Origin of the sequence: Neorhizobium vignae (assembly GCF_000732195.1) — a bacterium.
Classification (GTDB): domain Bacteria; phylum Pseudomonadota; class Alphaproteobacteria; order Rhizobiales; family Rhizobiaceae; genus Neorhizobium; species Neorhizobium vignae.
Genome location: NZ_JNNU01000014.1, coordinates 113,763 through 161,444 on the forward strand (window position 1 = coordinate 113,763; position 47,682 = coordinate 161,444).

General features: G+C 62.0%; 51 protein-coding genes and 1 tRNA gene (1 of these 52 cut by a window edge). 23 read left to right on the forward strand and 29 right to left on the reverse strand.

The genetic code is table 11. The features are described 5' to 3' along the window. From GQ59_RS22695 to GQ59_RS22705, 3 genes are all read right to left on the reverse strand, one after another. Window positions 1-160, reverse strand: the start of a protein-coding gene (locus GQ59_RS22695; protein WP_037085401.1) for a transglutaminase family protein. 737 nt of this gene lie to the left of the window's left edge; only the first 160 of its 897 coding nucleotides appear in the window; the start codon lies at window positions 158-160; the stop codon falls past the left edge of the window. Window positions 161-332: 172 nt separating this feature from the next. Then, a complete protein-coding gene (locus GQ59_RS22700; protein ID WP_037085404.1) occupies window positions 333-578 on the reverse strand; it encodes a hypothetical protein in 246 nt (81 codons plus the stop codon). Window positions 579-652: 74 nt separating this feature from the next. Further along, a complete protein-coding gene (locus GQ59_RS22705) occupies window positions 653-835 on the reverse strand; it encodes a hypothetical protein (RefSeq protein ID WP_037085407.1) in 183 nt (60 codons plus the stop codon). Window positions 836-1,162: 327 nt separating this feature from the next. Between GQ59_RS22705 and GQ59_RS22710 the strand changes: the two genes are divergently transcribed. Continuing rightward, complete coding sequence (locus GQ59_RS22710; protein ID WP_037085410.1) at window positions 1,163-1,390, forward strand: hypothetical protein; 228 nt, start codon at window positions 1,163-1,165, stop codon at window positions 1,388-1,390. 136 nt (window positions 1,391-1,526) lie between these two features. Here the strand turns inward: GQ59_RS22710 and GQ59_RS32740 are convergent, their stop codons facing one another. Beyond that, window positions 1,527-1,667: a hypothetical protein gene (locus tag GQ59_RS32740; RefSeq protein ID WP_167336311.1), complete on the reverse strand. Its 141-nt coding sequence runs from the start codon at window positions 1,665-1,667 to the stop codon at window positions 1,527-1,529. Between the two features lie 111 nt (window positions 1,668-1,778). Next, on the reverse strand, window positions 1,779-2,033 hold the full coding sequence (locus tag GQ59_RS22715; protein WP_037085413.1) for a hypothetical protein: 255 nt from the start codon (window positions 2,031-2,033) through the stop codon (window positions 1,779-1,781). 295 nt (window positions 2,034-2,328) lie between these two features. Between GQ59_RS22715 and GQ59_RS22720 the strand changes: the two genes are divergently transcribed. Further along, complete coding sequence (locus tag GQ59_RS22720) at window positions 2,329-2,538, forward strand: cold-shock protein (RefSeq protein ID WP_037085415.1); 210 nt, start codon at window positions 2,329-2,331, stop codon at window positions 2,536-2,538. 110 nt (window positions 2,539-2,648) lie between these two features. Beyond that, a complete protein-coding gene (locus tag GQ59_RS32745; protein ID WP_167336312.1) occupies window positions 2,649-2,819 on the forward strand; it encodes a hypothetical protein in 171 nt (56 codons plus the stop codon). Between the two features lie 125 nt (window positions 2,820-2,944). Here the strand turns inward: GQ59_RS32745 and GQ59_RS32410 are convergent, their stop codons facing one another. After that, the gene (locus GQ59_RS32410; protein WP_156376362.1) at window positions 2,945-3,118 is read right to left on the reverse strand and encodes a hypothetical protein; all 174 of its coding nucleotides are present in this window, start codon (window positions 3,116-3,118) and stop codon (window positions 2,945-2,947) included. Between the two features lie 271 nt (window positions 3,119-3,389). Between GQ59_RS32410 and GQ59_RS22725 the strand changes: the two genes are divergently transcribed. Continuing rightward, window positions 3,390-4,220, forward strand: coding sequence for a universal stress protein (locus GQ59_RS22725; protein WP_037085419.1), 831 nt, complete (start codon window positions 3,390-3,392; stop codon window positions 4,218-4,220). Window positions 4,221-4,396: 176 nt separating this feature from the next. Here GQ59_RS22725 and GQ59_RS22730 read toward each other — a convergent pair whose 3' ends face one another. From GQ59_RS22730 to GQ59_RS22740, 3 genes are all read right to left on the reverse strand, one after another. Next, window positions 4,397-5,059: a CBS domain-containing protein gene (locus GQ59_RS22730; protein ID WP_037085422.1), complete on the reverse strand. Its 663-nt coding sequence runs from the start codon at window positions 5,057-5,059 to the stop codon at window positions 4,397-4,399. A gap of 107 nt (window positions 5,060-5,166) precedes the next feature. After that, entirely contained in the window at window positions 5,167-7,842 is a 2,676-nt protein-coding gene (locus GQ59_RS22735; RefSeq protein WP_051904145.1) for a cation-translocating P-type ATPase, read from the reverse strand. 198 nt (window positions 7,843-8,040) lie between these two features. Continuing rightward, window positions 8,041-8,114, reverse strand: a tRNA-Gln gene (locus GQ59_RS22740). Between the two features lie 275 nt (window positions 8,115-8,389). Here GQ59_RS22740 and GQ59_RS22745 point away from each other — a divergent pair. After that, on the forward strand, window positions 8,390-9,976 hold the full coding sequence (locus GQ59_RS22745) for a Ppx/GppA phosphatase family protein (protein ID WP_051904146.1): 1,587 nt from the start codon (window positions 8,390-8,392) through the stop codon (window positions 9,974-9,976). Next, window positions 9,973-10,782: an RlmE family RNA methyltransferase gene (locus GQ59_RS22750; protein ID WP_037085425.1), complete on the forward strand. Its 810-nt coding sequence runs from the start codon at window positions 9,973-9,975 to the stop codon at window positions 10,780-10,782. The genes GQ59_RS22745 and GQ59_RS22750 overlap by 4 nt, the downstream gene beginning before the upstream one ends. On the opposite strand, the gene GQ59_RS22755 is transcribed toward GQ59_RS22750, so the two are convergent. Next, a complete protein-coding gene (locus GQ59_RS22755; RefSeq protein ID WP_037085557.1) occupies window positions 10,783-12,186 on the reverse strand; it encodes an MDR family MFS transporter in 1,404 nt (467 codons plus the stop codon). Window positions 12,187-12,383: 197 nt separating this feature from the next. Between GQ59_RS22755 and GQ59_RS22760 the strand changes: the two genes are divergently transcribed. From GQ59_RS22760 to GQ59_RS22780, 5 genes are all read left to right on the forward strand, one after another. Beyond that, complete coding sequence (locus tag GQ59_RS22760) at window positions 12,384-13,373, forward strand: MBL fold metallo-hydrolase (RefSeq protein ID WP_037085428.1); 990 nt, start codon at window positions 12,384-12,386, stop codon at window positions 13,371-13,373. A gap of 181 nt (window positions 13,374-13,554) precedes the next feature. Continuing rightward, window positions 13,555-15,057: an IMP dehydrogenase gene (gene guaB, locus GQ59_RS22765; RefSeq protein ID WP_037085431.1), complete on the forward strand. Its 1,503-nt coding sequence runs from the start codon at window positions 13,555-13,557 to the stop codon at window positions 15,055-15,057. 171 nt (window positions 15,058-15,228) lie between these two features. Beyond that, a complete protein-coding gene (locus GQ59_RS22770; protein WP_037085434.1) occupies window positions 15,229-15,591 on the forward strand; it encodes a hypothetical protein in 363 nt (120 codons plus the stop codon). Window positions 15,592-15,694: 103 nt separating this feature from the next. Then, window positions 15,695-16,114 carry an MAPEG family protein gene (locus GQ59_RS22775; protein ID WP_037085436.1) on the forward strand — a complete coding sequence of 140 codons (420 nt, stop codon included), beginning with the start codon at window positions 15,695-15,697 and terminating at the stop codon, window positions 16,112-16,114. Window positions 16,115-16,318: 204 nt separating this feature from the next. Beyond that, complete coding sequence (locus GQ59_RS22780) at window positions 16,319-17,203, forward strand: dienelactone hydrolase family protein (RefSeq protein ID WP_037085439.1); 885 nt, start codon at window positions 16,319-16,321, stop codon at window positions 17,201-17,203. 118 nt (window positions 17,204-17,321) lie between these two features. Here GQ59_RS22780 and GQ59_RS22785 read toward each other — a convergent pair whose 3' ends face one another. After that, window positions 17,322-18,272 (reverse strand): LysR substrate-binding domain-containing protein, encoded by a 951-nt coding sequence (locus GQ59_RS22785; protein ID WP_024163461.1) that lies wholly within the window; start codon window positions 18,270-18,272, stop codon window positions 17,322-17,324. A gap of 200 nt (window positions 18,273-18,472) precedes the next feature. Between GQ59_RS22785 and GQ59_RS22790 the strand changes: the two genes are divergently transcribed. Continuing rightward, window positions 18,473-18,772 carry a YjiS-like domain-containing protein gene (locus tag GQ59_RS22790; protein ID WP_051904147.1) on the forward strand — a complete coding sequence of 100 codons (300 nt, stop codon included), beginning with the start codon at window positions 18,473-18,475 and terminating at the stop codon, window positions 18,770-18,772. Between the two features lie 81 nt (window positions 18,773-18,853). Here GQ59_RS22790 and GQ59_RS22795 read toward each other — a convergent pair whose 3' ends face one another. The 6 genes from GQ59_RS22795 to GQ59_RS22820 form a co-directional block, all read right to left on the reverse strand. Then, complete coding sequence (locus tag GQ59_RS22795; protein WP_037085442.1) at window positions 18,854-19,756, reverse strand: DUF937 domain-containing protein; 903 nt, start codon at window positions 19,754-19,756, stop codon at window positions 18,854-18,856. Between the two features lie 89 nt (window positions 19,757-19,845). Beyond that, window positions 19,846-21,219 carry a glutamate--cysteine ligase gene (locus GQ59_RS22800; RefSeq protein ID WP_037085445.1) on the reverse strand — a complete coding sequence of 458 codons (1,374 nt, stop codon included), beginning with the start codon at window positions 21,217-21,219 and terminating at the stop codon, window positions 19,846-19,848. Window positions 21,220-21,347: 128 nt separating this feature from the next. Further along, entirely contained in the window at window positions 21,348-22,085 is a 738-nt protein-coding gene (locus GQ59_RS22805; RefSeq protein ID WP_037085448.1) for a 16S rRNA (uracil(1498)-N(3))-methyltransferase, read from the reverse strand. Window positions 22,086-22,200: 115 nt separating this feature from the next. Beyond that, the gene (locus GQ59_RS22810; protein WP_037085451.1) at window positions 22,201-23,706 is read right to left on the reverse strand and encodes an inorganic phosphate transporter; all 1,506 of its coding nucleotides are present in this window, start codon (window positions 23,704-23,706) and stop codon (window positions 22,201-22,203) included. 141 nt (window positions 23,707-23,847) lie between these two features. Continuing rightward, on the reverse strand, window positions 23,848-24,354 hold the full coding sequence (locus GQ59_RS22815) for an NUDIX hydrolase (RefSeq protein ID WP_152564426.1): 507 nt from the start codon (window positions 24,352-24,354) through the stop codon (window positions 23,848-23,850). Window positions 24,355-24,568: 214 nt separating this feature from the next. After that, on the reverse strand, window positions 24,569-25,342 hold the full coding sequence (locus GQ59_RS22820) for a FadR/GntR family transcriptional regulator (protein WP_051904148.1): 774 nt from the start codon (window positions 25,340-25,342) through the stop codon (window positions 24,569-24,571). 99 nt (window positions 25,343-25,441) lie between these two features. Between GQ59_RS22820 and GQ59_RS22825 the strand changes: the two genes are divergently transcribed. The 3 genes from GQ59_RS22825 to glcF are packed head-to-tail and all read left to right on the forward strand — an operon-like array spanning window position 25,442 to window position 29,408. Further along, complete coding sequence (locus GQ59_RS22825; protein ID WP_037085460.1) at window positions 25,442-26,881, forward strand: FAD-linked oxidase C-terminal domain-containing protein; 1,440 nt, start codon at window positions 25,442-25,444, stop codon at window positions 26,879-26,881. Then, window positions 26,878-28,104 (forward strand): FAD-binding protein, encoded by a 1,227-nt coding sequence (locus GQ59_RS22830; RefSeq protein ID WP_037085463.1) that lies wholly within the window; start codon window positions 26,878-26,880, stop codon window positions 28,102-28,104. Before GQ59_RS22825 ends, GQ59_RS22830 begins: the two co-directional genes overlap by 4 nt. Beyond that, window positions 28,104-29,408: a glycolate oxidase subunit GlcF gene (glcF, locus tag GQ59_RS22835; RefSeq protein ID WP_037085466.1), complete on the forward strand. Its 1,305-nt coding sequence runs from the start codon at window positions 28,104-28,106 to the stop codon at window positions 29,406-29,408. Before GQ59_RS22830 ends, glcF begins: the two co-directional genes overlap by 1 nt. Before the next feature lie 62 nt (window positions 29,409-29,470). Here glcF and GQ59_RS22840 read toward each other — a convergent pair whose 3' ends face one another. The 3 genes from GQ59_RS22840 to GQ59_RS22850 form a co-directional block, all read right to left on the reverse strand. Further along, a complete protein-coding gene (locus tag GQ59_RS22840) occupies window positions 29,471-30,190 on the reverse strand; it encodes an outer membrane protein (RefSeq protein WP_037085469.1) in 720 nt (239 codons plus the stop codon). Between the two features lie 183 nt (window positions 30,191-30,373). After that, window positions 30,374-31,081, reverse strand: coding sequence for a L,D-transpeptidase (locus GQ59_RS22845; RefSeq protein ID WP_432762605.1), 708 nt, complete (start codon window positions 31,079-31,081; stop codon window positions 30,374-30,376). Between the two features lie 147 nt (window positions 31,082-31,228). After that, window positions 31,229-31,987, reverse strand: coding sequence for a L,D-transpeptidase (locus GQ59_RS22850; RefSeq protein ID WP_152564429.1), 759 nt, complete (start codon window positions 31,985-31,987; stop codon window positions 31,229-31,231). 238 nt (window positions 31,988-32,225) lie between these two features. Between GQ59_RS22850 and GQ59_RS22855 the strand changes: the two genes are divergently transcribed. Next, a complete protein-coding gene (locus GQ59_RS22855; RefSeq protein ID WP_037085478.1) occupies window positions 32,226-32,855 on the forward strand; it encodes a DNA-3-methyladenine glycosylase I in 630 nt (209 codons plus the stop codon). 192 nt (window positions 32,856-33,047) lie between these two features. Continuing rightward, window positions 33,048-35,129 (forward strand): FIST N-terminal domain-containing protein, encoded by a 2,082-nt coding sequence (locus GQ59_RS22860; RefSeq protein WP_084683263.1) that lies wholly within the window; start codon window positions 33,048-33,050, stop codon window positions 35,127-35,129. A 7-nt stretch (window positions 35,130-35,136) separates the two neighbouring features. On the opposite strand, the gene GQ59_RS22865 is transcribed toward GQ59_RS22860, so the two are convergent. From GQ59_RS22865 to relB, 6 genes are all read right to left on the reverse strand, one after another. Continuing rightward, a complete protein-coding gene (locus GQ59_RS22865) occupies window positions 35,137-35,835 on the reverse strand; it encodes an HAD family hydrolase (RefSeq protein ID WP_037085484.1) in 699 nt (232 codons plus the stop codon). 89 nt (window positions 35,836-35,924) lie between these two features. Beyond that, complete coding sequence (copM, locus tag GQ59_RS22870) at window positions 35,925-36,296, reverse strand: CopM family metallochaperone (RefSeq protein WP_037085487.1); 372 nt, start codon at window positions 36,294-36,296, stop codon at window positions 35,925-35,927. A gap of 57 nt (window positions 36,297-36,353) precedes the next feature. Continuing rightward, entirely contained in the window at window positions 36,354-36,728 is a 375-nt protein-coding gene (locus tag GQ59_RS22875) for a hypothetical protein (protein ID WP_037085490.1), read from the reverse strand. A 46-nt stretch (window positions 36,729-36,774) separates the two neighbouring features. Further along, on the reverse strand, window positions 36,775-37,527 hold the full coding sequence (locus GQ59_RS22880) for a hypothetical protein (RefSeq protein WP_037085493.1): 753 nt from the start codon (window positions 37,525-37,527) through the stop codon (window positions 36,775-36,777). A 3-nt stretch (window positions 37,528-37,530) separates the two neighbouring features. Next, entirely contained in the window at window positions 37,531-37,800 is a 270-nt protein-coding gene (locus GQ59_RS22885; protein ID WP_037085496.1) for a type II toxin-antitoxin system RelE family toxin, read from the reverse strand. After that, window positions 37,784-38,014, reverse strand: a complete 231-nt coding sequence (relB, locus tag GQ59_RS22890) for a type II toxin-antitoxin system RelB family antitoxin (protein WP_037085499.1) — start codon at window positions 38,012-38,014, stop codon at window positions 37,784-37,786. The genes GQ59_RS22885 and relB overlap by 17 nt, the downstream gene beginning before the upstream one ends. Window positions 38,015-38,159: 145 nt before the next feature. Here relB and hisS point away from each other — a divergent pair, with 145 nt between their 5' ends. From hisS to GQ59_RS22910, 4 genes are all read left to right on the forward strand, one after another. Next, window positions 38,160-39,680, forward strand: a complete 1,521-nt coding sequence (gene hisS / locus GQ59_RS22895) for a histidine--tRNA ligase (protein WP_037085502.1) — start codon at window positions 38,160-38,162, stop codon at window positions 39,678-39,680. 204 nt (window positions 39,681-39,884) lie between these two features. Next, complete coding sequence (locus GQ59_RS22900) at window positions 39,885-41,006, forward strand: ATP phosphoribosyltransferase regulatory subunit (RefSeq protein ID WP_037085505.1); 1,122 nt, start codon at window positions 39,885-39,887, stop codon at window positions 41,004-41,006. Then, a complete protein-coding gene (hisG, locus tag GQ59_RS22905) occupies window positions 41,003-41,701 on the forward strand; it encodes an ATP phosphoribosyltransferase (protein WP_037085508.1) in 699 nt (232 codons plus the stop codon). Before GQ59_RS22900 ends, hisG begins: the two co-directional genes overlap by 4 nt. A gap of 22 nt (window positions 41,702-41,723) precedes the next feature. Then, the gene (locus GQ59_RS22910) at window positions 41,724-42,128 is read left to right on the forward strand and encodes a GFA family protein (RefSeq protein WP_037085509.1); all 405 of its coding nucleotides are present in this window, start codon (window positions 41,724-41,726) and stop codon (window positions 42,126-42,128) included. Window positions 42,129-42,193: 65 nt separating this feature from the next. Here GQ59_RS22910 and GQ59_RS22915 read toward each other — a convergent pair whose 3' ends face one another. Continuing rightward, window positions 42,194-42,643, reverse strand: a complete 450-nt coding sequence (locus tag GQ59_RS22915) for a DoxX family protein (RefSeq protein WP_037085512.1) — start codon at window positions 42,641-42,643, stop codon at window positions 42,194-42,196. Window positions 42,644-42,914: 271 nt separating this feature from the next. Between GQ59_RS22915 and GQ59_RS32070 the strand changes: the two genes are divergently transcribed. Next, a complete protein-coding gene (locus tag GQ59_RS32070; RefSeq protein WP_052758986.1) occupies window positions 42,915-43,229 on the forward strand; it encodes a hypothetical protein in 315 nt (104 codons plus the stop codon). Window positions 43,230-43,355: 126 nt separating this feature from the next. Here GQ59_RS32070 and GQ59_RS22925 read toward each other — a convergent pair whose 3' ends face one another. After that, window positions 43,356-44,948 carry a cation:proton antiporter gene (locus GQ59_RS22925; protein WP_244448027.1) on the reverse strand — a complete coding sequence of 531 codons (1,593 nt, stop codon included), beginning with the start codon at window positions 44,946-44,948 and terminating at the stop codon, window positions 43,356-43,358. Window positions 44,949-45,168: 220 nt separating this feature from the next. Here GQ59_RS22925 and GQ59_RS22930 point away from each other — a divergent pair, with 220 nt between their 5' ends. Further along, window positions 45,169-47,106 carry an elongation factor G gene (locus GQ59_RS22930; RefSeq protein WP_037085515.1) on the forward strand — a complete coding sequence of 646 codons (1,938 nt, stop codon included), beginning with the start codon at window positions 45,169-45,171 and terminating at the stop codon, window positions 47,104-47,106. 105 nt (window positions 47,107-47,211) lie between these two features. Here GQ59_RS22930 and GQ59_RS22935 read toward each other — a convergent pair. Further along, a partial coding sequence (locus tag GQ59_RS22935; protein WP_037085518.1) for a TCP-1/cpn60 chaperonin family protein occupies window positions 47,212-47,682 on the reverse strand: 471 nt, incomplete at its 5' end.

Sequence of the window (47,682 nt, forward strand, 5' to 3'; positions counted from 1 at the left end):
TCCACCGGACATAGGCCGGCTTGGGAAAAACGTTGAGCTGGGAACTCAGCAGGGTCTGGTCGAAGCTGTCCCGCGGCCTGAACATCAGCCTGTGTTCGCCGAACTCCACCGGCCTCGTATACCGATAGGAGGTGACATGCCGGACGGAAAATATCGTCATTCAATCACCGCGAGAGCATTGAGGGTGGCATACGCTGGCGCTGGCGCCTTGTCGAACCCTGCATGGATTACCGCTATAGCAGGCGCCATGCGACAGCGACAGGAAAAACCAGCCGCAGCCGGTAAAATATGACAACCCGAACGCGGCGCCGGAACGCCGGATCGCTGCTGTCTCACTGGTCCCGGCGCTGCAGCGGATAATCCCCGGCGTCGTAGAGCCGCTGTATCTGGGTGCTGTCAAAACGGGCTTCTTCGACCTCGAGAATGGACCCGCGCAAAAGGGATGCAGGCATCACCTCGATTGCGAAGCGCAGAGCCTCGGCCACGGTTTCGAACCTCTTGTACCCAAGCCTGCTCGTTCTCTTCCAGTTCTTGCACGGGTAGAGCCCCGCGCCTGCATTGTAGTTGAAGGCGGCCATGGTGGTGTCCTTGTGGTCGAGGATAGGTGCGAGGGGCTGGTCCGAACGAGCGGTCTCGTCGGAGCGGTCCCGTGTCAGGCCGGCTGCAATTGCGACGCGCGCCTCTGGAGGCGTTCCTGCTTCTGGGCGAGCTTGAGCTCGCGGCTTCTCAGGGCCTGCCTATGGCGGAATTCCTGCAGCTTGGCAGCGTTGGAGCCTTCTTCTGCATCGGGTTTGCGAAACAGATTCTGGGCGGCATCGCGGACGGTATCGATCATTGGTGTAACCTTAAAGGGTAGACTGCGGGACGTGACGACGGCCAACGCAAGGATTCTCCAGCCGACAGGGCGGAGTTCAACGTTCGCAAAATCAAGGGTGTCGCCAAGCAACCGGCAGGGCCGGAAGGATCAGGTAGCCGAAAAGGCTGAAAACGTGAATCATATATGGCAATATAATGCGTCACTTTCAAGACTTGTCTCAAATACGGATGGCGGCGCTTGCCATCGGCGGAAATGAGGCCCAGCGTGAATGGTCGGCTGCAACTGGTAAGGGCGCAGCCGCCTGAGGGACCCGAGCCCTAGCCCCGACGAATAAGGAGGGGCGCGATGTCTTCACGATCCTCGCATCCGAATTTCCAGCTTTATTTCCAGAAGATGCTGACCGACAGTCAGCCTGAGGCTGAACAAGCCACGGAAGGCTGCCCGGACGGGCCGGCCCTGCATGCCATCTTCCGGGATATGCTGATCCGGGGGGTGCCACTGACAGGTTCGGAGATTTGGCTTGAAGGCATCCGGGCCACCGGCGTTCCGAAAAAGCGCCCGGGCTCCAACTAGATCGGTTTCGGCCTTCCTCGGAAAATACAGTCCGCCATGCGCCGCCGCGAAAATCCAGGCGATGCGATCTTCAGCGAGGATCAAGGACAAAGACTGCGTTGGAGGCGTCGTGGCACGGCGCCTCCTTGTCAAAGCGCTACTTCGGCTTCTTGCCCAAGGTAAGGCCGCTGCCGGCGAGCTTGACCTGTGCCCCTGCGGGCGCGACCGTCACTGCGGCGGCCTTGTCTTTTTTCGGTTTGCGAGTTTCGCGGTTACTTCGTACCTGGCCTTTAGCCATTTTGTCCTCCTGGGGCGGCGATGGATCGTGGAGAGTGAAGTCTTGTTCGGCCGACAGGCATGCAAAGCGTGAAATGACGGATTGCAAAACCTTCCCTTGCCAGCCGAAGCATCAAAGCTGCGATAGTGCGGTATCTCTGTGTTTGCTCAACGAAGCCGATATTGCGGCCCCAAAGCTCTTTTCGGGATGATCGCCAAAACGCGCAAGCATGATGGCAGCCCCCGTTGTGCCGATCCGGCCGGCGACAGGCATGCCACTTGGCTGCATATGCTCGCCGAATTGATGGAGTTCGATATTTTCCCGATACCCGGGGCCGCTGACGCGGACCAGATTGCGGGAGGTGGACTGAGAGAATTCGGAAGACATGACGTCCTCCTTTCATTGGGGCCAGGGCTCGGGAATCCCGAAGCAGCAGTGCACTTTATATAGCTGCGGGAGTTGCCATCATGCGCCTGACTTGCGCCAAACGCAATGTGGCAGGTTGCGAGAAATGCCTTGCTCAAGACATAGTTGACCGGTAGGGGTTACCATCGAAATTGGTTGTCGAGCTTCGTTTTCACGCCTTTTGCGTTCGAGCTGATCTTTCCTTTCAAAATCGATCTCTTTTGTCGCCGGCATTTTGCCGGACGGCGACCTGTGTTCGATTGGAAGGACCATCTTGATGAACAGCGGAATCGTAAAATTTTTCAACACTTCCAAGGGTTTCGGTTTCATCCAGCCCGCCGACGGATCGACGGACGTGTTCGTCCATATCTCGGCCGTCGAGCGCTCGGGGATGACCTATCTGGCCGAAGGCCAGAAGGTGAGTTTCGATGTCGTGCGGGACAACCGCACCGGCAAGAATGCAGCTGAAAATCTGCAGATCGCTTAAAGCCAAAGCCAAATTCGGGCTCCGGTCGCGGATGTACCGACACGGACCGTAAGCGGTCGGGAGGCACAATTCCTCTCGGCCTTTTGTTATTGGATAATGAAAGAATTTCCATGAAAAAGACGGATGCAGAGCAGCAGGTAAAACGCGCCCAGCGCCAGGTGGCCAACACAAGCGGCGGCGGCCATCTCGGCGGCACCAACCATGGTCAGGGCTATGACGCCAAGACCTCTTCCGCCAAGGGCAAGGCCGACAAGGGCCGCAAGGCCGGCGGCAAGAACTAACGATCCAGTGATGCGGGCCGAGGGGCACTTCGGCCCGTTTCCGCGGTCGGACCTGTCCGTTCCGCGCAAGCCCGCGTCTTCCAAATCCATGCCGGTCATCGCACCGTCGGCGCACACAATTTGGATCACTTGCGTTTGGGAGCGACCGGCCCTTTCTCCGGTTTCTGGGGATGGCCCGGTGCAATGGGATCGCTTGCCGGAAAGGTCTCTTCGAGCGACTCCTCCAGGTAAGCGTCCTGCTCCTTGGCGATATCCTTGGCAGACGTTCCGGGTGAAGGCGCCTCTTTTTTCATTCCCATTTTCGATCTCCCTGGTTGGTCGAGCCGGATAATCCTACTCTCGTTTCTTGGATAGCAGAAGACACGATGGCCTCTTGCGGCTGCTGCGTCTCGGCATGACAAAAGCCTTCCCATGACCAGGGACGCCATCTCCGATTCTGGCTGATCCGCGGGCGGGCGCCAGCAGTTTCGAATTATCGCTCCGATTGACGAAGATCATGGCTGGGGCCCGTGCCGATCCTAGACTTTCCTCCATAGGGCCGATCAAGGCCTCATGCAGAGGAGACAGAAAATGTCGTTCAAGACAGTGCTCGCAATGATCGCGAATACGAATCCGACAGCCGATCTCGCCCGCGCCATCGAGATTGCGACCGAACTCGAAGCCCACCTGTCCGTCGTGATCATCGGCCTTGCCGTGCCGGCAACCATGGGCGATTTTCCGGCTGGCACGGTATGGCTGGACCAGCGTGACGAGGACCTGAGACTGCTCGAGGGCATCCGGAAACAGGCGGAAAGCGCCTGCAGGACGAATGGCCTGTCGTTCGATGCCGACGTCCTCTATGCGGAAGGCGTTTTCGTCAGCGAGGAAATTCATCGCCGCGCACTCTATGCCGATGTGCTGGTGATCGGAGAGGGCGTGCGCCGCGACAGCGTGCTCACCCGGCGGATCGTCGACGGCGGCGTGTTCGAGGCTCGCCGTCCCCTCCTGCTGGTTCCGAAGGGCCGCAAGACGACGCTAAGACCGCGGCGGATCCTGCTCGCCTGGAATTCCCGCACGGAGGCGGCTCAGGCCGCACGCGAGGCGCTGGAGATGATGACCTGGGCCGAAGAGGTGCATGTCGTGCTCGTCGATCCGGACAACTCCTATTGCGTCAGCGGCGGTGAACCCGGTGCCGACGTTGCCGCCTACCTCGCACGCCACGGCATAAAGGTCCTCGTCGAACAGCTGGCAAGCGGCGGCCGGCTGGTGGAGGACGTGCTCGAACGGCATGCGCTGGAGATCGACGCCGACCTCGTCGTCATGGGCGCCTATGGCCATTCGCGGCTGCGCGAACGGGTCTTTGGCGGCGTGACGGCTTCGATCCTGGAGGACAGCAAGTTCCCGGTCCTGATCGCCCGGTAAGACCTGGATACGGTCTTGCCCTGTCTCCTGTCAGCGGGCGGGGGACAGGGTTTTTCGTGTTCGCGTCCTGCTGCAAAGAGGAAGAGATCGGGCGGGTCTGCCCTCGCAGGCTGGCACAAAAATCCGCCCCAAGGGAGCGAACCCGAAGGGCGGATCGGAAAGAGGCTGCTCGCCTCCTATTGAGCGTGCTGCTGCGGAGGCGTTTGTGTGACGACGCCGCCGACGCCGGCAATCCCTGAGGCCAGGATGCGTATGGCCTCCTGCTCCGCATCGGACCCGATCTTGCCAATGATCTCCACGACCGAATCCCGCACCCTGACGTCGATCCTGTCCTTGCCCAGTCCGAGTTCCGCCAGCAACCGCGTCGCGACGGCGAGTTGCAGCGCATCGTCGCCCCGGGCGATCACATCCGGTGTGGCGATCTCGGTCTTGAGGACATCGCGACGGCTGACGATCCCCACGAGCATGCCATTGTCGAGGACAGGGATCCGCTTGACGGCGTGGAGGCGCATCAGCGCGACGATCTCGGCGACGCTGGCTTCCGGCGCCACACTGACGACCTTGCGGCTCATGCAGTCCTCGACCTTCAACCCGTGCGCCCTGACGTAGTTTTTGAAGAATGCGGGATCGCTATTGTCCGGAGCTGCCTTCGGAGAGAGGTTGAATTCGTGCCGTTTCAGAATGTCTCCTTCTGTGAGCATTCCGCACAAAGTCCCCCGATCGTCGATCACGGGCAGGCCGCTTATGTCGTTGTCGATCAACATCTGGATCGCGTGTTTGAGGCTGGTTCCGGGGCTGACGTGAACCACCGTGGTCGTCATCAAGTCTTTGGCAAGCATCCTGTGCTCCTGTGGTTGTAATCATCCGTCGCTTCGTCCCGAGCTTGTCCCATCGCCTCCGCGCCGACCTTGACATAGCGCAATCCCGACGGGCGTGCGTGCGATACTCAGGCCAGGCTCGTTCTACGGAGGCGCCATTTGTCGAATTCGGTGACAACCAGGATCGAGGAGGCGGCAAGCAGCATCAACGCCCACTCGGCAAACGAGATCGGCGCGAGATCGAGGGTTTCGCGAAACCAGGGGATATACATTGCCGAAATATGGATGGCCTGGGCCGCGATGACAGTCAGGATCAGCAGCGGGTTGCCGAAAAAATTCAACGAGAAGATCGATCGGCGCTCCGAGCGGCTGGTGAAGGTCTGGACGTTTTCGAACAGCACGAACAGCAGCAGCAGCAGGTTGCGCGCCTGCGAAATCTCGTAGCCCTGATATAGCAGATAGGAGAAGATCGCGAAACCGCCGCCGCCGATGACCAGCGTCGACTGGACGATTCGTCGGATCATCAAACGGTCGAAGATCGGCTCCTTCGGGCGGCGCGGCGGTCGTGCCAGCTCATCCCCTTCAGGTTTTTCGCCGGCAAGCGCGACATCCTGGATGCCGTTGGTGACGAGATTGAGCCAGAGCAGCTGCACCGGAAGCAGCGGCATGGGCAGCCCGAGCGGGATTGCCAGCAGGAAGAGCAGCATTTCCGCAGCACCCGTCGCGGTGAGCATGAGGATCACCTTGCGGATGTTGGAATAAGCGGTGCGGCCTTCGCGGATGCCGCTGACGATTGACGCGAAATTGTCGTCGGTGACGACGATGTCGGCGCTTTCCTTGGCGACTTCCGTTCCCTTGCGGCCCATCGCCACCCCCACATGGGCGTGTTTCAGGGCGGGGGCGTCGTTTATGCCGTCGCCGGTGACGGCCACGAAGTGGCCGTTGCGGGCGAGCGACAGCACGATCGCGAGCTTCTGCGCCGGTGCCACCCGGGCATAGATTCGCGCCCGTCCGGTCAGCTCGTCGAGCGTATCCGGACCGGCTTCCTCGGCCTTGCCGACATCGGCACCGCTGGTGATCTGGTCGGGCAGGAACCGCAATCCGGCCTCCGAGGCAATGGCGCCAGCGGTCTTCGGGTCGTCGCCGGTCACCATCACCACCGTCACACCGGCCGAATAGCAGTCCCGGATCGCCTGTGGAACTTCCGGACGGATCGGATCCTGCATGCCGGCAAGGCCGAGAAACACCAGGTCGACCAGGTGATGGTAACCGAAGGTCTCGTCAGAACCGCCGCGGATTTCTCCTTCCGCAAAGGCGAGCACCCTGAGGCCACGCTCCGCCATCTCCTCCTTTTGCCGGAGAAGCGTCTCGCGGTCGATCGGCACGATGCCGTTGCCGGCGTCCATCCGGTCCGCCATGTCGATCAGGGTTTCCGCCGCCCCCTTGACGAAGATGCGTACCCGCTCGCCCCGGCGATGGAAGGAGGCGGCATATTTGAGGTCCGGCTCATAAGGAATGCGCGCGATCAGCGGGTAATCGTCCTTCATCGCCTCCTGCTCGAGCCCGGCCTTGCGGGCTGCAGCCAGGAGAGCGATATCGACCGTATCGCCGACGCCTTTCCAGCCGTCCGCCTGGCGGGTGAGACCACCCTCATTGGGCAGAACCGCTGCCTTCAGCAGTCTCCCGGCACGATCGCGCGCCTCCGCCGGGCCGAGGTTGGACCCGCGGATTTCGCAGGTATCGAGATCAATGCCGGCATCGAGCATGAGTTCGCTGCCGTCGGGAAGGCGAATATCGGTGACGGTCAGCTCGTTGAGGGTCAGCGTTCCCGTCTTGTCGGTGGCGATCATCGTACAGGAACCGAGCGACTCGACCGCCGGCATGCGGCGGACAATGACGTTACGCTTGGCCATGCGGCGCATGCTGATCGCCAGCGCGATCGAGATCGCGATCGGCAGGCCCTCCGGGATGGCGCTGACCGCAAGTCCGACCGACATCATGAACAGGTCGTCCCAGGCTAGCCCGCGAAACAGGCCAACGGCGACGAGGACGACGGAGGCGAGGCCGACGCTCCAGGCGATCATGTTCGAAAAATGCTTCAGCCGGATCAGCAGCGGCGGCTGGGAGGTCGACGCCTTGCCGATATCGGCAGCGATCCTGCCGATCTCGGTCGAAAGGCCAGTCGCAACCACCAGACCGGTGCCGCGACCGCGCGTGACGAGGCTGCCCGCAAATGCAAGGCCGGATTTCCTGTTCTCGTTCGACGCCCCTATGGCGGTGAGGGTCTTGCGCGCCGGTGCGGATTCGCCTGTCAGCAGCGACTCGTCGCAGAGCAGGTCATTGGTCTCGAACAGCTCGATGTCGGCCGGGATGCGGCCGCCGGCCTCGATCCGGATGACGTCGCCCGGAACCACCAGGCGCGCCTCGATCTCCTGGGTGATCCCGTCGCGGACGACGGTCGCAAACGGCTGCTCCAGACTGCGCAAGGCCGCCGCAGCACGGCCGGCGGAATGTTCCTGGATACCGCCGATCACGCCGTTCAACACCAGCACGACACCGATGAACACGGCATCTTCCGCCTCGCTGACCAGAAGCGAGACTGCTGCCGCGATCAGCAGGATATAGATCAGCGGGCTGCGGAATTGCGCGATGAAGATCAGGAACAGGGACGGCGCCTTGGGCTCAGGAAGGCGATTCTGCCCGAATTGCGCCAGCCGCGCGGCCGCTTCGATGCCGCTCAGCCCCTCGCGGACCATATCGTTCTGCTCGGGTTTACGATGGACGGAGACTGAATTGGCGGGCATAGGCACTCCAGATCAAACTGCACCGCCATCATCGGGGAACGGGGCGGGGTTCGATCCTAGAGGATAACCTGTAAAGTTGCCCGGCAATTGATGTCTGTCAACGTGGGAGTGTGTCCTGGTCGCTGCGCCGGCCGCCGATCGAACGATATCAGCGGCACCAAAGTGGTTGAAACGCTTTCAGGAGATTTCGAGGAAATTTGGCTGGGGAACCTGGATTCGAACCAAGATTAACGGAGTCAGAGTCCGTCGTTCTACCGTTGAACTATTCCCCAGCAGGGCGCGCCGGGGAATGCCCGGGCCGGTGTGCGGCGCTTATAAACAAAAGCGGGCGGATTGCAAATACCGATTTCGAAAAAAATCGATGCTGCGGAAGCTTTCTCGTCGCCGCTGAGGAAAAGCTCAAAAACCGGCTGATGACGGGTCCATGACGCGGGCGGCAAAAAGCCGTTGGCGAAAACGCCACCGCCTGTTATCTTCGCACCAACGAAACAATCAGACGCCAGCGGCATACCTCCAAGAGGCCTTGCGCGGCGAGATGGACATATAAGTGATGGACCCCGATAGCGGCGCAAAGCCGCCGGAAGGCGGGGCGTCGGCGGTACCGCGCGGAGAGGGTAAATCCTCGAGGCGTCGGAAGGCGAAGCGGAACGGCAAACGTCGTGACGCGGCGCCTGTAACCAATTCGGAAGCGGTCGATTCGGCCGCCTCTGCCGGACGTCCCAACGGCCAGGAACCCAACCCGTCGGCGCGCAAGCGAAAGCGGCGCCGTGCGAAATCCGCGGGTGCCCAGCAGCCGGTACAGGGGGCGAACGCCGCACCCGCAGCACAGCAGATTCCGGTTCGTGCCGAGGGCGGGCAACAGCCGCACTCGGCCAAGTCGTCGTCGTCGCGCAATCGGCGCAAGAAGAATAGAGGCGGTCGCGGCCTGCAGGGCCGACCGCTGACACCTGCCAAGGCGGCGCCCGGTGTGGCCAAGGCTCCAGCGCCTGCCGGTTCGGGCCAGGTTTCCTCCAAGGATGCACGCGGCAGGGCGGGAGCCGAGAGCCTGGGCGCAGAGCTGCGCGGCGAAAAATTCTCCTACGTCAACGATCTCTATGCGGCGCTCGACCTCGGTACCAACAATTGCCGCCTGCTGATCGCCCAGCCGACACGGCCGGGCCAGTTTCGCGTCGTCGATGCGTTTTCGCGGATCGTCCGTCTCGGCGAAGGGCTCGGCACCAGCCGCCGGCTGTCGCAGGATGCCATGGACCGCGCCGTCGAGGCGTTGCGCATCTGCGCCACAAAGCTCGCCAACCGGCCGATTCGCCGCATGCGGCTGATCGCCACCGAAGCCTGCCGGGCTGCCGAGAACGGCGAGGAGTTCTTGGCCCGCGTCATCGCGGAAACCGGACTGGAGCTGGAAATCATCGATCGCGAGACCGAGGCGCGGCTTGCCGTGTCGGGATGCTCGTCGCTGGTTGGCCGTGAGGCGCGCTCCGTCGTTCTCTTCGATATCGGCGGCGGCTCGTCGGAAATCGCGGTCATCCGCATCGATGACAGCCGGTCGAGCCGGCTTGCCAACCACATCACCCATTGGACCTCGCTTCCGGTCGGCGTCGTGACGCTGTCGGAAAGGCATGGCGGGCGCGACGTCACGCCGGAAGTATTCAACGCCATGGTGACGGAAGTCGAAGGCATGCTGGCCGATTTCGATTGCCCGCCGCTGGCCGCCTTCCGCCGCCAGGGCGCCGAGGATTTCCACCTGATCGGCACGTCTGGCACGGTCACCACGCTTGCGGGCGTGCATCTCGACCTGCCGCGCTACGACCGCCGCAAAGTCGACGGCCTGTGGCTGTCGGATGCGGAAGTCTCCGCCATGCAGGCAAAGCTGCTCTCCTGGGATTTTGCTGGTCGTGCCGCCAATCCCTGCATCGGTCCGGACCGGGCCGATCTGGTGCTGGCCGGCTGCGCCATACTGGAAGCGATCCGCCGCCGCTGGCCGAGCCAGCGCATGCGGGTTGCCGACCGGGGCCTGCGCGAGGGCCTGCTGACGGACATGATGGCCGATGACGGCGTGTGGCGCCGGGTGCGGCCGCGCCGCCAGGCGGGCAGTCCAGGTGCCGGCGGACAGGATGAGGCTGGAGCAAGGCGATGACGAAACCACCTTCAAAATCCCCGGGCAGCGGCAACCGCACCGGCCGCAAGCTCGGCCAGAAGGTCAAGAAGGGCAAGCTCAAGGCGTCGTCGCGGCGCTGGCTCGAGCGTCATATCAACGACCCCTACGTCCAGCGGGCCAAGCTCGAAGGATATCGCGCCCGCGCGGCCTTCAAGCTTCTGGAGATCGACGAGAAACATCAGATCCTCAAAGGCGCCCGCCGCATTATCGATCTGGGTGCGGCACCGGGAAGCTGGTCGCAGATCGCCGCCAATGTCACCGGCTCGACCGACGATGATATCCGCGTCGCGGCGATCGATTTCCTGGAAATGGCGCCGCTCGCCGGCGTCAAGATCCTGCAGCTCGACTTCCTCGATTCGGAAGCGCCGCGCCTGTTGATGGAAGCAATCGGCGGCACGCCGGACGTGGTCATTTCGGACATGGCGGCGCCGACCACCGGCCACCAGAAGACCGATCACCTGCGCACCATGCATCTGTGCGAAGTGGCGGCGCATTTCGCGGTCGAGGTGCTCGGCGAGGGCGGCCATTTCCTGGCCAAGACCTTCCAGGGCGGCACCGAACGCGACCTGCTCAACATGCTGAAGCAGAATTTCAGGCAGGTCATCCACGTGAAGCCGGGCGCATCGCGCCAGGAATCGGTCGAGATGTTCCTGCTCGCCAAGCATTTCAAGGGCCGCAGGGCCGGCGAGACTGCCACGGAGTCCGAGATGGAGGAACCCGAGGTGGAGGATGCGGACATGGAATACGCCGAAGCCGAAGACGCCGACCTGGACGATCGGGCCTGATTACTCGCCGGCTTCCGGTTGAATCTTGGGGGTTCCGTGGCCGGAAACGGCGGCGCCCGTCATCGGGTCCAGTTTCAGCAGGGGCATGACCGCCAGAAGCGAAAGGGCGGCCACCAGGAAGAAAGCCAGGTGGAAATCAACGAGCTGCAGGTGCGTGCCGGTGACCGCCGCCGAGGCTTCGAGGATGAAGGCCGCAAAGGCGACGCCGAGCGCCATGCTGATCTGCTGCAGGACGGAGGCGATCGAGGTCGCCTGGCTCGCCTGTTCGTCGCTGATCTCGGAATAGCTGAGCGCGTTCGAGCCGGTGAAGAAGAAGGAACGGCAGACCCCCGACATAAGCAGGAAGGCGATGATCAGCGCGTGGGAGGTCTCCGGCGTGAAAAAACCGTTTGCCGCCGTGGTCGCGGCGCCGAGTACGCCCGAGACGATCAGCGTCATCTTGAACCCGGTCATCGCGAAGACGCGGCGGGCGGCGAATTTCACGATCAGCGCGCCGAGCGCGCCCGCAAACGTAATGAGGCCGGACTGGAAAGGGTTGAGGCCGAAACCGAGTTGCAGCATCAGCGGCATCAGGAATGGAATGGCGCCGGTCGAGATGCGGAACAGCGTACCGCTGCTGCTGGCGGCCCGGAACGCATCGTCCTTGAAGAGCCGCAGGTTGAGGATCGGGGCGGGGTGGCTGCGCGCGTGGACGACATAGGCGACGCCGGCTGCGAGCCCCAGTGCCGTCGCCGCTATGCCGACGGCCGGCGGCAGCGCCGGAAGGCCGACGACCGAAAGTCCGAAGACCGTGCCGGCGGCGGTGACCGAGGTCAGGAAGAACCCCCGCCAGTCGATCGACGGCGGATTGGTGGCCTCTATTTCCGGCAGGAAGATCGTCGAGAGATAGATGCCGAGCACGCCGACCGGCACGTTGATCAGGAAGATCCAGTGCCAGGTGAAATAGGTGGTGATGAAACCGCCGATCGGCGGGCCGGTGAGGGGCCCGACCAGCGCCGGAATGGTGAGCAGCGCCATGGCCGAGACGAGCTCGCTGCGTTTCGTGGTGCGCAGGAGAACCAGTCGAGCAACCGGCGTCATCATGGCTCCGCCCATGCCCTGCAAGAAGCGCGACAGCACGAACTGGAGGAGATCGGAGGAGAACGCGCAGCAGATCGAGCCGATGACAAAGACGAAGATCGCGACTCGAAAGATCTTCTTGGCGCCGAAGCGATCCGCCATCCAACCGCTGATCGGGATGAACATGGCGAGCGCCACCATGTAGGAGGTCAGCGCCAGTTTGAGCGTGATCGGGCCGACATTCAGGTCCGCGGCAATCGCCGGAAGTGCCGTCGCAATGACGGTGGAGTCCATCTGCTCCATGAAAAGGGCGACGGCGAGTATGAGCGGAACGATGCGGTTCATGGGAAGGGCCTGCATGGCGGGAATTGGCCCGTCCATAGACCTGTTGGTCCCGTCTGCCAATTGCGGAATCTCACCATTTCCGGTTTTGGGTCACGTCTGCGTGAGATCGGATTTCCTCGGCAGGGAACGCGGTTATGTTCCACCGCATAACGACCCGATTTTGACGGTCCGGCATAATTCCAGGAGGCAGTGACATCATGACGAATTCAGGTATCGGACGGCGCACCCTTATCGGCACAGCCGGTTTGGGCATCCTCGCTGCGCCGGCGATCATCAATGCCGGGGCTTTTGCCCAGGAGACCCAGAAATTGGCTATCGATCATGTGACCCCGCCGGATATCCACAAATTCAAGCTCGGCGGTTTCCAGGTTCTGGCGGTGAAGGATGGGGCCCGTCCCTCCGGCGCTCCCGGCGAAACCTTCGGCCTCAACCAGCCGCCCGAAACGCTCGCAGCGCTGCTGACCCAGAACTTTCTGCCGACGGAACAGTTCGTCAACAGCTTCTCACCGACGCTGATCGATACCGGCAGCAACGTGATCCTGTTCGATACCGGCCTCGGCAAACCGGGCCGCGCCCAGGGCGTCGGACGTCTGATCGAAGGATTGGCGGCCGCTGGCTACATGCCCGAAGATATCTCGATCGTCGTCATCACCCACATGCATGGCGACCATATCGGCGGCCTCATGGAAGACGGCAAGCCGGCTTTCCCGAAGGCGCGGTATGTCACGGGCCAGGTGGAATACGACTTCTGGACCGATGCTGCCCGCGCCGGCACGCCCGCAGAGGGCAACCAGAAGAGCGTGCTCGCCAATGTGAAGCCGCTTGCCGAAAAGATGACCTTCCTGAAGGATGGCGGTGAAGTCGTCTCCGGCATCACCGCCATGTTGGCGCCGGGCCATACGCCCGGCATGCTGAATTTCAATATCGAATCGCAAGGCAAGCGCCTGATCCTCGCCGCCGATACGGTCAACCACTACGTCCTGTCGCTTCAGCGGCCCGAATGGGAGGTCCGTTTCGACATGGACAAGACGCAGGGGGCGGCCACCCGCAAGAAGGTCCTCGACATGGTCGCCACGGACAAGGTCGCCTTCCTCGGCTATCACATGCCGTTTCCGGCGGTCGGTTTCGTCGAAAAGCAGGGCACCGGCTACCGGTTCGTGCCGAAGACCTATCAGTTCGACATCTGATTGTTGTTGAAAAGCAATCGAAACCCGGGAGAAGCTTCTCTCGGGTTTTTGCTATTCCCTTCTTGTCATGAACGTGTTACCAGCCCTCGCCAACTTCCAAGCAATTGTTGCCGGAGCGTCGGGACGTATCCAAGTCGTTCCTGAGCGCATCCCGCATTTTCTAGATCGAAGGAATTTGGCAATGGCACGCATCATTGAAACCGCAACCGGCGCAGATGCGCTTACCTTCGACGACGTGCTCCTGCAGCCCGGCCATTCCGAAGTCATGCCGGGCCAGACGAATATCGCGACGACCATCGCCCAGGATATCGAGCTCAACCTGCCAATCATTTCCTCGGCCATGGATACGGTGACGGAAAGCCGGCTTGCCATCGCCATGGCGCAGGCAGGCGGCATCGGCGTCATCCACCGCAACCTCACCCCGATCGAACAGGCCGAACAGGTTCGCCAGGTCAAGAAGTTCGAAAGCGGCATGGTCGTCAACCCGGTGACGATAGGCCCTGATGCGACCCTCGCCGACGCGCTGTCCTTGATGAAGTCCTACAGCATTTCCGGCATTCCGGTCGTCGAGAACGGCGGCGGTCATGTCCCGGGCCGGCTGGTCGGCATTCTCACCAACCGCGACGTCCGGTTCGCGTCGGATCCGGCTCAGAAGATCTACGAGCTGATGACCCGCGAGAACCTGATCACCGTCAAGGAAAGCAGCGTCGATCAGACCGAGGCCAAGCGCCTTCTTCACAAGCATCGCATCGAGAAGCTGCTGGTCGTCGATGGCGAAGGCCGCTGCGTCGGTCTCATCACCGTCAAGGATATCGAAAAGACCCAGCTCAATCCGAACGCCTCGAAGGATGCCCAGGGGCGCCTTCGTGCGGCCGCTGCGATCAGCGTCGGCGACGATGGTTTCGAGCGTGCCGAACGTCTCATCGAGGCCGGCGTCGATCTGCTGGTCGTCGATACGGCCCACGGCCATTCGCAGCGCGTGCTCGATGCGGTCACGCGGGTGAAGCGCATCTCCAACCACGTGCGTGTCATGGCCGGCAATGTCGCGACCTCCGACGGCACCAAGGCGCTGATCGATGCCGGCGCGGATGCGGTCAAGGTCGGCATCGGTCCGGGCTCGATCTGCACCACCCGCATCGTCGCCGGCGTCGGCGTGCCGCAGCTCGCGGCAATCATGTCGGCCGTCGAAGCCGCGCGCGCGCAGAACATCCCGGTCATCGCCGATGGCGGCATCAAGTTCTCGGGTGACCTCGCCAAGGCGATCGCCGCCGGCGCATCCGCCGTGATGATCGGCTCGCTGCTGGCCGGCACCGATGAAAGCCCGGGCGAAGTCTATCTCTACCAGGGCCGCTCGTTCAAAGCCTATCGCGGCATGGGCTCGGTTGGCGCCATGGCGCGTGGTTCCGCCGATCGTTACTTCCAGGCGGAAGTGCGCGACACGCTGAAGCTGGTTCCCGAAGGCATCGAGGGTCAGGTCCCCTACAAGGGCCCGGTCTCCGGCGTGCTGCACCAGCTTGGCGGCGGTCTGAAGGCGGCCATGGGTTATGTCGGCGGCGCCAATCTCAAGGAATTCCAGGAGCGCGCCACCTTCGTGCGTATCTCCGGCGCAGGCCTGCGCGAAAGCCATGCGCATGACGTGACGATCACCCGCGAGAGCCCCAACTATCCGGGCGCTGGCGTCTGATATCCGTGATGGGAGGAGGGTGTTGCCTCCTCCCTCGAATTTCAAAAAAAGTCCGGTGGATGCCAGCCGCAAGAGCCTCATCGGGAGGCCCGGTTGCTTATGTCTTTCGTGATTCCCTGCTAAATAACCAACGGTGGCGATTGTGCCGATGGGCAATTTTCGGGGGTAAACATGAAGAAGTTTCTGGCTTGCGCGCTCCTTCTGGGCGCGGCATTCGTTGCACCTGCGCAGGCGCAGATCGTTCGCGCCGGTACCTATGATGTCGAGGGCACCAATCTCGATGGTTCCGCCTACAAGGGAACCGCGAAGATCTCGCTGACCAGCGAAACGACCTGCTCGATCGAGTGGAAAACCGGATCCTCCACGTCCAGCGGCATCTGCATGCTCTATGGCGATTCCTTCGCTGCCGGTTACGTGCTCGGCAAGGCGGTCGGCCTCGTCGTCTACAAGGTCAATGACGACGGCTCGCTGGAAGGCGCCTGGACCATTTCCGGCAAGGACGGATCCGGCACAGAGAACCTGATCCCGCAATAACCTGCGGTCATGGATGATAGTGCGTGGCGCCGGTCAAGCGGCGCCATTGCGTATAGGAGAGCCCGCGTGATCTGGTTCCCCCGAGGAAGAGTGAGGAGAACCGATGCTTTCTACTGATGCGACGCTCTGGCCGATGATCGCGCATGCCGTGCTCGTCTTTTTTCTCTACTGGCTGCTGTCAAGGAAACGCTTCGAGGCCGTCAGGGCAGGCAGCATCAAAGCCGGCGAGTTCCGTGACAACCTTCGGGAGCCGCCCGAAAGCTTGAACGTCTACAACAACCTCCGGAACCAATTCGAACTGCCGGTCCTGTTCTACGCCGTCAGCCTCGTGCTGTATGTCTCGACCGCAGACAATTGGGGGACAGTTGCTCTCGCCTGGATCTTCGTCCTGTCCCGTTATGTGCATTCCTATGTGCATCTCACCAGCAACCGGCTGCGCTATCGCCGCCCGATCTTCATTATCGGCTTCTTTGCGGTGATGGCCATGTGGGCTTGGCTCGCGGTCTGGCTGGCCCTGAACTAGCCGGGCCGCTAGTGAATGCCAGGGTGGGTTCGAGAGCCGTGCCCGTTGGCAGCCTCCGCCACAATCCTGGCGGGCCCATCGATCAAGGCAACCTCACGAACAAGTGTAATATCCGGCACTTAGATCACTCAGTGTTTCATCTTCAAGTGGCAGTTCCTCAGTATAGATTTCGTCGTCGTACAATCTGCTACGGAGGAGCAAACCATGGACAACGAGACCCCGAAGATCACCCAGGCGATGATCGACGCCTATGACGAATATACCCACCTGACGCTGGACCGTCGCCGCTTCATGGAAAAGTTGACCCAGCTTGCCGGCTCCGGGGCGGCTGCCGCGGCGATCGCGCCCCTGATCGGCGCCAGTTCTGCCATGGCGGACATCATTCCTGCCAATGACGAACGGTTGACCACGGAGGACGTTACCTATCCGGGCGCCAACGGCGTGACCATGAAGGGTTATCTCGTAAAACCCAAGAATGCTTCCGGCACGCGCGGCGGTGTCCTGGTCATCCACGAGAATCGCGGCCTCAACGCTCATATCAAGGACGTTGCCCGCCGTATGGCGCTCGAGGGCTTCAATGCGCTCGCCGTCGATTTTCTGGCGCCCCAGGGCGGCACGCCGGCGGATGAAGAGCAGGCCCGGCAGATGTTCTCTTCGCTGAAGCCCGAAGAGGTTTCGGCCAATGGCGAAGCAAGCCGCGCCTATCTCGCCGGCATCAGCGGCGCGAACGGCAAGGTCGGTGCGATCGGCTTCTGCTGGGGTGGCGGCGCGGTCAACAATCTTGCTGTGAAGTCACCCGGCCTCAACGCCGGCGTCGCCTACTACGGCGCCCAGGCGAAGGCGGAGGATGTGCCCGCCATCAAGGCGCCGCTGATGCTGCATTACGGCGGTCTCGACGAGCGCATCAATGCCGGCATTCCGGCCTTCAGGGCGGCGCTTGAAAAGGGCGGCAAGACCTTCGAGATCTTCGTCTATGACGGCGCCAACCACGCCTTCAACAACGATACCTCGTCGGCCCGCTACGACAAGGCAGCCGCCGATCTCGCCTGGAGCCGCTCGGTGGCGTTCTTCAAGAAGAACTTGGCGTAACCGATTGCCTGACCTCGATCACGAAGGCAGAAAGCCGGGCCCAGTCCGGCTTCTTCCGCGCTTACGTCAACGCTCACAAGCATTCCCGATAGCCGCCAAGGGCTTGGCGGCTAGTCCTTCACCACCCAGGCATCACCGAGCCGGCCCGAGCCCGTGGCATGCGCTGGAAGGTTTTGACCTCACCATCCAGATCGTCCGGCATCACGGCCGGCGAGATGTTGTCGAGGCAGGCCGTGATGTGGTCGGTGATGGCATTCATCAGCGACGGTGAAAGCCCGGGCCGCTTCATCAGGCCGATCTGCACCGGCGGCAGCGGCGGAAAGCCGTCGGCGGACGACAGCACCTTCATGCCGGTGCGCAGAGCCGATTCCGGTAGTACGGAGACGGCCATGCCGGCAAGCACGGCTGCGGCGACGACGGTCGAGGACCAGCTCGTGAACAGGACCTGGTATTCGCGTCCGTCCGCATCGAGCGCCGAACAGGCGAGCTGCCGCCACAGGCAATCGCGGCGGCCGACCGCGAGCGGCACGGGCGCGTCGTCCTTCAGCGGATGGTTGGCCGAGCCGACCCAGCAGAGCGGCTCGGTGCGCACCACGTCGGAAATCCTCTGGCGCGGATTGTGCGTGACGAGCGCGATATCCAGCTCCCCGCGCGCCATCTTTTCCGCAAGGCTGACCGACGGCTCGCAGACGATATAGAGCTCGACATTCGGATGGGTCTTGGCAAAGCGGCCGATGATCTCCGGCATGTAGCGGTCGGCATAGTCGTCCGGCGTGCCGATCCTGAGCGTGCCCTCGAGACGGTTGTCGTCGAAGGCGGCAATCGCCTCGTTGTTCAGGCGGATGATGCGCCGCGCGTAATTCAGCAGCTTCTCGCCCTCGGCAGTCAGCCGGTTGCCGCGGCCGTCCTTGGCGAACAGCTGCTTGCCGATCCGTTCCTCGAGACGGCGCATCTGCATCGACACGGCGGACTGGGTCTTGAACACCCGGTCGGCAGCCTTGGTGAAGCTGCCGGTGTCCACGATAGAAATGAAGGTATGCAACTGATCGATATCAAGCGGCGCGGACATGATAGGTCATCCATCCATCAGAGGGTTTGATGCTAACCATTAGAAACATTCGTTGGACTGATCAATAGATTTTACGCGATAAGGGGATCGCAAATCAAAATCGAAGGGTGCTTCTTCCCTGAGCACCCAACCTTGGCAGCCCTTCCGTCGGACCTCCGCGGAAGGGATGGCCTTTCTCGTGCCTGCGAAAGGATAGACCCATGAGCACGACCGACTGCGGAACTGAACTCGACCTCGTTCACGAAGGGCGCGGTGCGTATGGCCGCTTTGGCCTCGTGGTGCTGCGAACGAAATCCGTATGGCGTGCCTTTCGCAATCGTCTGGCGAGCAATCGCCTCCATGATCTCGACGACCGCCAGCTCAACGATATCGGCATCACACGGCATGATGTGGTGATGGCGCTCAATCACTCGGGCGCGCTGGATGATCCGTCTCTGCTTCTGTCGCGTGCCGCCCGCGAGCGTGCGCGGCACCGCTTTGCAAGACCGGCCAATCGCTGATCTTGCCTGACCTTTTCCCCGCAGGGTGATAGCCAATAGCCCTGCTGCTTGCCCGGCCGGTCGATCCGTGCCGGGCTTTTTTTATTTGGATGGCTTTGGAGTTGCAGGCGCCGCTTCGGCATTGGCGCCTGTGCCATTGCGCAGATAGGTGTCGAAGATCGCTTCCATGTTCTTCTGGTAGTTCTTCTGCACTTCAAGCCCGCTGTCGAACATGTTGTTCAGCACGTCGCGATAGGGATTGGGTTCGGCCGCGGGTGCTTCCCTAGGCTTTTCCGGTGCGGGTGCAGCGGCCGAGGGGCTCTGGTTCGGGAAGGCGCCGCCCATCATGTCCTGGAAGGCCTTGGTGAAGGGATTGTCGGCGAAAGGGTTGGCGCTCGAAGGTTGAGGCTGTTCCGGCTTTTCGAGGCCCCACATGGAACGCATTGCCTGGGCAAAGGGGTTGTCGAAAGGGTTGGCGGCCGTCTGCGGTTTCGCCTTCGGCTGCAGGCCCATGCTTTCGAGCCATTGCTGCTGCATCTGGCCCATCGGGGAGGCGGCAAACGCCTCGTTGGCGCCGGTCATCTGCCCGGTCATCTGTTTGAACAGCCCGCCCATCAATGTGTCGGCCATGGCCGGCATCATCTTCTTGAAGACTTCCTGGCCGATCCCTGTGAGTTGTTCGGCCTGCGCGGCGATCGCGCGGGAGACTTCCTTCGAGCCGAACAGCTTTTCGAGCACGGCATTGCCGTCCGTCGTGCCCTGCGGTGTAAAAGCCTTGGTCAGGTCCTCGAAATATTTGGCATAGGCGCCGGACACCATGCTGTTCATCAGCGAGGTGAGGTCGTAAGGATTGGCGCTGGTGCGCTTGAACCCGGAGGAAAAGGCGGGCATCAGCGCCGCCATGGCCTGGGTAGCCTGTTCCTGAGCCAGGTTGAACTGCTTGGCGATCGCCTCCATGCCTGCGCCGTCCTGAGCTCTGAGCATCATGTCGAACAGTGGCAGCATGGAGAATCCTTTCCGGTTCGGGTGATGCACCACTATATCCGGAAAGTGCTGAACGGAAACCGGTTTTTAGAACCGATCTCAATCTCCCCTCAGTATTGGTATTCCTCGAACACCGGCTCGACCGAACCGTTCCAGCGGCCGTGGTAGAGAGACAGCATGTCGTCCGCCATGGTCGTCTTCTTGGCGAGCACCTCGTCGAGTGGTTGCAGGAAGATGCTCTCGTCCTGGCCTTCGCCGTTAAGCCGCGCCCGGGCCTTCAAACCCGCCTTGGAGATCGCCACCGCCTCACGGGCGACGTCGAGCACCGGCCTGCCCTTGATCTCGGCCTTCAGGCCCTTCGCCGGCACGGCATCGCGCATGGCGATGACGTCTTCGACCGTCCAGTCGGCCGTCAGCGTTTCGGCGTCGGCAAGCGCCGTGTCGTCATAGAGCAGGCCGACCCAGAAGGCCGGCAGCGCGCAGATCCGCCGCCAGGGGCCGCCGTCGGCGCCGCGCATTTCGAGGAAGCGCTTCAGGCGAACGTCGGGGAAGAGGGTGGAAAGGTGGTTGGTCCAGTCGCCCATGGTGGGCTCCCAGTCCTTGATCTCGCCTCTCAGCGCACCGTTCATGAACTGTCGGAAGGTGACATGCGTGCAGTCGTGATACTTGCCGTCGCGAACGACGAAATACATCGGCACGTCGAGCGCCCATTCCACATAGTCGGCAAAGCCGAAATCTGGCTTGAACACGAAAGGCAGCACCCCGGAGCGCCGGTTGTCGGTGTCGCGCCAGATGTCGCCGCGCCAGGAGACCAGCCCGTTCGGCTTGCCTTCGGTGAACGGGGAGGACGCAAACAGCGCGGTCGCGATCGACTGCAGCTTCATCGACACGCGCATCTTGGCGGCCATGTCCGCTTCCGAGGAGAAGTCGAGATTCACCTGGATCGTGCAGGTGCGGTACATCATGTCGAGGCCTTTTGCACCGACCTTCGGCATGTAGCGCGTCATGATCTCGTAGCGGGATTTCGGCATGCGCGGGGTTTCCGCGAGCGTCCATTTCGGGCTGCCGCCGATGCCGAGGAAACGGATGCCCATCGGTTCGGCGATTTCGCGCAAGACCGCGAGATGGTGGTTCGATTCCCGACAGGTCTGGTGGATGCTCTCGACCGGCGCGCCGGAAAGCTCGAACTGACCGCCGGGCTCGATGGAGATCGCGCCCATGCCGGACTGTTCGCCGAGCCCGATGATGTTCTCGCCGTCCAGGATCGGCTCCCAGCCGAGCTTCTTTTCCATGCCTTTCAGCAGCGCGGAGATGCTGGCGTCGCCGAAATAGGGAACCGGGCTGTTGTCCGCCCGGAAAAAGGCGAATTTCTCATGCTCCGTGCCGATGCGGAAATCTTCCTTCGGCCGAGGTCCCTTCGCCAGGTAGGCGGAAAGCTCGGACACCGAGGTAAGCGGTGTCTGGTCGGTCGTATCGCGGGCCATGAAGATTACCTTGCTCGGAATGCCTGATCTGGACGGATAACCGGCTGATTGGACCGGATTGATGTGCGCTGCAAGTGAATTTCTTTCAAGATAGATTCAGAATTTTCAAGGCCGTCATGTCAAGCGGGTCAACGCCAGTCGCCGACCGCTGCCTGGATGACCGCAAGCGCAGCGACCGCGGCCGTATCCGCCCTTAATATCCGGGGCCCGAGCGGTATCGCGGTAACGAAGGAAAGCGAGCGCAGCCTTCCCCTTTCCTCGTCCGAAAATCCGCCTTCCGGGCCTACCAGCAGCGCCAGCTTGCTCTCTTTGATCGCCGAGAGGATCGGCAGCGGGTTCTGGCCTTCGTCGCCTTCGTCGCAGAAAATGATGCGCCGATCGTGGGGCCAGGTGTCGAGCAGGTCGCCGAGCTTCCTCGGCGGCGCGACCTCCGGCACCGACAAAATGCCGCACTGCTCGGCGGCCTCCACCACATTCGCCTGAAGCCGATCCATGCTGGTGATCTTGCCTTGCACATGCTGGGTCATGACCGGCTGGATGAACCCGGCGCCCATCTCGACCGCCTTCTGCACCAGATAGTCGAGACGGCCGACCTTCAGCGGTGCGAAGAGATAATGCAGGTCGGAGGCCGGCGGCTGCGGCCGGGTTTCCTCGATCGCTTCCAGCACGATCTTCTTGCGGGTCGGATAGGTAATTTTCGCTTTCCACTCGCCGTCGCGGCCATTGAAGAGCAGGATCGCCGAACCTTCCTCCATCCTCAGCACGTTGGCGAGATAGTTGAACTGCTCCGACGACACCTCATGGCGGGCACCGGCGCCGAGCGGCGCCTCGATGAACAGCCTCTGCATCCGAAAATTGGCGCGCATGAAAACCTCGAAGCCCAGAGCATGTCGCGCAAAAGTGTGCAGCGGTTTGTGGCGACGACATGCGAAAAAATACGGATCTAAAGCGTCACAGGCGAATCTGAAAGATCCCGACGCGTTAGACGAACAGCGCGAACATAGCCGTGGCGATCAGCGCCGCAAGGGTTGCGGCCGCCGGAAGGGTGATCATCCAAGCCGCGATGATGCTAAGAAAATGCGAGCGCCGCACCAGGTAACGCCGTTTCAGTTCGTCGTCATTGCGCTCGAAGGGCTCGGTGGTATCGAGGTCCTTTCCGGCCCGCACCCGCATGTATTCGAAACGGCGTCGGGAATGGCGGGTATACCATTCGCGGAAGAAGCCGACGCCGAACACCGCACCGACGGCAATATGGGTCGAGGAGACCGGCAGCCCGATCCAGGAGGCAACGATCACGGTCAGTGCCGTCGACAGCGAGACGCAATAGGCGCGCATCGGATTGAGCTTGGTGATCTCGGCGCCGACCAGCCGGACCAGCTTCGGGCCATAGAGCAGCAGGCCGAGCGAGATCCCGAGGCCGCCGATGATCAGTTCCCAGAGCGGGATGCGCACGCCGGTCGAAATGCCCCTTTGCGCGGCAGAAACGATCGCCGCAAGCGGACCGATGGCGTTGGAAACGTCATTGGCGCCATGCGCGAACGAGAGCAGCGCCGCAGAAAGGATGAGCGGAATACGGAAGAGCGTGCGTAGCGACTGGTTGCGGTTTTCGAGCCCCTCGGCCTGCCGGGCAATCACCGGGATCAGCAGGCGCCAGGCGGCGAGGCCGGTCAGGAGGGCGACCAGCGTCGCAACCGGCGGCGATACGTCCACCAGTTCCCCCAGCCCGAGCAGCGCCAGATAGCCTGCAAAGGCGCCGGTCATCACGCCGATCAGCACCGGCACCCATTTCTTCGCCGCGTCGATCTTGTCCTCGCGGTAGATGATGGTTTCCTTGACGAGGAACAGGAAGGCGGCGGCGATGACGGCGCCAAGGATCGGTGAAAGGACCCAGCTTGCGGTGATGCCCGCAATCGTTCCCCAGTTGACCGCGGAAAGTCCGGCTGCCGCGATCCCGGCGCCCATGACCCCGCCGACGATCGAATGGGTGGTGGAAATCGGCGCACCGAGCCAGGTCGCGACATTGATCAGCACCGCGGCCGAGAGGAGTGCCGCCATCATCGCCCATATCAGCACGTCGGGGCTGCTGATCATGCCGCCCTGCATGATGCCGTTGGCGATCGTGTTGGCGACGCCCCGGCCGGCGAGCACTGCACCCGCCACTTCGAAGACGGCCGCAAGCCCGAGACCGAAGGTCATCGTCATGGCGCGGGCGCCGACGGCCGCGCCGATATTGTTGGTGACGTCGTTGGCGCCGATGTTCATCGCCATGTAGGCGGCAAGGCCGGAAGCAGCGATGACGACGACGGCGCCGGGTTTGCCCGTGACATAGGCGGCCGCAAAGATGGCGACGAGGATGATGAACAGCAGTGCCGTTCCCGGTGCAGCAAGCCCGCGCGACATCTGCCGGGCGGCTTCCTCCACGGAGGAGAATTTCTCCAGATCCTTGTCGAGCGTCGGCTTCGCCAGGCGCGGCCTTCTCTGGCCCATATCTCCATCCTTGGGTGAAAAGTGAAGCGCGAGAACGGAACTGCCTGCCGTCTCCGCCTCTCGGAAGAAATCAAGGCCTATCGCTTAATAGCGTGCGTAGGCGAAGGCAATATTGCGGAATTGTGAAGGCGCTTCGAGGCCCTAGCTTGCAGCCTTGATCGAAAGCTGCGGAACGCGCGGCTGCATCCGTTCGGCGAACTGCAGGAAGAGAATCTTCAGTTCCGGCTCATTGACGCGCAACGCCGCCTCTTCACAGGAAACCCATTCCAGCGTTCGAGAGCCTTTTTCCGGATAGCTTTTCAGGCACTCTTCCACTTCGAGCGCGTGGACCTGCACCCGCACGGGGATTTTCAGGCCGTTATCGAGCGTCTTGCGGTAGTGATAAAAACCGAGCGGTTCCTTCTCCACCTTGCCCTTGACGCCAACTTCTTCGAACGCTTCGCGTTCGGCGACCTGGTGAGCTTTCTTGTCGGTCATCGGCCAGCCCTTGGGCACGACCCAGCGGCCGGTATCGCGACTGGTCGCAACGAGAACCTCGAGTTGTCCCGGCTTCTTTTTTATCCGGTAGCAAAGCGCAGCATACTGCTGCCGCGGCGGCCGCTGCAGCATCAACCTGAGATTGCTCGTAACCCGATCCATCAAGCCCAATTTCTGTTTAATCCTCCAGCAAATGGTAATTTACTAATATAATGCTTGCGCGAGGATTAACGACCCTCAGCAGCTTCTTTTGAGAAGAATCACGGTGGATAACGACCATCGAAGCGATAACCATTGTGGGGCCACTTGGTTTCACGTCAATAGAAATTTGCACAGGTGTTCAATTGTAATTGTGCATGACGTCCGGCCATCCGCAGAAATGGCCTCAGACCTTGGTCTGGATCATCCTGAGTTGTGCGATTCTGCTCCATTCTCCCGTGCGTTCAGCCTCGTTGGTGACCTTGGAGATGAAGTCGATATGGTCTTCCGCAGCCTTTCTGGCCTTGGAGGGGTCGCCGTCCAGTATCGCCCGCCCGATCGCCTCATGTTGGGTCATCACGGCATCATGGGCGCCGCCGATATTGAAGATGATGCGGCGGTTGTAAAAGATCCCGTCGCTGAGGAGCCGGTAGCAGGCGCGCAGCGTGTGCATGAGAATGATGTTGTGCGCCGCATCGCCGATGGCATTGTGGAATTCGACGTCGGTTGTCAGCTCGTCCTCGAAACGCCCGTCCCGATGCGCACTGCGCATCGTCTCCAGAATGCGCTCGATGAGTTGCTTGTCGGTGTCGGTCGCTCGTTCGGCGGCAAGCTCCGCCGTCATGCCTTCGAGTTGGCGACGATATTCCAGATAGTCGTGAACCGCCCGCTGGTGCCGGCGGATCAGGGCCACCAGCGGCGGCGAGAAGATCTTGCCGACGATATCGGCCACGTAAGTGCCCCCGCCATGTTGGCTCACCAGAAGCCCGCGTGCTTCCAGCTCTTTCAGCGCCTCCCGCAGGATCGGCCGGGAAACATCGAACCGCTGCGCCAACTCGCGCTCGCCGGGCAGGCGATCGCCGTCGCGCAGCACGCCGTTGAGGATCAGGCTCTCGATCTGCAGGATGACCTCGTCCGCAGTTCGACCATGCGGCACCGGCGCGAAAAGCTCATGCGTCAACTTTGCCGTCTCCAATCGGGTGATGCCAGCCGGGGCGTCCGAGCTTCTTGTATCACTGGTAAAAAAAGTATACCAGTTGAATGTCTTTAGGAGGTGCCGGTGGCCGATACGATCAGTTTTCTGAAGCCTCGCGAGGCGGTGCTGTCGCGCCGGGCGGCGATCATTGCCGACCTGACCGAGCTTCTGCCGCCCGAATGCCTGGTGCATGAGGCGCGCGAGCTGGTGCCGTTCGAAACCGACGCATTCGTCTCCTATCGCCGGCTGCCGCTTGCGGTTGCCCTGCCGAAGACCACGGCGCAGGTGGCCGCGGTGATGAAATACTGTCATCGCTATGGCATCCCGGTCGTGCCGCGCGGGGCCGGCACCTCGCTTTCCGGCGGCGCCATCCCGCAGGAGGATGCGGTCGTGCTCGGCTTGTCCAAGATGTCGCGCATCCTGGAAGTCGACTACGCCAACCGCACCGCCACCGTGCAGGCTGGGGTCACCAACCTCAACATCTCCGAAGCGGTCGGCATCGACGGCTTTTTCTATGCGCCGGATCCGAGCTCCCAGCTCGCCTGCACGATCGGCGGCAATATCGGCATGAATTCCGGCGGCGCCCACTGTCTGAAATACGGTGTCACCACCAACAACCTGCTCGGCGTGAAGATGGTGCTGGTCGATGGCACGGTGATCGAACTCGGTGGCAAACATCTGGATGCGGCGGGTTACGACCTGCTCGGCCTCGTCTGCGGCTCGGAAGGCCAGCTCGGCATCGTCACCGAGGCGGTGGTGCGGCTGATCGCCAAGCCGGAAGGTGCCCGCCCGGTCCTGTTCGGCTTCGATACGTCCGAACATGCGGGCGCCTGCGTCGCCGATATCATCGGCTCCGGCATCATTCCGGTTGCCATCGAATTCATGGACAAGCCGGCGATCGAGATCTGCGAGGCATTCGCCCATGCGGGTTATCCGCTCGATGTAGAAGCGCTGCTGATCGTCGAAGTCGAGGGTTCCGAGGCCGAAATGGACGCGATGCTGAAGGCGATCGTCGAGATCGCCGGCCGTCATGGCGTCAAGACCGTGCGCGAAAGCCAGTCGGCGACCGAGGCGGCGCTGATCTGGAAAGGCCGCAAGTCCGCCTTCGGCGCCACCGGCCGCATCGCCGACTATATCTGCATGGACGGCACGGTGCCGCTCGGCAAGCTCTCCTATGTTCTCAACAAGACCTCCGAGATCATCGATCGTTTCGGGCTCAGGGTCGCCAACGTCTTTCATGCCGGCGACGGCAACATGCATCCGCTGATCCTGTTCAACGCCAACGACCCCGAGGATGCTGCCAGGGCCGAGGAGGCGGGCAACGAGATCCTGAAACTCTGCGTCGATGCGGGCGGCTGCCTGACCGGCGAACACGGCGTCGGCATCGAGAAACGCGACCTGATGCGCCACCAGTATTCGGAGGCCGATCTCAACCAGCAGATGGCGGTGCGCTACGCTTTCGATGAAGGTTGGATACTCAACCCGTCCAAGGTCTTTCCGCTGGATGGACGGCCTGCCGCATGACGCTGATACCGAATTCCGAAACGGACGCCGCCTATATCATCCGGAATGCCGCCGGCGACGGCAAAAAGCTTTCGCTGTGCGGCGGCAATACCCGCGCCGGTTTCGGCAATTCCGCCGAGCCTGCCGAAATTATGAACTCGACCGGACTTTCCGGAATTGTCGACTACGAGCCGGCGGAAATGGTGATGACGGTCAAAGCCGGCACGCCGGTCGCCGAGATCGAGACGACGCTTGCGGCCAACCGGCAGATGATGGCCTTTGAGCCGATGGACCATCGCGGCGTCATGGGCACGCTCGGCGAACCGACGATCGGCGGCGTGTTTGCCGCCAATGTCTCCGGCCCGCGCCGTTTCGTCGCCGGTGCAGCCCGCGACAGCTTGCTCGGCATCCGGTTCATCAACGGCCGGGGCGAGGCGATCCGCGCCGGCGGCCGGGTGATGAAGAACGTCACCGGCCTCGATCTGGTCAAGCTTCTGGCCGGCTCGCACGGCACGCTCGGTTTCCTGACCGAGGTGACCTTCCGGGTGCTGCCGGTGCCGCAGACGGTGGAAACCATCGTCATCTCCGGCCTCGATGACGCCACTGCCGCAAAGGCGATGGCGGCGGCAATGGCGCTGCCGGTCGAGGTATCGGGCGCTGCCCACCTGCCGCAGACCGTCCGGTTCCGTTTTCTCGGCGGTGCATTGCCGAGCGGGGAGGCGACCGTCCTGCGCCTCGAAGGCCTTGCCGCGTCGGTTTCCGTGCGAGCCGAAAAACTCGCCGCCGTCATGGAGGCATTCGGTCCGGTCTCCCGGCTCGGCTTGGAGGAGAGCCAAACGCTCTGGCGCCAGATCCGTGATGTCTATCCCTATTCGGATGGAACGCTCAAACCCGTCTGGCGGGTCTCGATCGCCCCGTCTGCGGGCCACCAACTCGTCGCCGCCCTCCGGCTCGAAACCGGCGTCGATGCCTTTTACGACTGGCAGGGCGGATTGGTATGGATGCGCATGGAGGCAGACCCGGAAGCGGATTTGCTGCGCCGCTATATTCGCGCTCTCGGTGGCGGCCATGCGACGCTTCTGCGGGCATCGGATGCGGTGCGCGCCCAAACCCCGGCTTTCGAGCCGCTTCCGGACGCGGTGGCGGCACTTTCTGCCCGCGTCAAACAGAAGCTCGACCCGGCCGGCATTTTTTGCTCGGGCAAGATGGGCTACGCATCCCCGACAGCGGGAGGGATCCTTTAGTGCAAACCAACTTCACCCTCGCTCAGCTTGCCGACCCGCAGGTGGCCGAATCCGAGCAGATCCTCCGCCGTTGCGTCCATTGCGGCTTCTGCACCGCCACCTGTCCCACCTACGTGACCCTGGGCAACGAACTCGACAGCCCGCGCGGTCGCATCTACCTGATCAAGGACATGCTGGAAAACGGCAGGCCGGCGGATGAGGAAGTGGTCACCCATATCGACCGCTGTCTCTCCTGCCTTGCCTGTGTCACCACCTGTCCCTCCGGCGTCGACTACATGCATCTGGTCGACCATGCCCGCATCCATATCGAGAACACCTACCGCCGCCCGCTGGTCGACCGCCTGATCCGCAACTTGCTCGCGGCCGTGCTGCCCTATCCGGCCCGGTTTCGCGCCGCGCTCGGTTTCGCAAGACTCGGCCGCCCCTTCGCGCCGCTCCTCAAGCGTGTCCCTGTACTGAAGCCGCTCGGTGCCATGCTGGATCTCGCGCCGAAATCCGCCGCCAAGGTTTCCGACGCGGCAAACCCCGGTACTCGTGCGCCCGAGACTGAGAAGCGCGGCCGCGTTGCGATCCTGTCGGGCTGCGCCCAGCCGGTGCTCGATCCGGGCATCAACGAAGCCACGCTCCGGCTTCTCGCCCGGTTCGGCGTCGAAGTGGTGGTGCCCGAGGGCGAGGGTTGCTGTGGCGCTCTCGTTCATCATATGGGCCGTGAAGGGCAGGCGCTCGATTTTGCCCGCCGCAATGTCGATGTATGGACGCGCGAGATCGACAAGGGCGGCCTTGATGCGGTCATCATCACCGCGTCGGGCTGCGGCACGACGATCAAGGACTACGGCCACATGCTCCGCCTCGATCCGGCCTATGCGGACAAGGCGGCAAGGATCTCGAGCCTTGCCAAGGACATTACCGAATATCTCTCGACGCTCGATCTGCCGAGGCTGGAGCCGAAGCGGCTCAACGTCGCCTATCACTCCGCCTGTTCTATGCAGCACGGCCAGAAGATCACCATGGCACCCAAGAATCTCCTGAAGGCTGCGGGTTTTACTGTCCGCGATCCGGGGGAGGGGCATCTCTGCTGCGGTTCGGCCGGCACCTACAATATCCTGCAGCCGGAAATCTCGGACCAGTTGAAGGCCCGCAAGGTCAGGAATATCGAGGCCACCAAGGCGGACGTGATCGCCACCGGCAATATCGGCTGCATCACCCAGATCGCCTCCGGCACCGCGATCCCGATCCTGCACACGGTGGAGCTTCTGGATTGGGCTTATGGCGGCCCGAAGCCGGAAAAAATCCCGGCCGGATAAAATTCCGCTCAATAAAAAAGCCGGCGAAATCGCCGGCTTTTTTTCGTCAAAGGCCTGAAGCCTTAGAATTTGTAGGAAACGCCGAGGTTGATGGCGTGCGTCAGGATGTTGGTCTTCAGCGAAGCGCCGCTGTCGATATCCACATCCACGAACGAGTAGTTGCCCTTGTATTCGGCGAACATCGACCACTTTTCGGTGAGCTGGTACTTCACGCCGGCCTGGGCCTGGATCGTCGCGCCACCGAACTGATATTCGAAGGTGCGGCCGGAAGCGCGGGTCACTTCGACATGCGGCACGTTGATACCGACACCGGCGCCGACATAAGGCGTCCACTTGCTGCCTTCGATCGGGAACTTGTAGAGCGCGTTGAGCGTCAGCAGGTTCAGGCCATCGGTGAATTCGAAGACGCTCCAGCCGCCGGCCTTGACCATGGTTTCGTCGTCTGCATAGACCTTGGCGTGGGTGTAATCGAGCGAGACACCCCAGTTCGTGAGGGCGCCGCCGTCGAACCAGTAGGTGCCGCGGACGCCCCAGTAGGGCGGCATCGCGAAGGGCTTGGTATCCCAGCCGGCTGCGAAATCAGGTCCGTCCGAGACGTCGACGTCGGAGTGCGGAGCGAACTGGTAGCCGCCGTAACCGGAGATTTCGAATCCGCCGGTGTGAACCGGAGCCACATAGGCCTGGGTCGCTGGTGTCATGTCGGCCGCGTGAGCCGGAGCAATATAAGCAAGACCAGCGGTGAGAAGCGTGGAAGCGAAGGCGAAAGAAAGAATTTTGCGCATGAATCAGCCTGCAGGGAGGAACGTTGGCTTTTTTGATGACTCAATGTTTAGCGGCGGATGCATCGGCGGTCTGTGCTTTTTCTGCATCAGTCGCCGACGAAGCTAGGCGATTTATGGTTAACGAAGTCTAAACCCCTGAAAAGGGCAGCTTTTGCTGCCCTTTTTGACATTTGGGCGGGTGTCTCAGCCGCCGAAAATCGTGCCGAAAATATCGATGCCGCGGTCCTTGAAATCGACGTTCCCCTGCCGGTTGCCCGGGCCGATGACGATCACCTTCGTGCCGATGTCGGCGCGCGAATAGAGATGCTCGACATCCTTGTTCATCATGCGGATGCAGCCTGACGACATGTTGAGGCCGATCGTCCAGGGTTGGTTGGTGCCGTGGATGCGGAAGATCGTGTCGCGGCCGCCCTTGTAGAGATACATGGCACGGGCGCCGAGCGGGTTGTCGATGCCGCCTTCCTGCACGGCCGGCAGAATGCGACCGGCGCGGCGTTCGCGCACGCGCATCTCGGCCGGCGGCGTCCAGGAGGGCCACTCAGCCTTGCGGCCCACATTGACCACGCCCGACCAGCCGAACCCTTCGCGCCCGACGCCGATGCCGTAGCGGGTCGCCCGGTTGGGGCCTTCGATATAGTAGAGGAACTTGTTGTTGGTATCGACGATGATCGTGCCGGGTTTCTCGGTCGTCGAGAAGCGCACCACGCGGCGCTTGAATTGTTCGGGAACTTCCCGTGGCATCGCGACCAGTGTCACGTCGCCCGCTGGGCGTTCGATAGGCGCCGCCGCCGGGCTGATTGCGCTTGCATGTCCGGCTGTTAAGAAGATCGCGCCAGCCATTCCCACGGCCATCGCGAGGGTCTTGCCTGCCCCCATTCCCCCTGTCCTCATTCCCAAATCCTCTCCGCTCTGTTGAACGGCGAAGGCTAACCGACTCGGGCATCAAAGCAAGCCGGGATAGATGTAATAAAGAACATGTGATGGCAAAAAGGCGACGGTACTGTGTCTCCGCCGCCTCACCTTTGGCATTTACCGGCGTTACATGACGACGACTTTGGTGCCGATGTTCACCCGCTCATAGAGGTCGGTGACATCTTCGTTGCGCATCCGGATGCAGCCGGAAGAGACGGCGCTGCCGATCGACCAGGGGGCGTTGGTGCCGTGGATGCGGTAGAGCGTCGAGCCGAGATACATGGCGCGGGCGCCGAGCGGGTTTTCCGGTCCGCCTTCCATGCGGGCCGGCAGGTAATGTCCCTTGGCGGCTTCGCGCTGGATCATTTCGGAAGGCGGCGTCCAGTCCGGCCACTCGGCCTTGCGGGTCACCCGGTGTTCGCCTGCCCATTCGAAGCCCGGCTTGCCGACGCCGACGCCGTACCGCCGGGCCTGGCCATTGCCGGTGACCAGATAGAGGAAGCGGTTGTTGGTATCGATGACGATGGTGCCGGCCTTTTCCTTGCTGTCGTAGGCGACCGTCTGCGGCAGGAACTGCGGCTCGATCTGGCTGCGGATCGGCTGCGGCCGCATGGCGACCGGCTGCACGGGAGAGCGGTCGAAGATGCCGCGGCGCACCACCGGCTGCTGCTCGCGCTGCTGATAGATGGTGCGCTGCTGGGCGGCTTGGCGGGGATAGACGACCGGGCGACCGTTCGGCCCGGCGAGCTGCATCACCCACGGGGCGGCAAGATCGGGGCTGACGACCACGGGCGGGCGTTCGCGGTAGCGGTCCTGGCCAAGCGTGGCGGAACTGGAAAAGGCGGCAGCAAGGCCGAAGGCCAGGAAAAGGGTTTTCTTCATGATCGGATCCACACGTTACAAATCACCGACCGGACGCCCTTCAAGCACTGGATAACAGGCGTCGGTGTTGACGAACATGGTGACCGGGAGGTGAAAGCGAATGGTAAACGGGTGGAACATTGAAAGCAGGCGAGCCTATAAACCTTTTGGCAGGGTTACCGCCCGGTTTTGAAACATGGTTGACCGATGTTAAAGCCGGCGCAAAAGCCGTTAACCAAAGGGTTTGGGCCAAGGAGCAGGAATGGAAAAGGCGGGAATCATCGTCGGTGAGGACGGCAAGGGGCGTTGTGCCTGGCATGGCGGTCTCGAAGACTACCGGCGTTATCACGACGAGGAATGGGGCCGGCCGGTGACGGACGATATCCGGCTGTTCGAGAAGATCTGTCTCGAAGGTTTCCAGTCCGGCCTGTCCTGGCTGACGATCTTGAGGAAACGCGAGAATTTCCGCGCCGCCTTTGCCGGTTTCGATTTCGTCGAGGTCGCGCGGTTCGGCGAGGCGGATATCGCCCGCTGCCTGGCCGATGCGGGCATCATCCGCCATCGCGGCAAGATCGTCTCGACCATCAACAACGCCGCCCGCGCCATCGAACTCAGGCGCGAGTTCGGCTCGCTCGCCAAATTCTTCTGGAGCTTCGAGCCGGGCCCGCATCTGCGTCCGGCCGTGATGGATCTCGCCACGCTGAGGGCCAACCCCACCACGCCCGTCTCCGTACAATTGTCGAAAGTCCTGAAGAAGCGCGGCTGGACCTTCGTCGGACCGACCACCGTCTACGCCTTCATGCAGGCCATGGGCATGGTCAACGACCATCTCGACGGCTGCTTTTGCCGGCCTGACGTGGAAATCCTTCGGAGGGAATTCCGGAGACCATAGGTATATTATCAGAATAAAATTGATGAAAATCAATTATTATTCCGACGTTTCCTTGGAATTCATGTCTATTTTTGACGTTTGTCATAACTGTAAATTTAGTATGAAGGTGTTCATCCAAATTTAAAAGGATGTTTACCAATTTATAATTTGTTCTATCCAGAATCTGCAAAACGGTTTTGGTTGGGCTGAGTCATGATTGCATTGTTCAAGAAAAAAATCCCGGTTTACTCCGACAGTGTTGTTGAAGAGATGACCATGGAGGTTGCGGGGCCGGTTATTGAGAAGATGGTTCCTGCGCCAACTGATGAGACAGTTATGCCAGCTTATGAGGCGATGCGGGTCGTTCGATGTGACGCCGGACTGGGAAATCTCAGCGAGCGCGACTTTCTCTTTTCGGGCCGAAAAGCAAAGCTAGTCATGGCCTATGTCTCGCCTCATGTGGATTTCAATACGGTCGTTGCCGGCATTCGCCGCAAATGCGGCGATATTCCCTTGATCGCCACAACTACCTCAGGTGAACTTTGTGGCGATGCCGTGTTGAGTGGCGAGCCGCTCTATTGCGGGACCGAGGGGAGCTGGAACAATCTGGTGGTCCAGATCTTCAGTCCCGATTTGCTCGAGACCGTATCCGTTCATGCCGTCGGTCTTGCCAATGAGGATATCCGCGCCGGCCGGCCGTCTAAGTCGCACGACGCGCGGATAGGGGAGATCGTCAGGAATCTTTCCCGGGTCAATGTTCCGTTCGAAGTCTCCTCGCAGGATACATTGGCATTGACGTTGATAGACGGCCTGTCGGCCTCCGAGAATTATTTCATGGAAGCCGTCTACCGAAGCGATCGTTTCCCCTGCCTCTTCATCGGCGGATCGGCTGGTGGCAAGCTCGATTTTAAGAACACTTTCATCTATGACAACAATCGCACGCTTGAAAATCATGCTGTCGTCGTCTTCGTCAAGATAGCCAGCGGCACGCGTTTCGGTATCTTCAAGAGTCAGAATTTCGAACCCACCGGACGTTCTCTGGTCATCATCGAGGCGTCGGCGGAAACTCGGCAGGTCAAGGCTGCGGTCGACATAGCAACGGTCGAGATTCTCCCGATTGTCGATGCGTTGTGCAAGCTGATGAACTGTAAGCGGCATGAATTGTCCAAGAGACTCGAAGGTTATACTTTTGCGGTTCGCCTGAATGGCGAACTCTTCGTGCGTTCCGTCGCCGGGATCGACCTCGAAATGGGAGTCGTCAACTTCTACTGTGACATCAATCCCGGCGACGAACTGCATCTGGTCAAGGCCACCGATTTCGCCAGCCAGACACGTCGCGACATGGAGATATTCTTTCGGGGCAAACCCCGGCCGGTGGCGGGCATCCTCAATGACTGCATTCTGCGCCGGCTCGGCAATGCGAGGGAGTTGGATCGGCTTGCTGGCGCATGGGACATTCCGGTTGCGGGTTTCTCCACCTTCGGCGAACTCCTCGGCATCAACGTCAATCAGACGCTTACGGCGGTCGTTTTTTTCAGGGTCGAGGAGGGGCAGTCGTTCCATGATCCCTATGTCGATCAGTTCGCCATCCACTACGCGCGCTTCTGCCGCTATTTCACCGAAACCCAGCTGAACCGGCAGCAATTGATCAACCAGATCCGCAAGAAGGTGATTGGCAGGCTGACCGACTTCATCGAACGTTCGGCCATGCTGACCGGTCAGCTGGACCAGGTGGTCGGCCGCACCGACGACATGCGCCGCAACGTCGAAACGATGCAGGGAGACATGGAACAGCGTATTCGAGGCGTTTCCCGTGTCGATCAGCAAGGGGTTCTGGAGGAGGAATTCCGGAAGGTCGCGGTCATGATGCAACGGCTGAACGATATCGTCAGTGTCATCGACAAGATCACGATGCAGACCAACCTCCTCTCGCTCAACGCCACCATCGAGGCGGCGCGTGCCGGTGAAGCCGGGAGGGCCTTCGCGATCGTTGCCAACGAGGTCCGCAACCTCGCTACCAGCACGAAGCAGACCTTGGACACCAGCCGGGAATCCCTGTCTCAGGTGGAGGAGTCGATGAAACTTCTCGGCCACCATATCGCGGTTTCCGAAGAAAAGCTGGGTCATGCGGAGGTAGGTTACGGCGAAATATTTGGCCAGCTCAGTGCGCTCTTTTCCTCCTTCTCCAAGATCAATGAGGTCATGGTGGAGGTTGAGCGGATGTCGCAGAACCAGAAGTCGATGATGGGACAGGTCGAGACCGATATGGAACGGCTGCGGCGTATCGATGCCTGACCAAAGCTTAGCGTAACCGGTTCAGTAGTTCGGGCAGTTCTCCCAAATGGGTGATCTCGTGGAAACGAGGGACCGCCGCCGGCTTTTCAACATTTTCCAGCACCCAGGTCAGCGCATGCGGCACGAACACGCCGTAGCTCCCGGCCGCGATCGCCGGCACGATGTCCGATTTCAGCGAATTGCCGACCATCATCGCCCGTTCAGGTCCGTCGGCGACCTTCGAGAAGATGCGGCGATAGGTGGTGGCGTTCTTCTCGCTGACGATCTCGACCGCATCGAAGAAATCGCCGAGGCCCGACTGGGCGAGCTTGCGCTCCTGGTCGAACAGGTCGCCCTTGGTGATCAGCACCAGCAGATATTCGCCGTTCAAGGCTTCCAGCGTTTCCTCCACATGCGGGAGGGTCTCGACCGGATGGCGCAAAAGGTCGCGGCCGATATCGAGGATCTCGCCGATCGTCCTGGTCGGGACCTTGCCGTCGGTGATCTCGATCGCCGTCTCGATCATCGACAGGGTGAAACCCTTGATGCCGAAACCGTAATGGGAAAGATTGCGCTTTTCCGCTTCCAGCAGCCGCTCGGATATATGAGCGCCCTCGGCGAACTCGCCGAGCAGCTTGGCGAAGTGTTCCTCCGTCAGCCGGTAATACTGTTCGTTCTGCCAGAGCGTATCGTCGGCATCGAAGCCGATGGCGGTAATCGGGCGCATGGATCTGCCTCCATCCGCTGATATGGCGAAAAACAGGGCGCCGGGCAAGATGAAAGCCTGCCCGGAACCATACCGATCACGGAGACTTTTTACTTGCCGTGCGCCTTCAACCAGGCCCGCATGTCGGCGATTTCCGCCTCCTGGGCCTTGATGACGGCTTCAGCGAGCTTGCGGATTTCCGGATCCTTGCCATGCGCAAGCTCGACCTTGGCCATGTCGATTGCGCCCTGGTGATGCGGGATCATGCTGCGCACGAAATCCGCATCCGTATCACCGGAATACTGGATCGCCATGTCCTTGTGCATCCTGGCGTTCGCATCTTCGAATGCCTTGGTGGAGGGGCTGCCGCCCGCCGGCATGCTCATCTTGGAATGATCCATTCCCTTCATCTCCTGCGCGGCGAGCGGGCCGGCGATGAGGGCGGAGAGGGCGGCTGTCATGAGAATGATTTTAGCAGACATAGGTTTTCCTTTTCCGTGTCCGACAGAGTTTTGACGATGACGTGAGCCGAATTTCCGTCAGGCGCGGGGAGGGGGCGTCAGCGGCGCGGTTGCCGGAGAGACCAGTGCCTGCTCGATGGCCGGCGAGGGATAGGCATAGGCAGACCGGCCATTGTCGCCGATCGCCAGTTCCGGCAGCAGCGTCAGGCAGGCGGCGCAGAAGGGCGTGACGCAGGTCTTGCTGCCATGCGGGCAGGGCTGCTGCGACGACCCATGGGAATGCGAGGCCTTCACTGTTTCCGTCATCTTGCCATGGTCGTGATGCTCCGAGCGATCCTGCATGACCTGCGGGCTATGCTCGGCCGGCGCCGGTACATAGGGCATGCCAACGACCGGCATGGCTCCGTAAAGGAGCCAGGCGAAGAACATCATGATGGCGGCAAGGCGTGGCATGGCTCTGTATCTACGGTCGTCGGCGCGGAAATCAACCGCGGGAACATCACAAGGCGATGACATCGTGGACCGCCTGATAATCCTTGCTGAGTTCGCCATAAGGCGCGACCGGCCAGGTCCACGCCCGTTTCGCCGCCGGCGCCGGCACGCCGCAGAGAAGGTCGGCCTCTTCGAGCACCTGCCCGCCACGATCGGTAACGCGATAGGCCGTGTCGGTGATCAGGGCCGTCTTGCACGGCAGTGCGGCGAGACCGTCGAGATGCGCGCGGATCAACCGCTGCAAGATCTCGTCACGCGCGGGATCATTTTCGGCTTCCAGCCGGCGCTTCGATCCCACCCCGATCTGCGACAGGATATTGGCCGAGACGACGAGATCGAGATACGGCACCTGCCGCAGGAACGACAGCGGCTCGACCACCTTGGCCGCGGCCGCGTCGTCGAAACCGGAAAGATCCCGCGAAATCAGCCGGACATTCCGGAAGCGTTTCGCTTTCAGCCGCATCCGCACGCTCGCCAGATGCACGAGATCGACCAGCACCACCGTATCGAATTTTGCCGCCAGATCATCGATCGGCACGTCCCGCAGCAGGCCCGAGCCGAGCACGACCACGGTGCGCCGCTGCTTCATTCCGGCGACCGTCTCGCGGATGAACGCCTTGCAGTTCTCCTCATGTGCCGCCCAACCCTTCGCGCACCGCCCGGCCCGCGACCAGAGGCTGACGGACGAACGGATGAAGGGACGGAATTGCTTCGGCGTGACCAGGGAGGTCGCGGCGTATTGGAGAGCTTCGGTGATCATGGGTTAGCGATAAACCTCTCGGCGATGGCCGATCTCGATCACCAGCACGACAAGTCGCTGGTCCCGGATATCGCAGATGATGCGGTAGTCGCCCACGCGGTAACGCCAGTATCCGCCGAGGGCGTGTCCCTTCAGCGCATCGCCCAGCTCTCTGGGGTTTTCGTGAGCCGCGAGACGTTCTTCAAGAGAGGAAATGATGCGCGCAGCGTCCCGGTTTGGGAGGCGGCCCAATTGCTTTTCCGCGCTCGCCCGAAGCTCAATCGTCCAAGCCAAGGCGAATCTTCACTTCTTCCAGAGTATAGGTTCGCTCGCCGTTGCGAATGCGTTCCATGGCGGCTTCGGCGAGCGCGATGTCGTGAAGGTCTTCGAGATGCTGTTCGAGGACGTCCTTCATGTAGGTGTCCGGTTCGGCGCCGGCTTGCGCCGCATATTCGGCAATGAGCCTGTGCATCTCTTCCGGCATTTCGATCGTGACGCGCTTGTTCATGGCCGTTGCCCTTTCATCGTCACAATATATAGCATCGCGCCTGCGTCTTCACCAGCCGCCGCCCTTGCCGCTCCGGCCTCTATCCTCTAAGAAACCGCACACAAATCCGGCCTCTCAGGGGGCCAACGGCAACGGAATTCCGATCATGAACGACAAAAGCAAAAAGCCTCAGAAACTCAAGGCCCGCCTGCCGCGCGGCTTCGTTGATCGTTCCGCCGCCGATATCCATGCCACCAATGAGATGACCGCGAAGATCCGCGAGGTGTATGAGCGCTACGGTTTCGACCCCGTCGAGACGCCGCTGTTCGAATATACCGATGCGCTCGGGAAATTCCTGCCCGACAGCGACCGCCCGAACGAGGGCGTCTTTTCGCTGCAGGACGACGACGACCAGTGGATGAGCCTGCGCTACGACCTGACGGCGCCGCTCGCCCGCCATGTGGCGGAGAATTTCAACGAAATCCAGCTGCCGTTCCGCACCTATCGCGCCGGTTATGTCTTCCGCAACGAGAAGCCGGGTCCAGGCCGTTTCCGCCAGTTCATGCAGTTCGACGCCGATACGGTCGGCGCGCCGGGCGTCCAGGCGGATGCCGAAATGTGCATGATGATGGCCGACACGATGGAAGCGCTCGGCATCAAGCGCGGCGACTATGTGATCCGCGTCAACAACCGCAAGGTTCTGGATGGCGTCATGGAGGCGATTGGCCTCGGCGGCGACGACAAGGGCGGCCAGCGGCTGAACGTGTTACGGGCCATCGACAAGCTCGACAAGTTCGGCCCCGAAGGCGTCAGGTTGTTGCTTGGTGCCGGCCGCAAGGATGAATCCGGCGACTTCACCAAGGGCGCGGGCCTCGGCGAAGAGCAAATCGAAAAGGTGCTCTTCTTCGTTGGTATCAAGAACTACGCCGAAAGTGCCGCCGAGCTTGGCGAACTTGTCGCCCGCACGGCGCAGGGCAGCGAAGGCGTCGACGAACTGAACACGATCGGCGCGCTTGCTGTTAGCGCCGGTTACGGCCCGGATCGCATCAAGATCGATCCGTCCGTCGTCCGCGGCCTCGAATATTACACCGGCCCGGTCTTCGAAGCCGAACTGCTCTTCGACGTCACCAACGAAAAGGGTGAAAAGGTCGTCTTCGGTTCCGTCGGCGGCGGCGGGCGTTATGATGGCCTCGTGTCGCGCTTCATGGGCCAGCCGGTTCCGGCCACCGGATTCTCGATCGGTGTCTCGCGCCTCATGACCGCGCTGAAGAACCTTGGCAAGCTCGGCCAGGACGAGGTGATCGCCCCGGTTCTGATCACCGTCATGGATGGCGATGTCGAGAGCATGGGCCGCTACCAGCGCTTCACCCAGGCGCTGCGCAACGAAGGCATCCGCGCCGAGATGTACCAGGGCAACTGGAAGAAATTCGGCAACCAGCTGAAATATGCCGACCGTCGCGGCTGCCCGATCGCCATCATCCAGGGCGGCGACGAGCGGGCGCAGGGCGTCGTGCAGCTGAAGGACCTGATCGAGGGCAAGCGGTTGTCGGGCGAGATCGAGGACAATGCGAGCTGGCGCGAAGCGCGCGTGGCGCAGGATACCGTTCCCGAGGCAGATCTGGTCGCCAAGGTGAAGGAAATCCTGGCGGCCCAGGCGGAGGATCGGAAAAGGGCGGGCAATGCGTAGGCTCCACCCCCCTCTGTCCTGCCGGACATCTCCCCCACAAAGGGGGAGATCGGCTGGGCTCGTGCTCACCATTCCCTATCTGACGTTGCGTCCTTCGCAGTGTTCCTTCGGGCGCCTCGGTCGTGCCGCTTGTGATCTCCCCACCCGTGGGGGAGATGCCCGGCAGGGCAGAGGGGGGCTTCGTGGCACAGTGGGAGCAATCCCATGCCCCTGATCGACATGCCCGACTTCGCCACCGACCTCCTCGCTGAATTCGCCGCCCGCCGCACCGAGCGTGTCAACACGCCGGTCATCCAGCCCGCCGAACCCTTCCTCGACATGGCCGGCGAGGATCTGCGCCGTCGTATCTTCCTCACCGAAAGCGAGACCGGCGCCAATCTCTGCCTGCGGCCGGAATTCACCATTCCCGTCTGCCTGCGCCACATCGAAACCGCAACCGGCACGCCAAAGCGGTATTCCTATCTCGGCGAAGTGTTCCGCCAGCGCCGTGAGGGTTCCCACGAATTCTACCAGGCCGGCATCGAGGATCTCGGCGACAAGGATATCGCCAGTTCCGACGCCCGCGCCATCGGTGATGCGACCGGCATCCTGAAAGCCTTGCTGCCCGGTCGCAAGCTCGCGCTCACGCTCGGCGACCAGGCAGTGTTCGAGGCGGTGGTCAACGCGCTCGGCCTGCCGTTCGGCTGGCAGCGGCGGCTGATCCACGCCTTTGGCGACATGACCCATCTCGAAGCGCTGCTGGAGCGGCTAGCACGGCCTCAGCCGGTCACTGGCCTTGATCCGCAGATCGCCGAACTGATCGCCTCGGATAACGAGGCGGATCTCGTCGCCCGCATCGACCGCACCATGCAGGAAACCGGTTATTCCACCAATGCCAGCCGTTCGCCGACCGAGATCGCGAGAAGGCTCAAGGAAATGCTGGAACTGGCCGAAACCCGGCTCGACGGCACGGCGCTGTTGCTGTTGCGCGAATTCCTGACGCTGCAATTGCCGCTCGCCGAAGCGCCTGCGGCTTTGGCCGGTTTTGCCGATGCCGCCGGCCTGAAGCTCGGCGCGGCGGTTTCCCGCTTCGATGCCCGGCTCGCAGCGCTCGCCAATGCCGGCGCCGATCTCTCGGCCATGACCTACCGCGCCGCTTTCGGCCGTCCGCTCGACTATTATACCGGCCTCGTTTTCGAAGTGACCGAGGCGGGCTCGTCTGCCGTGCTTGCCGGCGGCGGCCGCTTCGACCGGCTGCTGACCCTGCTCGGCGCCAAGGAACACATTCCGGCTGTCGGTTTCTCGCTCTGGCTCGACCGGATCGAAGGCGCGAGGGCAAAACAATGAGCACGATCACCATCGCTCTGCCTTCCAAGGGCCGCATCAAGGAAGATACCGCCGCGGTCTTCGAGCGCGCCGGACTTGCCATTTCCGCCGTCGGCAACGACCGCTCCTATCGCGGTCGCATCGAGGGGATAGACGGCGTCGAGATCGCTTATCTCTCGGCCTCCGAGATTGCCCGCGAGCTTGCGAGCGGCGCCGTCGACTTCGGCGTCACCGGCGAGGATCTGGTACGCGAAGGCATGGCCGGCGCCGACGGACGGGTGGAATTCTGCGCCCGTCTCGGCTTCGGCCAGGCGGATGTGGTGGTCGCCGTGCCGGAAATCTGGCTCGATGTGGAAACCATGGCCGATCTCGGCGACGTGGCGGCGGATTTTCGCGCCCGCCACGGCCGGCGGCTGGCCATCGCCACCAAATACTGGCGGCTCACCCAGCAGTTCTTTTCGAGCCAGCACGGTATCCAGCTCTACCGCATCGTCGAAAGCCTCGGCGCCACCGAAGGCGCGCCGGCTGCCGGCCAGGCGGATATCATCGTCGATATCACCTCGACGGGGTCGACGCTCAGGGCCAACCACCTGAAGATCCTCTCGGATGGTGTGATCCTGAAATCCGAGGCCTGCCTGGTCAGGGCCCGCAAGCCGGCTCACGAGCAGGATCTGCGGATCGCCAGGATCGTGGAGGCAGTCCGCGCCGCGCTCTGAGTTTTGAGGAGGAGGAAGCACGATGCACGTGACCGGTCGATGCCATTGCGGCTATGTGACCTATGAGGCCGAACTCGACCCGAAGCGGATCAGTATCTGCCATTGCACCGATTGCCAGACGCTCAGTGGTTCGCCGTTTCGCGTCACCGCCGTCGTCCCGGAAAGCGATCTGAAGCTCACCGGACATGAGCCAAAGCTCTATCGCAAGGTGGCCGAGAGCGGCCGCGTCCGCCAGCAATATTTCTGCCCCGAATGCGGCTCGCCGCTTTTCGTCAATGGCGAGGGTGAGGCGGCCAGGATCTGGGGTATCCGCTGGGGCAGTATCGACCAGCGGGCGGAGTTGAAGCCGCAGCGCCAGATATGGTGTCGTTCGGCCGTTTCCTGGCTGCCCGAAATGAGCGAACTGCCGACCGTCCAGACCGACTGAGAGCAAAAAAATACCCGCCGGACTTTTCATCCGGCGGGCAGTCTTGGGCAGGGAATTTCGAAAGCTTAGGCAGCGATTGCGACAGAACCGCGGCGGGCATCGACAGAAAATGCACCGGCGCCGACGGCGGCAAGAGCGAGGAACCCACCGGCAATCGTCAGGTTCTTCATCATCATCAGGCTGTTAAAGAGCGTCAGCAGACCATTGGCGGCTTCCGGGAAGTTCGGGACGTTGATGGCGCCGGAATGGAAGACGAACGCGGTGAAAACCGAGAAGGCGGCCAGCAACAGCGCTGCGATGCGCGTCTGGAAGCCGGTCAGCACGGCAAGGCCGGTGACCAGTTCGAACAGGCCCGCGACATAGGCGAGCAGCATGCCAGCCGGAAGGCCGGCTCCGGTGATCATGCCGGCGGTGCCGGCGGGATCGACGAGCTTCTGGAAACCGGACATGACGAACATGCCGGAAAGGAGGACGCGGCCGACGAGAAGCAGGGAATTGGTAGAAGTGGTGGACATTTCAGATCTCCGGATCGGTGTCCCTGGTTGGACACGTGGGTTAAATTCTCTGGGAGCTATGTGCATCATTTTATCTGTATCCGGAAGATGAACGATGATTGACGCTTTGTTCGACAAAAGGAGACAATCCTCGGTGCGCCTGATGCTGCGCCGCCTTCTCCTCCAGAGGCAGAGAACTCCACAGACGCTCCTCTTGCTGAACGCAACCTTCAGGGAAGGTTCATCGTTTCTCCTTCACCATGCGATCATTGCCGATGACAAGGAGTCCCTTATGAAGAAGATCATCATCACCGCGCTCGCCCTTCTGGTCGCATCAGCCGTTCCGAGCCTTGCCCAGACCTACCGCAGCGAGGCGCGGGAAAACCGCCAGGAATACCGCATCTATCGCGGCACGGCCCGGGGTGAGCTGACGCCGCGCGAATTGCGCAACCTCGCCCGTCAGCAACATCGCATCGACAGGGCGCAGTCCCGTGCCGGCCGTGACGGTTACATTTCCTATAGGGAGCGTCAGCGGATCGAGCGCATGCAGGACCGCGCTTCGCGCAACATCTACCGCAAGAGCAATAACGGCCGCGATATCTACTGATGGCGGCTATAGAGCCTGGGTCACGGGGCGGCTTTCGGGCCGCCCTTTGCATGTAAGGGAGACGGCCTGAAACGCCGATTGCATCCGCATTTCCGCTGCTGGCCACAATCTTGACTGGACGGCGGATCAGATCTCCTCGATCCGGCGCGCGTCTTCCGGCAGGACCGAAAGTTCGCGCCAGTCGATCTCCTCGAGCAGCAGATTGTATTCGTCGACATTGACCTTGTGCACCGAGCGAAGCTTCTCCAGCTCTTCCCGCTGGGCGGCAATCGCCGTCAGGGCGAGCCGCCGGTAGGTATCGAGCGAGTTGGCGTCCTCGATGCGGGAAGCGGCCAGCTGCTCGATGCGGAACTTGGAGCGCAGCAGTTCCGCCTCCGTCTCGGTCGCGCCGTCGAGCCTCGAAAGGCCGGCGAGGGCGATCTTGCCGCGCAGGACGGCGAGTTCGCCATGCCCCTCGGCACGGCGGTCGAGGCCGAGCCAGCGGATGATGGGCGTGAGCGTCAGTCCCTGGACTACGAGGGTCGCAAGAACCACCGAAAATGCAGTCAGCACCACCACGTCGCGTTGCGGAAAGTCCATCGGCAGGGCAAAGGCGGTCGCAAGCGTCACCAGGCCGCGCATGCCGCACCAGCCCGCCAGCAACGCCTGCGTCATCGTTGCGGGCTCGGGTCTGCCGCGGCTGCGCTCATGCCAGGCGTTGAGGCGATTGTAGCCGATGCAGACGATAAAGCGGACCGCGACGACGATCACGATGGTCATCAGCGAAAACTGCGCGGCATCCCAAAGATGGTCCGCCGGCATCCCGCCGACGATGTCGCGAACCTGCATGCCCATCAGCAGGAAGGCCATGACGTTGAGCACGAAGACGACAGCGGTCCAGACCGCATAGGATTGTACCCGCATGCGGGCCGAGGAGCGCGCTTCGCTGCTTCTCGCGAGCGTCATCGCGAAGGCGACGATGGCGAGCACTGCCGACAGGCCGAGGCGTTCTGCGACGATCCAGAGAAGGAACGTCTGTACGAACTGCAGGAGGATGCCGCCGAGCGTGCCGGCGACGAAGCGCGTGAGATGCCGGACCACCCACGCAGCCAGGATGCCGAGCAGGATGCCGCCCGGGACCGCGACGGAAAGATGCAAGGCGACGCCCGTGTCGAGGCTGCCGGCCGATTGCACCGAAAGCGCCGCATCGAAGATCAGCAGCGCCGCTGCGTCGTTGAACAGGCTCTCGCCCCGAAGGACCGTATCGGTGGTGCGCGGGATCGACATCGACGACAGCACCGCCGTCGCCGCTGCGGCATCGGGGGGAGCGACGATCGCACCGAGCACCAGCGCCGCTGCAATCGGCAACCCGGCAAAAGCCCATCCCGCAAAGGCGACGACGGCCGCTGTCGCACATACGCCGCCGATCGCAAAGACCAGCAGCGGCACCCAGAAACGGCGGGCGATCCCGATCGGGAAATCGAAGGCGGCGTCGAGCAGCGCCGGCGCGATGAACAGCGCAAGCGCGGTGTGCGGGTCGAGCGAGATATAGGGCATGCCCGGCACCAGCGCGACCGCGGCACCCGCAAGCGCCAGCATCGACGGATAGGGCACGGAAAGCCGGCGCGAAATCTGCAGAAGCACGATCGCGACAAGCAGCAGGACGAGCAGGCTCTCGAAGAAACTCATGGCTCGACTGTAATTGCCGATGACGCCCTTGTCAGCCGTGGGTTTGTGCAATTCGTTCCGGAGATCTGCGTGACGTCTGCCTCGCATTCCGCCCGGATCGACCGCACCGCCGCGCTTGACATATCCTCGGAGATTTCCGTACCTGGACATGCGCCTCCTCGGAAACCGAGAGGTTTTGCATCAAGCCATGGCCATCAGCTCATAGAGGTCCCAATGCGCCGAGTCCCTTCTCACGAAAATCACGTTCGAAATTCTGAGAAGTTGAGAGTTCATGCGCACTTTGAATCTTGGCATCCTCGCCCATGTGGATGCAGGCAAGACTAGCCTTACGGAAAGACTCCTTTTTAACGCCGGTGTGATCGACAAGCTGGGCAGCGTCGATACCGGCAATACGCAGACGGATAGCCTCGAGCTCGAGCGCCAGCGCGGTATCACCATCCGGGCCGCGGTCGTCTCCTTCACGATTGGCGATACGGTCGTCAACCTCGTCGATACGCCCGGCCATCCCGATTTTATCGCCGAGGTGGAGCGGGTGCTTGGATTACTGGACGCGGCGGTCGTCGTCGTCTCGGCGGTCGAGGGAGTGCAGGCGCAAACGCGCATATTGGTGCGGGCGTTGCAGCGCCTAGCCGTGCCGTTCCTGTTCTTCATCAACAAGGTCGATCGCTTGGGCGCCCAATATGACCTGGTGCTGGCGGATATCGCTCGCCAGTCGCCGGTTCGGCCGATCGCCATGTCGGCCGTCATCAATCCCGGCAGCAAACTCGTACAGGTGGAGCCACTTGATCTGCTCACCGAACCGCTCTTCACCATGCTGAGCGAAACGCTGGCGGAAAATGACGACGTACTGCTAGGCGACTATGTCACAGCACCCGATCGCCTGACCGCCGAAAGGCTGGGAAAGGCTTTGGCCGAACAGGTCTCCAGGGGTTTGGTGCACCCCGCATTCGCAGGAGCCGCGATGACCGGCGTCGGCTTGCCGACGCTGACATCGGCCATCGCCACGCTGCTGCCCGGCCGCAACCTCGACCCCGATGGCCCGATCGCTGGGAAGATCTTCAAGATCGAGCGCGGCTGGGGCGGCGAAAAGCTTTCCTACATGTATCTGGCATCCGGCAGGATCCAGCTCCGGCAATCCCTGGATCTGCCCAAGGGTCCGGCAAGGGTGACCGGAATCCAGGTATTCGAGGCCGGCGGGGTTCATCCGGTCACCACCCTCCGCGCCGGGCAGATCGCGCGGGTCAGCGGCCTCGCCGGCGCCCGGATTGGGGATGCGGTGGGAGACGATCCGCTTTCCGGCGGCCGGTCCCACTTTGCTCCGCCGACGCTCGAAACCCGTGTGTTGGCCAGGCGTCCTTCCGACAATGCGGCACTCTGGCTGGCGCTCAACCAGTTGGCCGAACAGGATCCGCTGATCAACCTGCGCCGCAATGAAGACGCCAACGAAGTCTTCATGTCGCTTTATGGCGAGGTACAGAAGGAGGTTATCCAATCGACCCTGCTGGCGGATTTCGGTATCGAGGCAATGTTCGAGGAGAGCACAGTCATCTGCGTGGAAAGGCTGGTCGGAACCGGTGCAGGCCTCGAGATCATCTTCAAGGAGCCCAATCCCTTCATGGCGACAATCGGGCTGCGCGTCGAACCGCGAACGGAAGGGGCGGGCAACAGCTTCGCGTTGGAGGTGGATATCGGTCAAATGCCCGCAAGCTTCTATCGGTCGGTCGAGGACACCGTAGCCGAAACGCTGAAACAAGGCCCTTTCGGCTGGCAGATCATCGATTGCCACGTCGCGATGACGGCGGCCCGGCACAGTTCACCCGTCAGCACGGCTGCCGATTTCCGGCAGTTGACACCGCTGGTGCTGGCGGCCGCTCTGTCGGCGGCTCAAACTTTCGTCTGTGAGCCGATCGACCGCTTTTACCTCGAAGCGCCTGCCGTCGCTTTGAACGGCCTGCACACCCTGCTTGCGAAATCCGGCGCGACGGTCACGGATTCCGTGATCACCAACGGTGTCGCCCGGCTGGAAGGCACGATAGCATCCACGATGACCCAGGGCGTCGCGCAACAATTGCCGGGGCTGACAAGCGGCATGGGGACGATGGAATATTCCTTCGATCACTATGCTCGAATGACTGATCCGCCGCGTTCGCGCCGCCACTCAGGCGTCGATCCGTTCAATGCCACCGAATATCTGCTCCGTGTGCGCTGAGCCCTCGCCGGAATAGCCGCAAAATCACCGACAAACAAAAAGGGCGGTCCGAGGACCGCCCTTTCCGAACTGAACCGGTTGGCTCAGATGTGAGACCCGAAGGTCTTACATCATGTCCATGCCGCCCATTCCGCCCATGCCGCCCGGCATGCCGCCGCCAGCAGCTTCCTTCTTCGGAAGTTCGGCGATCATGGCTTCGGTGGTGATCAGCAGCGAAGCAACCGAAGCTGCGTTCTGCAGGGCCGTGCGAACGACCTTGAGCGGATCGACGATGCCCATGGTGATCATGTCGCCATATTCAGACGTCTGGGCGTTGTAGCCGTAGTTGTCTTCGTTCTTTTCGAGGATCTTGCCGACCACGATCGAAGCTTCGTCACCAGCGTTTTCAGCGATCTGACGAACCAGCGACTGAAGAGCGCGGCGAACGATGTTGATGCCGGCTTCCTGGTCGTCGTTGGCACCCTTTGCAGCGATCTTCGTGGAAGAACGCAGCAGGGCAACGCCGCCGCCCGGTACGATGCCTTCCTGAACGGCAGCGCGCGTCGCGTTGAGAGCGTCGTCGATGCGGTCCTTCTT

Coding starts and splice junctions, on each gene's coding strand:
- GQ59_RS32745 (WP_167336312.1), top strand. CDS start 2,649: ATGAAAAAGACGGATGCAGAGCAGCAGGTAAAACGCGCCCAGCGCCAG.
- GQ59_RS22780 (WP_037085439.1), top strand. CDS start 16,319: ATGGACAACGAGACCCCGAAGATCACCCAGGCGATGATCGACGCCTAT.
- GQ59_RS22855 (WP_037085478.1), top strand. CDS start 32,226: ATGGAAAAGGCGGGAATCATCGTCGGTGAGGACGGCAAGGGGCGTTGT.
- GQ59_RS22840 (WP_037085469.1), bottom strand. CDS start 30,190: ATGCGCAAAATTCTTTCTTTCGCCTTCGCTTCCACGCTTCTCACCGCT.
- copM (WP_037085487.1), bottom strand. CDS start 36,296: ATGTCTGCTAAAATCATTCTCATGACAGCCGCCCTCTCCGCCCTCATC.
- GQ59_RS22880 (WP_037085493.1), bottom strand. CDS start 37,527: ATGATCACCGAAGCTCTCCAATACGCCGCGACCTCCCTGGTCACGCCG.
- GQ59_RS22725 (WP_037085419.1), top strand. CDS start 3,390: ATGTCGTTCAAGACAGTGCTCGCAATGATCGCGAATACGAATCCGACA.
- GQ59_RS22845 (WP_432762605.1), bottom strand. CDS start 31,081: ATGAGGACAGGGGGAATGGGGGCAGGCAAGACCCTCGCGATGGCCGTG.
- GQ59_RS22830 (WP_037085463.1), top strand. CDS start 26,878: ATGACGCTGATACCGAATTCCGAAACGGACGCCGCCTATATCATCCGG.
- GQ59_RS22710 (WP_037085410.1), top strand. CDS start 1,163: ATGTCTTCACGATCCTCGCATCCGAATTTCCAGCTTTATTTCCAGAAG.
- GQ59_RS22910 (WP_037085509.1), top strand. CDS start 41,724: ATGCACGTGACCGGTCGATGCCATTGCGGCTATGTGACCTATGAGGCC.
- guaB (WP_037085431.1), top strand. CDS start 13,555: ATGGCACGCATCATTGAAACCGCAACCGGCGCAGATGCGCTTACCTTC.
- GQ59_RS22785 (WP_024163461.1), bottom strand. CDS start 18,272: ATGTCCGCGCCGCTTGATATCGATCAGTTGCATACCTTCATTTCTATC.
- GQ59_RS22790 (WP_051904147.1), top strand. CDS start 18,473: ATGAGCACGACCGACTGCGGAACTGAACTCGACCTCGTTCACGAAGGG.
- GQ59_RS22770 (WP_037085434.1), top strand. CDS start 15,229: ATGAAGAAGTTTCTGGCTTGCGCGCTCCTTCTGGGCGCGGCATTCGTT.
- relB (WP_037085499.1), bottom strand. CDS start 38,014: ATGAACAAGCGCGTCACGATCGAAATGCCGGAAGAGATGCACAGGCTC.
- GQ59_RS22755 (WP_037085557.1), bottom strand. CDS start 12,186: ATGAACCGCATCGTTCCGCTCATACTCGCCGTCGCCCTTTTCATGGAG.
- hisG (WP_037085508.1), top strand. CDS start 41,003: ATGAGCACGATCACCATCGCTCTGCCTTCCAAGGGCCGCATCAAGGAA.
- GQ59_RS22795 (WP_037085442.1), bottom strand. CDS start 19,756: ATGCTGCCACTGTTCGACATGATGCTCAGAGCTCAGGACGGCGCAGGC.
- GQ59_RS32070 (WP_052758986.1), top strand. CDS start 42,915: ATGAAGAAGATCATCATCACCGCGCTCGCCCTTCTGGTCGCATCAGCC.
- GQ59_RS22700 (WP_037085404.1), bottom strand. CDS start 578: ATGGCCGCCTTCAACTACAATGCAGGCGCGGGGCTCTACCCGTGCAAG.
- GQ59_RS22810 (WP_037085451.1), bottom strand. CDS start 23,706: ATGGGCCAGAGAAGGCCGCGCCTGGCGAAGCCGACGCTCGACAAGGAT.
- GQ59_RS32740 (WP_167336311.1), bottom strand. CDS start 1,667: ATGGCTAAAGGCCAGGTACGAAGTAACCGCGAAACTCGCAAACCGAAA.
- GQ59_RS22900 (WP_037085505.1), top strand. CDS start 39,885: ATGCCCCTGATCGACATGCCCGACTTCGCCACCGACCTCCTCGCTGAA.
- GQ59_RS22735 (WP_051904145.1), bottom strand. CDS start 7,842: ATGCCCGCCAATTCAGTCTCCGTCCATCGTAAACCCGAGCAGAACGAT.
- GQ59_RS22750 (WP_037085425.1), top strand. CDS start 9,973: ATGACGAAACCACCTTCAAAATCCCCGGGCAGCGGCAACCGCACCGGC.
- GQ59_RS22915 (WP_037085512.1), bottom strand. CDS start 42,643: ATGTCCACCACTTCTACCAATTCCCTGCTTCTCGTCGGCCGCGTCCTC.
- GQ59_RS22875 (WP_037085490.1), bottom strand. CDS start 36,728: ATGCCACGCCTTGCCGCCATCATGATGTTCTTCGCCTGGCTCCTTTAC.
- GQ59_RS22760 (WP_037085428.1), top strand. CDS start 12,384: ATGACGAATTCAGGTATCGGACGGCGCACCCTTATCGGCACAGCCGGT.
- GQ59_RS22720 (WP_037085415.1), top strand. CDS start 2,329: ATGAACAGCGGAATCGTAAAATTTTTCAACACTTCCAAGGGTTTCGGT.
- GQ59_RS22865 (WP_037085484.1), bottom strand. CDS start 35,835: ATGCGCCCGATTACCGCCATCGGCTTCGATGCCGACGATACGCTCTGG.
- GQ59_RS22715 (WP_037085413.1), bottom strand. CDS start 2,033: ATGTCTTCCGAATTCTCTCAGTCCACCTCCCGCAATCTGGTCCGCGTC.
- GQ59_RS22730 (WP_037085422.1), bottom strand. CDS start 5,059: ATGCTTGCCAAAGACTTGATGACGACCACGGTGGTTCACGTCAGCCCC.
- hisS (WP_037085502.1), top strand. CDS start 38,160: ATGAACGACAAAAGCAAAAAGCCTCAGAAACTCAAGGCCCGCCTGCCG.
- GQ59_RS32410 (WP_156376362.1), bottom strand. CDS start 3,118: ATGGGAATGAAAAAAGAGGCGCCTTCACCCGGAACGTCTGCCAAGGAT.
- GQ59_RS22860 (WP_084683263.1), top strand. CDS start 33,048: ATGATTGCATTGTTCAAGAAAAAAATCCCGGTTTACTCCGACAGTGTT.
- GQ59_RS22705 (WP_037085407.1), bottom strand. CDS start 835: ATGATCGATACCGTCCGCGATGCCGCCCAGAATCTGTTTCGCAAACCC.
- GQ59_RS22805 (WP_037085448.1), bottom strand. CDS start 22,085: ATGCGCGCCAATTTTCGGATGCAGAGGCTGTTCATCGAGGCGCCGCTC.
- GQ59_RS22800 (WP_037085445.1), bottom strand. CDS start 21,219: ATGGCCCGCGATACGACCGACCAGACACCGCTTACCTCGGTGTCCGAG.
- GQ59_RS22930 (WP_037085515.1), top strand. CDS start 45,169: ATGCGCACTTTGAATCTTGGCATCCTCGCCCATGTGGATGCAGGCAAG.
- GQ59_RS22775 (WP_037085436.1), top strand. CDS start 15,695: ATGCTTTCTACTGATGCGACGCTCTGGCCGATGATCGCGCATGCCGTG.